The 55,957-nt window shown below is 72.7% G+C and carries 53 protein-coding genes and 2 pseudogenes (2 of these 55 only partly in view); 17 read left to right on the forward strand and 38 right to left on the reverse strand.

The features are described from left to right. The 13 genes from AC07FK_RS19350 to ggt all read right to left on the reverse strand — a co-directional run. Positions 1-326, reverse strand: the 5' end (the start) of a protein-coding gene (locus tag AC07FK_RS19350; protein ID WP_479106110.1) for an AlkA N-terminal domain-containing protein. Its footprint begins 1,138 nt before the window's first position; the window shows 326 of its 1,464 coding nt (coding positions 1-326); its start codon is at positions 324-326; its stop codon lies off the left edge, out of view. 49 nt (positions 327-375) lie between these two features. Continuing rightward, entirely contained in the window at positions 376-897 is a 522-nt protein-coding gene (locus AC07FK_RS19355; RefSeq protein WP_479106111.1) for an O-acetyl-ADP-ribose deacetylase, read from the reverse strand. Positions 898-927: 30 nt separating this feature from the next. Further along, entirely contained in the window at positions 928-2,343 is a 1,416-nt protein-coding gene (locus AC07FK_RS19360; protein WP_479106112.1) for a phytoene desaturase family protein, read from the reverse strand. A gap of 123 nt (positions 2,344-2,466) precedes the next feature. Continuing rightward, positions 2,467-3,285, reverse strand: a complete 819-nt coding sequence (locus AC07FK_RS19365) for an inositol monophosphatase family protein (RefSeq protein WP_479106113.1) — start codon at positions 3,283-3,285, stop codon at positions 2,467-2,469. A 50-nt stretch (positions 3,286-3,335) separates the two neighbouring features. Then, positions 3,336-5,141 (reverse strand): gamma-glutamyltransferase family protein, encoded by a 1,806-nt coding sequence (locus tag AC07FK_RS19370; RefSeq protein ID WP_479106114.1) that lies wholly within the window; start codon positions 5,139-5,141, stop codon positions 3,336-3,338. 127 nt (positions 5,142-5,268) lie between these two features. Next, positions 5,269-6,813, reverse strand: coding sequence for an NCS1 family nucleobase:cation symporter-1 (locus tag AC07FK_RS19375; protein WP_479106115.1), 1,545 nt, complete (start codon positions 6,811-6,813; stop codon positions 5,269-5,271). A 49-nt stretch (positions 6,814-6,862) separates the two neighbouring features. Next, positions 6,863-7,864: a TIGR03842 family LLM class F420-dependent oxidoreductase gene (locus AC07FK_RS19380; RefSeq protein ID WP_479106196.1), complete on the reverse strand. Its 1,002-nt coding sequence runs from the start codon at positions 7,862-7,864 to the stop codon at positions 6,863-6,865. Between the two features lie 26 nt (positions 7,865-7,890). Beyond that, entirely contained in the window at positions 7,891-9,294 is a 1,404-nt protein-coding gene (gene hydA, locus AC07FK_RS19385; protein WP_479106197.1) for a dihydropyrimidinase, read from the reverse strand. A gap of 336 nt (positions 9,295-9,630) precedes the next feature. After that, positions 9,631-10,917 carry an aspartate aminotransferase family protein gene (locus AC07FK_RS19390; RefSeq protein ID WP_479106198.1) on the reverse strand — a complete coding sequence of 429 codons (1,287 nt, stop codon included), beginning with the start codon at positions 10,915-10,917 and terminating at the stop codon, positions 9,631-9,633. A gap of 8 nt (positions 10,918-10,925) precedes the next feature. Further along, complete coding sequence (locus AC07FK_RS19395; protein ID WP_479106116.1) at positions 10,926-11,768, reverse strand: nitrilase-related carbon-nitrogen hydrolase; 843 nt, start codon at positions 11,766-11,768, stop codon at positions 10,926-10,928. A 185-nt stretch (positions 11,769-11,953) separates the two neighbouring features. Beyond that, entirely contained in the window at positions 11,954-13,582 is a 1,629-nt protein-coding gene (locus AC07FK_RS19400; protein ID WP_479106117.1) for a hypothetical protein, read from the reverse strand. A gap of 131 nt (positions 13,583-13,713) precedes the next feature. Then, a complete protein-coding gene (locus tag AC07FK_RS19405) occupies positions 13,714-14,109 on the reverse strand; it encodes a PPOX class F420-dependent oxidoreductase (protein ID WP_479106118.1) in 396 nt (131 codons plus the stop codon). Positions 14,110-14,363: 254 nt separating this feature from the next. Next, entirely contained in the window at positions 14,364-16,202 is a 1,839-nt protein-coding gene (ggt, locus tag AC07FK_RS19410; protein ID WP_479106119.1) for a gamma-glutamyltransferase, read from the reverse strand. A gap of 103 nt (positions 16,203-16,305) precedes the next feature. Between ggt and AC07FK_RS19415 the strand changes: the two genes are divergently transcribed. Beyond that, on the forward strand, positions 16,306-17,049 hold the full coding sequence (locus tag AC07FK_RS19415; protein ID WP_479106120.1) for a hypothetical protein: 744 nt from the start codon (positions 16,306-16,308) through the stop codon (positions 17,047-17,049). 14 nt (positions 17,050-17,063) lie between these two features. Here AC07FK_RS19415 and AC07FK_RS19420 read toward each other — a convergent pair whose 3' ends face one another. Then, positions 17,064-17,831 carry an alpha/beta fold hydrolase gene (locus AC07FK_RS19420; RefSeq protein ID WP_479106121.1) on the reverse strand — a complete coding sequence of 256 codons (768 nt, stop codon included), beginning with the start codon at positions 17,829-17,831 and terminating at the stop codon, positions 17,064-17,066. A gap of 217 nt (positions 17,832-18,048) precedes the next feature. On the opposite strand from AC07FK_RS19420, the gene AC07FK_RS19425 reads away from it, so the two are divergent. Together AC07FK_RS19425 and AC07FK_RS19430 are read left to right on the forward strand one after the other, a co-directional pair. Further along, positions 18,049-19,230 (forward strand): L,D-transpeptidase, encoded by a 1,182-nt coding sequence (locus tag AC07FK_RS19425; RefSeq protein WP_479106122.1) that lies wholly within the window; start codon positions 18,049-18,051, stop codon positions 19,228-19,230. 126 nt (positions 19,231-19,356) lie between these two features. Beyond that, entirely contained in the window at positions 19,357-20,949 is a 1,593-nt protein-coding gene (locus tag AC07FK_RS19430; RefSeq protein WP_479106199.1) for a CocE/NonD family hydrolase, read from the forward strand. A 346-nt stretch (positions 20,950-21,295) separates the two neighbouring features. On the opposite strand, the gene AC07FK_RS19435 is transcribed toward AC07FK_RS19430, so the two are convergent. From AC07FK_RS19435 to AC07FK_RS19485, 11 genes are all read right to left on the reverse strand, one after another. Further along, positions 21,296-21,748 carry a DUF6278 family protein gene (locus AC07FK_RS19435; protein ID WP_479106123.1) on the reverse strand — a complete coding sequence of 151 codons (453 nt, stop codon included), beginning with the start codon at positions 21,746-21,748 and terminating at the stop codon, positions 21,296-21,298. 71 nt (positions 21,749-21,819) lie between these two features. Continuing rightward, the gene (locus AC07FK_RS19440) at positions 21,820-22,599 is read right to left on the reverse strand and encodes an exodeoxyribonuclease III (protein WP_479106124.1); all 780 of its coding nucleotides are present in this window, start codon (positions 22,597-22,599) and stop codon (positions 21,820-21,822) included. Positions 22,600-22,641: 42 nt separating this feature from the next. After that, positions 22,642-23,259: an MBL fold metallo-hydrolase gene (locus AC07FK_RS19445; protein WP_479106200.1), complete on the reverse strand. Its 618-nt coding sequence runs from the start codon at positions 23,257-23,259 to the stop codon at positions 22,642-22,644. A gap of 42 nt (positions 23,260-23,301) precedes the next feature. Then, a complete protein-coding gene (gene pcaDC / locus AC07FK_RS19450) occupies positions 23,302-24,630 on the reverse strand; it encodes a bifunctional 3-oxoadipate enol-lactonase/4-carboxymuconolactone decarboxylase PcaDC (protein WP_479106201.1) in 1,329 nt (442 codons plus the stop codon). A gap of 54 nt (positions 24,631-24,684) precedes the next feature. Beyond that, positions 24,685-25,266, reverse strand: coding sequence for a hypothetical protein (locus AC07FK_RS19455; RefSeq protein WP_479106125.1), 582 nt, complete (start codon positions 25,264-25,266; stop codon positions 24,685-24,687). After that, on the reverse strand, positions 25,266-26,414 hold the full coding sequence (locus AC07FK_RS19460; protein ID WP_479106126.1) for an ROK family glucokinase: 1,149 nt from the start codon (positions 26,412-26,414) through the stop codon (positions 25,266-25,268). Before AC07FK_RS19460 ends, AC07FK_RS19455 begins: the two co-directional genes overlap by 1 nt. A 220-nt stretch (positions 26,415-26,634) precedes the next feature. Further along, positions 26,635-27,450 (reverse strand): ATP-binding cassette domain-containing protein, encoded by an 816-nt coding sequence (locus AC07FK_RS19465; protein WP_479106127.1) that lies wholly within the window; start codon positions 27,448-27,450, stop codon positions 26,635-26,637. Next, positions 27,417-28,484: an ABC transporter permease gene (locus AC07FK_RS19470; RefSeq protein ID WP_479106128.1), complete on the reverse strand. Its 1,068-nt coding sequence runs from the start codon at positions 28,482-28,484 to the stop codon at positions 27,417-27,419. Before AC07FK_RS19470 ends, AC07FK_RS19465 begins: the two co-directional genes overlap by 34 nt. After that, complete coding sequence (locus AC07FK_RS19475) at positions 28,481-29,494, reverse strand: sugar ABC transporter substrate-binding protein (protein WP_479106129.1); 1,014 nt, start codon at positions 29,492-29,494, stop codon at positions 28,481-28,483. The genes AC07FK_RS19470 and AC07FK_RS19475 overlap by 4 nt, the downstream gene beginning before the upstream one ends. A 95-nt stretch (positions 29,495-29,589) precedes the next feature. Next, the gene (locus AC07FK_RS19480) at positions 29,590-30,588 is read right to left on the reverse strand and encodes a sugar ABC transporter substrate-binding protein (RefSeq protein WP_479106130.1); all 999 of its coding nucleotides are present in this window, start codon (positions 30,586-30,588) and stop codon (positions 29,590-29,592) included. Positions 30,589-30,698: 110 nt separating this feature from the next. Further along, positions 30,699-31,418, reverse strand: a complete 720-nt coding sequence (locus AC07FK_RS19485; protein ID WP_479106202.1) for a GntR family transcriptional regulator — start codon at positions 31,416-31,418, stop codon at positions 30,699-30,701. Positions 31,419-31,564: 146 nt separating this feature from the next. On the opposite strand from AC07FK_RS19485, the gene AC07FK_RS19490 reads away from it, so the two are divergent. The 5 genes from AC07FK_RS19490 (at position 31,565) to AC07FK_RS19510 (ending at position 35,213) form a co-directional block, all read left to right on the forward strand. Continuing rightward, entirely contained in the window at positions 31,565-32,569 is a 1,005-nt protein-coding gene (locus AC07FK_RS19490; protein WP_479106131.1) for a Gfo/Idh/MocA family protein, read from the forward strand. Then, positions 32,566-33,402, forward strand: a complete 837-nt coding sequence (locus AC07FK_RS19495; protein ID WP_479106132.1) for an alpha/beta fold hydrolase — start codon at positions 32,566-32,568, stop codon at positions 33,400-33,402. Before AC07FK_RS19490 ends, AC07FK_RS19495 begins: the two co-directional genes overlap by 4 nt. Positions 33,403-33,538: 136 nt before the next feature. Then, a complete protein-coding gene (locus AC07FK_RS19500; RefSeq protein WP_479106133.1) occupies positions 33,539-33,967 on the forward strand; it encodes a hypothetical protein in 429 nt (142 codons plus the stop codon). After that, positions 33,961-34,197, forward strand: a complete 237-nt coding sequence (locus tag AC07FK_RS19505) for a helix-turn-helix transcriptional regulator (RefSeq protein WP_479106134.1) — start codon at positions 33,961-33,963, stop codon at positions 34,195-34,197. Before AC07FK_RS19500 ends, AC07FK_RS19505 begins: the two co-directional genes overlap by 7 nt. After that, positions 34,194-35,213: an NAD(P)-dependent alcohol dehydrogenase gene (locus AC07FK_RS19510; protein ID WP_479106135.1), complete on the forward strand. Its 1,020-nt coding sequence runs from the start codon at positions 34,194-34,196 to the stop codon at positions 35,211-35,213. The genes AC07FK_RS19505 and AC07FK_RS19510 overlap by 4 nt, the downstream gene beginning before the upstream one ends. On the opposite strand, the gene AC07FK_RS19515 is transcribed toward AC07FK_RS19510, so the two are convergent. The 4 genes and pseudogenes from AC07FK_RS19515 to AC07FK_RS19530 all read right to left on the reverse strand — a co-directional run bounded on the left by AC07FK_RS19515 (position 35,200) and on the right by AC07FK_RS19530 (position 38,741). Then, complete coding sequence (locus AC07FK_RS19515; RefSeq protein WP_479106136.1) at positions 35,200-35,610, reverse strand: PaaI family thioesterase; 411 nt, start codon at positions 35,608-35,610, stop codon at positions 35,200-35,202. The two genes, AC07FK_RS19510 and AC07FK_RS19515, sit on opposite strands and share 14 nt — an antisense overlap. 5 nt (positions 35,611-35,615) lie before the next feature. Continuing rightward, positions 35,616-36,812 (reverse strand): cytochrome P450 family protein, encoded by a 1,197-nt coding sequence (locus tag AC07FK_RS19520; protein ID WP_479106137.1) that lies wholly within the window; start codon positions 36,810-36,812, stop codon positions 35,616-35,618. 38 nt (positions 36,813-36,850) lie between these two features. Next, the gene (locus AC07FK_RS19525) at positions 36,851-37,525 is read right to left on the reverse strand and encodes a response regulator (protein ID WP_479106138.1); all 675 of its coding nucleotides are present in this window, start codon (positions 37,523-37,525) and stop codon (positions 36,851-36,853) included. Then, positions 37,522-38,741, reverse strand: a pseudogene (locus AC07FK_RS19530) (sensor histidine kinase). Before AC07FK_RS19530 ends, AC07FK_RS19525 begins: the two are co-directional and overlap by 4 nt. Positions 38,742-38,886: 145 nt before the next feature. On the opposite strand from AC07FK_RS19530, the gene AC07FK_RS19535 reads away from it, so the two are divergent. Next, positions 38,887-39,093 carry a hypothetical protein gene (locus tag AC07FK_RS19535; protein ID WP_479106139.1) on the forward strand — a complete coding sequence of 69 codons (207 nt, stop codon included), beginning with the start codon at positions 38,887-38,889 and terminating at the stop codon, positions 39,091-39,093. On the opposite strand, the gene AC07FK_RS19540 is transcribed toward AC07FK_RS19535, so the two are convergent. Both AC07FK_RS19540 and AC07FK_RS19545 read right to left on the reverse strand, forming a co-directional pair. Then, on the reverse strand, positions 39,062-40,078 hold the full coding sequence (locus AC07FK_RS19540; RefSeq protein WP_479106140.1) for a DMT family transporter: 1,017 nt from the start codon (positions 40,076-40,078) through the stop codon (positions 39,062-39,064). The genes AC07FK_RS19535 and AC07FK_RS19540 overlap by 32 nt on opposite strands. 80 nt (positions 40,079-40,158) lie before the next feature. Further along, positions 40,159-40,776 (reverse strand): dihydrofolate reductase family protein, encoded by a 618-nt coding sequence (locus tag AC07FK_RS19545; protein WP_479106141.1) that lies wholly within the window; start codon positions 40,774-40,776, stop codon positions 40,159-40,161. A 196-nt stretch (positions 40,777-40,972) separates the two neighbouring features. Between AC07FK_RS19545 and AC07FK_RS19550 the strand changes: the two genes are divergently transcribed. Continuing rightward, positions 40,973-41,713 carry an SDR family NAD(P)-dependent oxidoreductase gene (locus tag AC07FK_RS19550; RefSeq protein WP_479106142.1) on the forward strand — a complete coding sequence of 247 codons (741 nt, stop codon included), beginning with the start codon at positions 40,973-40,975 and terminating at the stop codon, positions 41,711-41,713. A 163-nt stretch (positions 41,714-41,876) separates the two neighbouring features. On the opposite strand, the gene alc is transcribed toward AC07FK_RS19550, so the two are convergent. Continuing rightward, positions 41,877-42,992: an allantoicase gene (gene alc / locus AC07FK_RS19555; protein WP_479106203.1), complete on the reverse strand. Its 1,116-nt coding sequence runs from the start codon at positions 42,990-42,992 to the stop codon at positions 41,877-41,879. Next, a complete protein-coding gene (allB, locus tag AC07FK_RS19560) occupies positions 42,992-44,329 on the reverse strand; it encodes an allantoinase AllB (RefSeq protein WP_479106143.1) in 1,338 nt (445 codons plus the stop codon). The genes alc and allB overlap by 1 nt, the downstream gene beginning before the upstream one ends. A gap of 302 nt (positions 44,330-44,631) precedes the next feature. Between allB and AC07FK_RS19565 the strand changes: the two genes are divergently transcribed. Then, positions 44,632-45,432 carry an IclR family transcriptional regulator gene (locus AC07FK_RS19565; protein WP_453402756.1) on the forward strand — a complete coding sequence of 267 codons (801 nt, stop codon included), beginning with the start codon at positions 44,632-44,634 and terminating at the stop codon, positions 45,430-45,432. A gap of 24 nt (positions 45,433-45,456) precedes the next feature. Here the strand turns inward: AC07FK_RS19565 and AC07FK_RS19570 are convergent, their stop codons facing one another. After that, a complete protein-coding gene (locus tag AC07FK_RS19570; RefSeq protein WP_479106144.1) occupies positions 45,457-46,140 on the reverse strand; it encodes an ABC transporter ATP-binding protein in 684 nt (227 codons plus the stop codon). After that, positions 46,137-47,219 carry an ABC transporter permease gene (locus AC07FK_RS19575; RefSeq protein WP_479106145.1) on the reverse strand — a complete coding sequence of 361 codons (1,083 nt, stop codon included), beginning with the start codon at positions 47,217-47,219 and terminating at the stop codon, positions 46,137-46,139. Before AC07FK_RS19575 ends, AC07FK_RS19570 begins: the two co-directional genes overlap by 4 nt. Before the next feature lie 110 nt (positions 47,220-47,329). On the opposite strand from AC07FK_RS19575, the gene AC07FK_RS19580 reads away from it, so the two are divergent. Together AC07FK_RS19580 and AC07FK_RS19585 are read left to right on the forward strand one after the other, a co-directional pair. Next, a complete protein-coding gene (locus tag AC07FK_RS19580) occupies positions 47,330-48,604 on the forward strand; it encodes a sensor histidine kinase (protein ID WP_479106146.1) in 1,275 nt (424 codons plus the stop codon). Then, positions 48,601-49,242, forward strand: a pseudogene (locus AC07FK_RS19585) (response regulator); the annotation flags it as partial. The gene AC07FK_RS19580 and the pseudogene AC07FK_RS19585, both read left to right, overlap by 4 nt. 16 nt (positions 49,243-49,258) lie before the next feature. Here the strand turns inward: AC07FK_RS19585 and AC07FK_RS19590 are convergent. Then, positions 49,259-49,564: a DUF5955 family protein gene (locus tag AC07FK_RS19590; RefSeq protein ID WP_479106147.1), complete on the reverse strand. Its 306-nt coding sequence runs from the start codon at positions 49,562-49,564 to the stop codon at positions 49,259-49,261. A 355-nt stretch (positions 49,565-49,919) separates the two neighbouring features. On the opposite strand from AC07FK_RS19590, the gene AC07FK_RS19595 reads away from it, so the two are divergent. Beyond that, entirely contained in the window at positions 49,920-50,531 is a 612-nt protein-coding gene (locus tag AC07FK_RS19595) for a nucleotidyltransferase family protein (RefSeq protein ID WP_479106148.1), read from the forward strand. Positions 50,532-50,748: 217 nt separating this feature from the next. Continuing rightward, entirely contained in the window at positions 50,749-52,368 is a 1,620-nt protein-coding gene (gene aceB / locus AC07FK_RS19600) for a malate synthase A (protein ID WP_479106149.1), read from the forward strand. Between the two features lie 65 nt (positions 52,369-52,433). On the opposite strand, the gene AC07FK_RS19605 is transcribed toward aceB, so the two are convergent. Both AC07FK_RS19605 and AC07FK_RS19610 read right to left on the reverse strand, forming a co-directional pair. Further along, on the reverse strand, positions 52,434-53,657 hold the full coding sequence (locus tag AC07FK_RS19605; protein WP_479106204.1) for a PucR-like N-terminal domain-containing protein: 1,224 nt from the start codon (positions 53,655-53,657) through the stop codon (positions 52,434-52,436). 53 nt (positions 53,658-53,710) lie between these two features. Then, positions 53,711-53,863: a hypothetical protein gene (locus AC07FK_RS19610; RefSeq protein ID WP_479106150.1), complete on the reverse strand. Its 153-nt coding sequence runs from the start codon at positions 53,861-53,863 to the stop codon at positions 53,711-53,713. Positions 53,864-54,045: 182 nt separating this feature from the next. On the opposite strand from AC07FK_RS19610, the gene pgfA reads away from it, so the two are divergent. Together pgfA and AC07FK_RS19620 are read left to right on the forward strand one after the other, a co-directional pair. Next, positions 54,046-55,008, forward strand: coding sequence for a cell envelope lipid trafficking protein PgfA (pgfA, locus tag AC07FK_RS19615; protein WP_479106151.1), 963 nt, complete (start codon positions 54,046-54,048; stop codon positions 55,006-55,008). 135 nt (positions 55,009-55,143) lie between these two features. After that, positions 55,144-55,957: the 5' portion of a glycosyltransferase family 4 protein gene (locus AC07FK_RS19620; protein ID WP_479106152.1), read on the forward strand. 338 nt of this gene lie beyond the right edge of the window; the window shows 814 of its 1,152 coding nt (coding positions 1-814); the start codon lies at positions 55,144-55,146; its stop codon lies off the right edge, out of view.

A 55,957-nucleotide genomic window follows, 5' to 3' on the forward strand; every position in this document is an offset into this window, starting at 1 on the left:
CGGGCGGCGAGGCCGGGGACGCCTTCGCGGTCGACGACGCCGTCGCCGATCAGGCGCATGGCACGGGCGACGACGTCGGCGCGGGCGTTCCACTCCGGGGAGCCGGGGCTGGTGTCGGGCCGGCAGCGCTTGCAGGCCCGGAAGCCGGCCTGCTGGCAGGCCGCCGCGCTGGGGTAGAAGGTCATGTTCGCGACCTTGGGCGGCACTACCGGGCAGCTGGGGCGGCAGTAGATCCGGGTGGTCAGGACCGCGGTGAAGAACCAGCCGTCGAAACGCGCGTCCTTGGACTGGACGGCGCGGACGCAACGCTCGGTGTCGGTGTGCATGCTTCCAGCATCGGGGAGGCCGGACCGCGGGGCTGGCGAGAATCCGACATCAGGGTGCGGCTGCCAGGGCCGCCTCGAACGCCGCGTACGCCGTTTCGTCGAAGAGTACGAACCGCACCTCCGCGACGGACCCGCCGGCCGCCTCCCGTACCGTGCGGACGGCGATGCGCGCGCCGTCGTCCACCGGCCATCCGTACACACCGGTCGAGACGGCGGGGAACGCCACGCTGACCGCGCCCAGCTCCGCGGCCACGTCCAGTGACGCGCGGTAGCAGGAGGCGAGGAGCTCCGAACGGTCCTGATCGGGCTGCCACACCGGGCCCACGGTGTGGATGACCCACCGGGCGTTCAGCCGTCCCGCCGTGGTCGCGACCGCGCGCCCGGTCGGCAGCCCCTTCCCGTAGTGGGAGGCGCGCAGGCGGCGGCAGTCGGCCAGGATGGCGGGGCCGCCCTTGCGGTGGATGGCGCCGTCGACTCCGCCGCCGCCCAGCAGCGACGAGTTGGCGGCGTTCACCAGGGCGTCGACGTGCTGCTCGGTGATGTCACCGCGTACGAGAGTGATGACCGCCATCCAGCCGTTCTCCCTTCCTTGCAGGCGATGTCAGGCCGTGCGCAGCCGCCGCCAGACCGCCTTCGCCGCATTGTGCCCCGACATGCCGTGCACCCCGGGGCCCGGCGGAGTCGCGGAGGAGCAGATGAAGACCGCCGGATGCGGTGTCGCGTACGGGAAGAGCGTCACCTTCGGCCGCAGCACGAGCTGGAGGCCCGTCGCGGCGCCGCACGCGATGTCGCCGCCGATGTAGTTGGCGTTGCGGGCGGCCAGTTGCGGCGGTCCGGCGGTGGCGCGGGCCAGCACCCGGTCGCGGAAGCCGGGTGCGAAGCGCTCGATCTGCCGCTCGACCGCCTCCGTGAGGTCGCCCTCCCAGGCGTGCGGGACGTGGCCGTACGCCCAGAAGACGTGTTTGCCCTCGGGGGCCCGGGACGGGTCGACGAGGCTCGGCTGGGCCGTGATGAGGAACGGCGTCCGGGGGGCCGTGCCGCCCGAAGCCTGGTTCAGCGCGGTGGCGATCTCGCCGCTGCTCGGGCCGATCTGGACGGTGCCGGCCCGCCGGGCCTCCTCCGCGGTCCAGGGCACAGGGCCGTCGAGCGCGTAATCGATCTTGAAGACGCTCGCGCCGTACCGGTACTTCTCGTACGCCCGCCCCAGACCGGCGATCCGTGCCAGCGCGGTGGGCGAGGTGTCGAAGACGTACGCGCGCGCCGGCGGCAGGTCGTCCAGGCGCTTGACCTCGAAGCCGGTGTGCACCACGCCGCCGAGGTCGCGCAGGTACGCCGCGAGGGCGTCGGAGACCGACTGCGAACCGCCCCGCGGCATCGGCCAGCCGCCGGCGTGCGCGGCGAGGGCGAAGACCAGCCCGACCGCGCTCGTCGCGATCCCGCCCAGGGGCGCTATGACATGCGCGACGAGACCGGCGAACAGCGCCCGCGCCTTGTCGTCCTTGAAGCGGCGCAACAGCCACGTGCTGGGCGGCAGCCCGTCGATCCCGAACCGGGCCAGGGTCAGGGGGTCGCGCGGCAGCGCGCTGTAGGGCAGCGACATGAAGTCCCGCGCCAGCGTGTCCCACTTGGCCACGTACGGCGCGACCAGCCGCCGGTACGCGCCGGCGTCCCGGGCGCCGAACGACGCGGCGGTCTCGGCGACCGACCGGGACAGCACGGCGGCCGTGCCGTCGTGCCACGGGTGGGCCATGGGCAGCTCCGCGTGCAGCCACTCGAGCCCGTACCGGTCCAGCGGCATGGCGTTGAAGGCGGGGGACCCGGCGCCGAGCGGGTGCACGGCGGAACAGGGGTCGTGGCGGAAGCCGGGCAGCGTGAGCTCCTCGGTCCTGGCGCCACCCCCCACGGTGTCCAGCGCCTCGAACACCTCCACCGAGAAACCCCGGCGGGCGAGTTCGACAGCGGCGGTCAGTCCGTTGGGTCCCGCCCCCACGACGACGGCATCGAGCATCGACGGCACCTTCGGACTCCTTCGTCAGCCGATGGCCAAGGGTGCCAGGATATTCCCGGCCCCGGGTGTGCGGACGGCGGGAGGGGCGGGTGGCCGGAAGCACGCGCCCATCCCGCCGCGCCCGCCCGGGTGTTACGCCGCCCCGCCGCCCAGCAGGGCGGCCACCCGCGCCGCCGTGGCCGCGTCCCGGGCGGCCGTGAACGGCAGCGCGTTGCCGCCCGCCAGGCGGAACCTCTCCCCGGCCACGGTCGTGTGCGCACCGCCCGCCTCCTCGACGAGCAGCAGCCCGGCCGCGTGGTCCCACGCCAGTTCCCAGCTGAACGCCACGGCGTCCAGATCGCCCCGGGCCACCGCGAGATACTCCAGACCGGCCGACCCGCAGGGCCGCGCTTCGACGCCCGGGGTGTTCAGCCCGAGCAGCGCCGCCTTCTGGTTCTCGCTGCTGAAGTCCGGGTGGGACGTGGCGACCCGCAGCGTCGCGCACGAGCCCGGCACACCGGCCCGCAGGGCCGCGCCGTTCAGCCGGGCCCCGCCGCCCCGCACCGCCACGGCCATCTCGTCGAGCACCGGCGCGTACGTCCACGAGGCGAGGACCTCCCCCCGGTGCGCCAGAGCCACCAGCGTGCAGAAGCCCGCCTCGCCGCGCACGAACTGCCGCGTGCCGTCCACCGGGTCCACGATCCACACCGGCGCGTCGCCGCGCAGCGCCTCGTACACCGAGGGGTCCTCGTGGACCGCCTCCTCCCCCACGACCACGGAACCGGGCAGCAGCCGGGTCAGGGACGCGGTGAGATGCTCCTCGGCCTGCCGGTCGGCGATCGTGACCAGGTCGTGCGGCCCGGTCTTCTCGACGATCTCGTGCGCGGCGAGCTGCCGGTACCGGGGGACGATCTCGGCGGCGGCCGCCTTGCGCACGGCCTCTTCGACGTCGGACAACTTGTCATCGATCATGTCTCCAGCAAAGCACGCCACGCTGACAACGGCGGCAACCCCCGGTGCCGTCACCGCCCGACCGCGTAACCCTGCATTCCCCTGGGGTTCGCGGCGGCGGACAGCACACCGGTGCGCGGGTCGCGCGCGACCGCGCACAGCCGCCCCTGCGACCACGGCCCGCCGACCGTCACGCGATGCCCCCGGCGGCGCAGCTCCTCGACGACGGACGCGTCCGTGCGGGACTCGACGGTTACGCTGCCGGGCCGCATCGCGCGCGGATGGAAGGAGCCGGGGAACGCGTCGGTGTGCCAGTTCGGCGCGTCGACGGCCGCCTGCAGGTCGAGTCCGCCGCGTGCCGTCCGGCCGGCGAGCGCCACCGCGAGGAAGAAGTGCAGCTGCCACTGGTCCTGCTGGTCGCCGCCGGGTGTGCCGAAGGCCAGCACGGCGGTTCCGTCGCGCAGGGCGAGCGTCGGTGAGAGGGTGGTGCGCGGCCGCCGGCCGGGGGTGAGCGTGTTCGGCAGCCCTTCGTCCAGCCAGGTCATCTGGAGCCGGGTGCCGAGCGGGAAGCCGAGTTCGGGCACCACCGGGTTGGACTGGAGCCAGCCGCCGCTGGGCGTGGCCGCGACCATGTTGCCCCAGCGGTCGACGACGTCCAGGTGGCAGGTGTCGCCCCAGGTGGCCCCGTTCCCGGCGACGGTGGGCTCACCGGCTCCCGGGGCCGGGTGCGCGGCCTCGGCTCCGGGCTCCCCGGCGGCGACGGCCGACGCGTGCGCGCTCAGCACCGGCGTACGCCCGCCGGGGCTCCCGGGCCGCAGCTCCAGCGAGGCCCGGTCCCCGACCAGGGCGCGGCGCCCGGCGTTGTACGACGGCGAGAGCAGCGCGTCGAGCGGCACGCCGGCGGCGTCGCCGTACCAGGCCTCCCGGTCCGCCATCGCCAGCTTGCAGCCCTCGACGAGCAGGTGGACCCAGTCGGCACAGCCGTACGCGGGCAGCTCCGGCGGCAGCAGTGCGAGCTGCTGGAGGAAGACGGGCCCCTGGCTCCAGCCGCCCGCCTTGCACAGCGTCCAGCCGTTCCAGTCGTACGTGACGGGCGCCTCGTACGTCGCGGACCAGCCGGCCAGGTCGGCGGCGGTCAGCGTTCCCGCGTGCCGGTCGCCGGTGGTGTCCGTCGTGGGGCGCGCGGCCTGCCGTACGAGCGCCTCTGCGATGAACCCCTGGCGCCACACGGCGCGGGCCGCGTCGATCTGCCGCGCCCGGTCCGCGCCGCCCGCCGCCTCGGCCTCGGCGGTCAGGCGGCGCCAGGTCGCGGCGAGAGCGGGGTTGCGGAACAGCTCGCCCGGGGCGGGCGCCCTGCCGCCCGGCAGGTAGACCTCGGCGGACGAGGTCCACTCCGCCTCGAAGAGGGCCCGCACCGTTTCCACCGTCTCGCCGATCCGCTCGACGGGCGGATGCCCGTCCTCGGCGTACCCGACGGCGTACCGCAGCACCTCACGGAGCGACAGGGTGCCGTGGTCCCGCAGCAGCACCATCCACGCGTCGAAGGCTCCGGGCACGGCGGCGGCCAGGGGGCCGGTGCCGGGCACGAGACCGAGCCCCAGCGCCCGGTAGTGCGCGGCGCTCGCCCCGGCGGGCGCGGGCCCCTGTCCGCAGAGCACCCGCACGTCTCCTTCCGCCGGCGCGAGGAGGATGGGCACCTCCCCGGCGGGTCCGTTGAGGTGCGGCTCGACGACGTGCAGGACGAACCCGGCGGCGACGGCGGCGTCGAAGGCGTTGCCGCCGCCCTCCAGGACGGCCATCGCGGACTGCGAGGCCAGCCAGTGGGTGGAGGACACCATGCCGAAGGTGCCCTGGAGGGTGGGGCGGGTCGTGAACATCGCGGCGGCTCCTCGGTGGGGGCTCGGGTGCGTGGGTGGCGGCCGGCGGCCATGTGCACCCGGTCGTCCAGAACCGAACGCGTCGCGGCCGCCCTCGGCCGGGGGTCTGTGCGCGACGCGCGCCCGGTCATCGCGGTCGTGGGAACAGCGTGCGCCCGGTCGGCCGCATCAGCGCCGCGTACAGCACCAGCGCGCCGGCCAGGCCCACCGCCCAGCCGTAGTCGGCGAGCGGCCTGAGGAAGGGGATCAGGCCGTCCTCGGGGAACGGGCCCTTCCCCGGGGCGGAGTGCGAGCCGCCGACGGCCAGGACCCCACCGGTGACGAAGGCGGCGAGGGCTCGCCAGTTCCATCCGTTCGTGTACCAGTAGCGGCCCTCGGGGCGGTAGAGGTCGGCGAGGTCGAGGACGGTGCGGCGGACGATCCAGTAGTCGGCGATCAGGATGCCCGCCACCGTACCGAGCAGGCCGCCCACCAGGCCGAGCCACGTGAAGATGTACAGCTCGGGAGTGGCCGTGAGCTTCCACGGCATGATGACGACGCCGACGACGCCCGTGATCAGCGCGCCCTTGCGGAAGTCGACGAGTTTCGGCGCGAGGTTCGCCAGGTCGTACGCCGGCGAGACGACGTTCGCCGCGATGTTCACCGAGATGGTCGCGATCAGCACCGTCACCAGCGCGAAGAGCAGGCCGAAGACGTTGTCGGTCTTGGCGGCGAGCGCCACCGGGTCCCAGACCGCCGCGCCGTACACCGCCTGCGAACCGGAGGTGACGAAGACCGAGAGGAGGGCGAAGAGCGTCATCGTCGTCGGCAGGCCCAGTGACTGACCCCAGATCTGGGCCCGTTGACCCGCGCCGAACCGCGTGAAGTCGGGGATGTTGAGGGAAAGGGTGGACCAGAAGGCGATCATGCCCATCAGCGACGGGAAGAAGACCTTCCAGAAGTCCTCGCCCCAGCCCAGCTTCGAGGGCTGGTCGAGCAGCGGGCCCAGCCCGCCTGCCTTCCAGGTGATCCACCCGAGCAGGACCAGCGCGCCGACGATGACGAAGGGCGCCGCCCAGTTCTCGAAGCGCCTCAGCGCCTCCATTCCTCGGTAAATGATGGCGAGTTCGAGCACCCAGAACAGGAGGAAGCAGAGCCACAGCGTCCACGGTTGCCCGCCGATCCGTGACGCCTCGGCCCACCCGCCGAAGATCTTGCCCAGCAGGACGAAGATCCCCTGGCCGCCGATCCAGGTCTGGATGCCGAACCACGCACAGGCGACCCCGGCCCGGATCAGCGCGGGCACATTGGCGCCGCGCAGCCCGAAGGAGGCGCGCGCGAGGACCGGGAAGGGGATGCCGTACTTGGGTCCCGCGTGGCCGGTGAGGAGCATCGGCAGCAGCACGATCACGTTCGCCAGCGCGATCGTGAGGACGGCCTGCTTCCAGTCCATGCCGAGGGTCACCAGGCCGGAGGCCAGCAGCCAGGAGGGGATGTTGTGCGCCATGCCGACCCACAGGGCCGCGAAGTTGTACGTCGTCCAGCGCCGCCGTTCCACCGGCACGGGCAGCAGGTCGTCGTTGACGAATCGGCTGTCGGACCCCGCCGCGCCCGGCGCGAGCCCGACGCGGCCCTCCGCGTCGGGCTCGCCGGATATGGGGGGCGGGGGATCCGTGGGGACGGTCGCGGTCATGGCGGCGGGACCCTTCGCTGGTGAATCGGACGCAGACTCGGGCTCGGGCTCAGGAGGTGAGCGCGGGGATGATCTCGGCGCCGTACGCGTCGATCGTCTCCTCGCGCGCGTCGTGCATGTCGTAGACGGCGAACTGGTCCACGCCGAGTGCGCGCAGCGCCTTCAGCTTCTCGATGTGCGCCTCGGCCGGCCCCAGCAGGCAGAAGCGGTCGACGATCTCGTCGGGCACGAAGGCGGTGTCAGGGTTCCCGGCCCGCCCGTGGTGGCTGTAGTCGTACCCCTGCCGCTGTTTGATGTACTCCGTCAGCGCCTCCGGCACCAGCCCGGAGTGCTCGCCGTACCGGGCGACCAGGTCCGCCACGTGGTTGCCGACCATGCCGCCGAACCACCGGCACTGGTCCCGCGCGTGGGTGAGGTTGTCGCCGACGTACGCCGGGGCCGCCACGCAGATCGTGATCGACGCCGGGTCGCGCCCCGCGTCCGATGCGGCGGTGCGCACCGCTTTGATCATCCACTCCGTCAGGAACGGGTCCGCGAGCTGGAGGATGAAGCCGTCGGCCTTCTGCCCGGCCATTTCCAGCGCCTTGGGCCCGTACGCCGCCATCCACACCGGCAGCCGGCCGTCGCGCACCCACGGCAGGCGCAGCCGCTTCCCGTCGACCTCTGCCTCCCGGCCCTCCGCCAGGTCGCGGATGACGCCGATCGCCTCGCCGAGCCGGGCCAGGGTGTTGGGTTTGCGGCCCGCCACGCGCATCGCGGAGTCGCCGCGGCCGATGCCGCACACCGTCCTGTTGCCGTACATCTCGTTGAGGGTGGCGAAGGTCGAGGCGGTGACCTCCCAGGTGCGGGTGCCGGGATTGGTCACCATCGGTCCGACGACGAGGTGTTCGGTGTGTTCGAGGATGCGGCTGTAGATGACGAAGGGTTCCTGCCACAGCACGGCCGAGTCGAAGGTCCAGCCGTAGCGGAAGCCGTTGCGCTCCGCGCGCCGCATCAGGCCGACGACCGCCGATGCGGGCGGGTCGGTCTGCAGGACGAGTCCGAAGTCCATGTCGTGGACCTCCCGGTTGTTCAGGGTCAGTTCAGGTTCTGACACGTGGATCGGGGCGTGTAGATGCCGTGTCCTGCCCGGCCGGTGAACTCCCGCTTGTCGATCACGAGTTCGCCGCGCGAGAGCACCGTCTCCACCTGACCGGTGACCCGCTTGCCCTCGTAGGCCGAGTAGTCGACGTTCATGTGGTGCGTTTCGGCCGAGAGGGTCTGCTCGGCGTGCGGGTCGTAGACGACCACGTCGGCGTCGGAGCCCGGCGCGATCGTCCCCTTCTTCGGGTAGAGGCCGAACATGCGCGCCGGGGCCGCGCAGGCGATCTCGATCCAGCGGCGGCGCGAGATGTGCCCGTCGACGACGGCCTGGTGAAGGAGGTCCATGCGGTTCTCGACGCCCGGCAGCCCGTTGGGGATCTTCGAGAAGTCACCCCGGCCGAGCTCCTTCTGCCCCGAGAAGCAGAAGGGGCAGTGGTCGGTCGAGACGACCTGGAGGTCGTTGGTCCGCAGGCCCCGCCAGAGCGCGGCCTGGTGCTCGCGCGGGCGCAGCGGCGTGCTGCACACGTACTTGGCGCCCTCGAAGCCGGGCTCGGCGAGGTTGTCGGTGGACAGGAAGAGGTACTGGGGGCAGGTCTCGCCGAAGACGTTCAGCCCCTTGTCGCGGGCCGCGGCGATCTCCGCGACGGCCTCCTCCGCCGATACGTGCACGACGTACAGCGGCGCGTCCGCGACGCGCGCGAGCTGGATCGCGCGGTGGGTCGCCTCGGCCTCCAGGAGGACCTTGCGGACCTCCCCGTGGTAGCGGGGGTCCGTGCGGCCCTCGGCCAGCGCCTGTTCGACGAGGACGTCGATCGCGATGCCGTTCTCCGCGTGCATCATGATCAGCCCGCCGTTGCCGGCCGAGCGCTGCATCGCCCGCAGGATCTGCCCGTCGTCGCTGTAGAAGACGCCGGGGTACGCCATGAACAGCTTGAAGGAGGTGACTCCCTCCCCCACGAGCAGGTCCATCTCCTTGAGCGAGTGCTCGTTGACGTCGGAGAGGATCATGTGGAAGGCGTAGTCGACGGCGCACTTGCCGTCGGCCTTCGCGTACCAGGCGTCGAGCCCTTCGCGCACGGCGTGCCCCACGCTCTGCACCGCGAAGTCGATGATGGTCGTCGTGCCGCCCCAGGCGGCCGCCCGTGTGCCCGTCTCGAAGGTGTCGGAGGCGAAGGTGCCGCCGAAGGGCAGTTCCATGTGGGTGTGCGCGTCGACGCCGCCCGGGATGACGTACTTCCCGGTGGCGTCGATGGTGCGGTCCGCAGTCCAGGCCCCGGCGGCGCCGCTGCCGTGGGCGGCGAGGGCCGCGACGCGCCCGTCCTCGATCAGCACGTCGGCGTGGACTTCGTCGGAGGCCGTGATGACGAGCCCTCCGCGCACAACAGTACGGTTCACGATTCCTGCCCCTTCCCGGGCAGCAGGACCGGACGCCCGCGCAGCCGGGGGACCCGCCGCCTGTCGAACTTCTGCCGTTCTCGGTCTACACCCGTAGAACCGCGTGTGCAGGAGACCGTAGAAGCATGTCACCCACCGTGGCAATACCGTGGCTGTTCCTCACGGGTGACGGATGTGTCGCCCGTGGGCCCGGGGCCACCCCGCCTCGCGGCGGGCCGGTCCCGGACGCACGGACGCTCCCGTCCGGTGTCGGATCCCCCGCCGAACACCATCCGTTCGGCGGCGTGTCCGTCGCCGTACCGCACGAAGCGCTCACGGCCCGGCCGCCCGGTCAGCGGCTCACTGCGCGTTCCGCAGTGCCTTTTCGAGGATGCGGGCGCCCTCCTCCGCCTCCGTGACGCTCAGCGTCAGGGGCGGGGCGATGCGCAGCACGGCGGTGTTGTGGCCACCGCCCTTGCCGATGAGCAGGCCGCCCTCGCGCGCTGCTTCCAGTACCGCCGCGGCCGTCTCGGGCGCCGCCTCGTCCGTACCGGGCTTGACCAGTTCGACGGCCGCCATCAGGCCACGGCCGCGCACCTCGCGTACGCACGGGACGCCGGCGGTGACCGCGCGCAGCCGCTCCAGGAGGAGGCCGCCGACGCGGCGGGCGTTGTCCTGGAGGTGGTGCTCCAGGAGGTAGTTGAGGTTGGCGAGGCCCGCCGCCATGGTGATGGGGCTGCCGCCGAACGTGGAGATGGAGTTGGCGTCGAGGCAGTTCATCACCTCGGCGCGGGCGACGACGCCGCCGATGGACATGCCGTTGCCGATGCCCTTGGCGAAGGTGAGGATGTCCGGCGGCCCGTTCTGGCCGTGCGCCTGCCACCCCCAGAAGTGCTCGCCCGTCCGTCCCCAGCCGGTCTGCACCTCGTCGGTGATCCACAGGATGCCGTGCCGGTCGAGGACTTCGCGGAACGCGGCGTACAGCCCGTCGGGCGGGGAGGTGAACCCGCCGACGCCCTGCACGGGTTCGGCGATGAGGGCGGCGACCTGGCCGCGCGTCTGGCCCAGGAGGTCTTCCAGGTCGGCGACGCACGCCTCGACGAACTGGGCGTCGGACAGCTGCGCGTACGGGCCCCTGGAGCGCACGCCGCCGTGGACGTACAGCGTCTGGAGCGGCGAGAGGCTGGTCGTGGACCAGGCGCTGTTGCCGGTGACCGACACGGCGGAGAAGGACCGGCCGTGGTAGCTGTTGCGCATCGCCAGGATCTGGTTGGAACGGCGGTACGTCGTGGCGAGCAGCAGGGCCGTGTCGTTGGCCTCGGTGCCGGAGGTGGTGAAGAAGACCCGCGCCTGCGGGATGCCGGAGAGGGTGGCGACGCGTTCGGCCAGCTCGACCATGGGGCGGTTGAGGTAGAGGGTGGAGGAGTGGATCAGGCGGCCGGCCTGCTCGCTGACGGCCTCGGCGACCTCGGGGAGCGCGTGGGCGGTCATGGTGGTGAGGATGCCGCCGAAGAAGTCCAGGTACCGCTTGCCGTCGGCGTCGTAGACGTACCGGCCCTCGCCGTGCGTGATCTCGATCGGCTCCCGGTAGTACAGGGACAGCCAGTCGGGCATGACGGCCTGGTGGCGGCCGAGCAGTGGGGTCACGTGGTGGGTCACGGGTTCACCAGTCCTTCGTACGCGTCGGGACGGCGGTCCCGGTAGAACGCCCACTGCTGACGCACTTGCTCGATGACGTCGAAGTCCAGGTCCCGGACGACGAGTTCCTCCTCCTTGTCACCGGCCGTCGCGCCGACGAACCGGCCGCGCGGGTCGACGAAGTAACTGGTGCCGTAGAAGTCGTTGTCGCCGTACTCCTCCTGGCCGACGCGGTTGATCGCGGCGACGAAGTACTCGTTGGCGACGGCGGCGGCGGGCTGCTCCAGCTGCCAGAGGTGGGCGGACAGGCCCCGGTGGGTGGCGGAGGGGTTGTAGACGATCTGGGCGCCGTTGAGGCCCAGTTGGCGCCAGCCCTCCGGAAAGTGGCGGTCGTAGCAGATGTAGACGCCGACCTTGCCCACGGCCGTGTCGAAGACCGGCCAGCCCAGGTTCCCCGGCTTGAAGTAGAACTTCTCCCAGAAGCCCTTGACCTGGGGAATATGGTGCTTGCGGTACTTGCCGAGGTAGCTGCCGTCGGCGTCGATCACGGCGGCGGTGTTGTAGTAGAAGCCGGACTGCTCGACCTCGAAGACGGGGACGACGACGACCATGCCGGTCTCGCGGGCCAGATCCTGCATGCGGCGCACGGTGGGACCGTCCGGGACCGGCTCGGCCCACCGGTAGTGTTCGGCGTCCTGCACCTGGCAGAAGTACGGGGCGTTGAAGACCTCCTGGAACCCTATGATCTTCGCGCCCTGCCGGGCCGCCTCGCGGGCGTGCTCCTCGTGCTTGGCGATCATGGATTCGGTGTCGCCGGTCCAGGTCGCCTGGACGAGGGCGGCGCGTACGACGTTGGCCATGACTTGTCTCCTTCAACGGGACGTCAGAGACCTTCTACGCCCGTAGATTCGGGACGTAGAGGGATGAACGTAAGCCCCGGCGGGGAGTGGGGCAAGACCATCGTCGTCAACCCGCAGAGTCGATCACGTTTCGCACCCGGGGGAGTGACACGGGAGGGGCGCGATGTTCACGCGCCGCCCCGCCGTCACGGCGTCGCGCCCGCCACGCGCAGGGCGTGGACGAGGTCCCGGTGGAGGCTCCGCGACACCTGCCGCGCCGCGTCGAGCAGCAGCGGAGCGAGGCGTCGCGGGTCGGCCCTGGCGACCCGGGCGGCGTCCTCGGGCGTACGGACGCGTACGAACGCGGCGGCCAGCGCCCGCACTTCGCGTGCGCGGCCGCCCTCCTCGTCCAGGGCGAGCAGCGCTGCCGCGATCTCGGGGGCGGGACGGGCCACGCCCTGCCGCAGCAGGTTCCGGGCGTCCTCGGCGAGGCCCGCGCCCTCGAGCGCCGCCGCCACGGCGGCCACGCGGCCGGGCGGCAGCGACGCGGCCTCCCACAGGAGGGTGGCCCAGTCGGCGCCGAGTCCGGCACCGTGCAGGGCACCGGCGAGCACCGGCAGGCGTGCGGCGGGCCACCCGGCGGCCTCGCAGAGCAGCGTGTACGCCTCGCCGCCGCTCCCCCGCGCCCGCAGGTGTACGAGCACGGCGACGGTCTCGGTGACCACGCGCCGGTCCTCGGCGAGCCCGGCGGCGTCCGCGACGACGACGGGGGGCGGCTCTTCGACACCGGCGTACCGGGCGCCCCGGGGCGCCGCGGCCCGCACGGGAGGCACCGCCGGCGCGGCGGAGGCGGCGCCGCCGTCCGCGTCGAGCCCGGCGTAACGGGCGCCCCGGGGGCGCCGCTCGGGGGCCGCGGCGCGAAGGAGGCCCGCCTCGGAGGTGCTGCGCCCGCCGGGCCCCGGTTGGTGAGCGGGAGACGGTCCCCGGTCGCCGTCCGGTGCCGCCGGTCCGTCCCAGGCGTGCCGCAGCGGCGCTTCGGGCTGGTCCGCGTCCCGACCGTCCCAGGCGTGCCGCAGCGGCGCTTCGGGCTGGTCGGCGTCCGGGCTGTCCGCGTCCGGCTCGTGCGGCGTCCGGGGCCGCGGCTGGGTGCCGTCGGCTCCGGCCGTCTCCCCCGTGCCGGGGGAACGGGCGGGGCGGGGGAAGGAGGGCTCCCGCGCGCGGACGTCCGGCGACCGGTCCGGACGGGTCGCCTCCCGGGCGTCGGCGGACCCGGGCCCGGTCTCGTCCGTGCGGAACCAGGAGACCGGGGCCGGCGGGCGGCCCCCGGGCGGCGCGTCGAGGGCCGCCAGGCGGGCGGTCAGCTCCGCGCAGCGGGCCGTGGCGCGCGCGTGGTCGTCGCGCGCCCACGCCGACTCGGCGTCGAGCTCCTGCCGCCCCGGTCCGCCGGCCGAGGCCCGCGCGCGCCGCGTCAGATCCCGCACGCGCTCGGCGGCGTACGCCTCCTCGCGGCGCATCGCATCGAGCCGCTCCACCAGCGTCGCGCGCCCGCCCGGCCGCCGGTCGTACGCGGCTGCCGCCGCGCCGTGCAGCGCTCGCGCACGCCCGGCCTCGCGCTCGGCGGCGGCCGTTCCGTGCCCCGCCGCCAGGTCCTGGAGCAGGGCCTCCAGTACGTCCCGGGGCGGCAGTTCGGTCCCGTCGAGGCAGGCGCGCATGCCGTCGGGGTCGCGCCGCCAGAAGACGCCGGACCAGCCGGCCCCCGGGTCGACGCGCGCCGTCAGCTCGCGCAGGCAGCGCGCGAACGCCTCGATCTCCGCCGGGAGTCGCCCCACCGTCATTGCCGCCCCGCCCCCGCCACGCCGTCGTCGCCGCCCTGGAACCCTCGGTCCGCAGGCATTCGACCGCAGCTGTGTTACGGGACGGCTACAGGGAGTTTTCGACGGGGCGCGGATAGCTCCTGCCGCCGGGGTCAGAGGCTGATGGCGATCCCCACGTGCGGGCGCTTGCCGAGCCTGACGACGGCCGCCGGCACGTCCGTGAGCCAGAACCGCCAGCTGTACTTGCGCGCCAGCAGCCTGCGCGCCGTGCGCAGGCCGTCCGCGTCGAGCACGCGGGCGGTTCCGTCGGCGGAGGGTGCGCCGTCCCTGACGCGTCCGCGCACGTCGCACACCGTCACGACGACCCGCCCGTCGTTGCGGATGCGCTTGACCTTCCAGGAGTCGGCCCTGGTCCACACGTAGAGCTCGGCGCCGTCGGAGGCGGCCCACACCGGGGTGGCGACCCCCGTGCCGTTCTTGCGGAAGGTGGTCAGGCTGACGTACGGGCTGCGGCCGAGCACGGCGAGCGGATCCTGGTCGGAAGTCATGCCGACGAGGCTACGTCGTACGCGCGCGGCACACGGAAGCCGTCCCGTTTCGCGCCGCCCGTGCCGCCGGGCTCGGACGGGAGCCGGAACGCGACCGCGTGCCTGGACGCGCCGCGACCTGCCGCGCGGCGGTGGAGCTCCCGCTGCCGCGCTGGGCGCGGCCCGTGAGAGCCGCGCCCGGCGCGGCGGTCCGGCGTTGAGCCGTTCCCCCCGGCCGGGGAGCCGGGGAGCCGGGGTGCGACCCTCCGCCGGGACTACCGCTCGCCGCCGGCCGGGCGGACCACCATCGCGGAGCCGCCGCCCCGCCGCTCCCGCTCGGCCGCCGCGAGCCACCGCCCGTCCGGCAGCCGCTGCACGCCCGTCGCCGCCCCGATCTCCTGGTTCAGCTTGAAGACGTGCCCGATCGCTTCGAGTTCCTCCCGCAGCCGGCGGTCGTTCCACAGCCCCGGTTCGAGCTCGGTCGTCGCCGCGTTGCGCTGGCTCGCGCGCGGCGCCGCGATGGCGTCGACCAGCGGCAGCCCGCGGTCCAGATGCCCCGTCAGGGTCTGGAGCACCGTCGTGATGATGGTCGCGCCGCCCGGCGAGCCGAGCGCCAGCAGCGGCCGCCCCTCCTCCAGGACGATCGTCGGGGACATGGAGGAACGCGGGCGCTTCCCAGGGCCCGGCAGGTTCGGGTCGTGGACCGCCGGGTTGGCCGGGGCGAAGGAGAAGTCCGTCAGCTCGTTGTTGAGCAGGAAGCCCCGCCCGGGGACGGTGATGCCGCTGCCGCCCGTCGACTCGATGGTGAGGGTGTACGCGACGACGTTGCCCCACTTGTCGGCGGTCGTCAGGTGCGTCGTGTTCTCGCCCTCGTACGTCGTCGGTGCGGCCGGGCCCGCCGCACCGCACCCGCCGCCCGGCTCGCGCGGGTCACCCGGCGGGAGCGGGCTCACCAGCACCGCGTCGTCCCGTATGAGGCACTCGCGCGAGTCCGCGAACCGCTGCGACAGCAGGCCCTTCACCGGCACGTCCTCGAAGGCCGGGTCGCCGACCCACCGCCCCCGGTCCGCGAACGCGATCCGGCTCGCCTCGATGAAGCGGTGCAGGTATCGCGCCTGCGAGGAGGCCTCGGGGGAAAGGTCGGTGCGCTCGAGGATGTTGAGCGCCTCCCCCACCGTCGTACCGCCCGAGGACGACGGCGCCATGCCGTACACGTCGAGCCCCTGGTACGAGACCTTCGTCGGCGCCTGTGCGCGCGTGCCGTACGTCCGCAGGTCCTTCGCCGTCAGGTCACCGGCCCGCACCACCCGCGTCGCGCCGGGGCGGACGGGAGGCGTGCGGACCGTACGGACGATGTCGCGGGCGATGCCGCCCCGGTACAGCTCCCCGACGCCGTCACGTCCCAGCTTGTCGTACGTACGCGCCAGGTCGGGGTTCTTGATGCGGGAGCCGACCACCGGCAGTTTCCCGCCCGGCAGGAACAGCTTCGCCGAGGCCGGGAAGTCCCGGAACCGCGCCTCGTTCGCCGCGGTCTGCGACCGGAAGGTGGAGTCGACAGTGAAACCGTCGCGCGCGAGCTTCCGCGCCGGGGCGAGGAGCGTTCGCAGCGGCTTGGTGCCCCACTTCCCGAGCACCGTCTCCCAGGTGGCCGGGGTCCCGGGGGTGCCGACGCCCAGCCCGCTCGTCATCGCCTGGTCGAAGGGGATCGGTTTGCCGTCCTCAAGGAAGAGGGAATCGTCCGCGCTCAGCGGCGCGGTCTCGCGGCCGTCGATCGTGCGTACGGTACGGGACTTGGCGTCGTAGTGGACGAAGTAGCCGCCGCCCCCGATGCCCGCCGAGTACGGCTCGGTGACGCCGAGCGCCGCCGCCGTCGCCACAGCCGCGTCGACCGCGTTGCCGCCGCGCCGCAGGACCTCGATGCCGGCGGCGGACGCGTCGGCGTCGACGCTGGCGACCGCTCCCCCGTACCCGGCGGCGACCGGTGTCTTGACGGGTGGCGGCGGGGACGTCGCGGACGCTTGGGCCAAGGCGGCGGACGGGGCGGTGGCGCCCACTGACACCATCACCGCCGCGGCGGCCCAGAACGACAGCACTCGTACCGTGGAGCGGCGCATGCGTACCTCCAGTCAACACGTGTCCGGGCAGCGTAACTTCAGCGCGCCGCGTGCGTCAGGACCCCTCGAACACCGGTGCGCCGTGGCGCTAGCATGCCGCCCCATGACCGAAGACGTACGCAACATCGTGCTGGGCGTGTTCGCGGCCGGGATCAGCGCCTCGATCGGCTGGCTCGCCCGTACGTACCTGTGGCGGCGCAAGCTGCGCCGCAAGCAGGAGTTCCTCGGCATGCCCACGGACTCCGAGTCGCTGCTCGTCGTGAACCGCGACACGGGCGGCGAGGGCGTCCACCGGTACGACGTCTTCGCGCTCCTCGAACTCGCCGCCGTGGTCAAGGACTGCGGCGCGCACGCGCAGATCCTCTCCCACGACGCGGCGCGCCAAGGCATCGGCGAGCGCACCGAGTTCTGCGTCGGCGGCCCCGCGTCGAACCGGCGCACGGCCGCCCACCTGCAGAGCCTGCTGCCCGGTGTGCGGATCGACACGGACGCCGCGCCGGGCCCCGACCGGGCCGCCTTCCACATCGGCGGCGAGCGCTACCCGCTGGACCCGGGCGTGGCGGAGTATGTCCTGCTGGCGCGCCTCACGACGCGTCAGGGGGCCAGGCCCGTCTTCCTCTTCTGCGGCCAGCGGGCCATCACCAACCAGGCCGCGACCCGCTATCTGGCCCGCAACCACGAGAAGCTGGCCCGCAAGCACGGCACCGGCTCCTTCTGCCTGCTGCTGAAGGTGATCAATTCCGAGGCGTACGGCCCGGACGTGGTCGAAGTGGTCGCGGACGTGACGCGCGCCGCGCGGGAGCCGGTCCCGGCCGCGCCCCACCCCTCCTCCCGGGCGGCCGGCTAGCCCGCGCGCCGCGCTCAGGCGCGCAGGAAGTCCTCGACGGTACGGATCAGCTGGAGCGGCGTCTCGTCCATCGCGTAGTGGCCCGCGCCCGGCAGATCGGCGAGCGCGCCGCGCGGGAACCAGCTCAGCCAGGTCCGGCGCATCAGATCGGCGCTCAGCGCCGGGTCGAGGGCGCCGGTGACCGCGAGGGCGGGTACGTCGGCTCCCTTGATCTCGGTGTGGAAGTCCTCACCGGCCCAGGACTCGAACCAGGCGCGGAACGCCTTCGGGTCGCTCCGCTCCACCGACCGGCGCACCATCCGGTCGAGCCACGCGGCCGGGCGGTTCCCGCCGGTCGTCGAGTCGAGGATGACGCGCCGGTTCGCGGGCCGGTCGGCCGCGTCCGCGAAGAGTTCCCACTGCTCGGGCGGCATCCGCAGCCCGCTCGCGGGCACGGGCGACACGCCGACCAGGCGCCGTACCCGCTGCGGCGCGGCGGCCAGTACGCGCTGGACGACGGAGCCGCCCATGGAGTGTCCGACGAGCGAGAAGGAGTCCCAGCCGAGCCGGTCGGCCAGCTCCAGCACGTCCGCCGCGCCCTCGGCCGTCGTGTACCGGCCGGGCTGCCGCCTGGCCTCGCCGTATCCGCGCAGGTCGACCACGGCGTAGCTGAAGGTCCGGGTGTCGAGGTCCGGCAGTACGGCGGCGAAGGCGCCGCGGTCGGCGAGCCAGCCGTGCACGGCGAAGACCCGGTGGGGCCCGTCGCCGAGCAGCGTGTGCGGCAGTACGAAGGAGGAGGCCACGGCGTCTCCGATCGGGAGGTGGGGCTGTGTCGCTGCTCACGTTGACCGAGAGGACGGGCACCGGCAAGACCGCGTATCCGGCTGTCACGGGCCATTGGCCCTTCCCTTCTGCGTCATTTGTCACAGCTGATTTGGGCGGATTTCCCCCTGTTGAGGCAACCGATCCCTGTTCAATCGACTCTTCGGGACGACAGACATCGCACCGGAGGTTTCCCAGTTGATCCGCTCGAGCCCCACCCGCCACCGCACCCGCACCCTGCTGGCCGGCGCCGCGACGCTGACCGTCGCGCTCACCGCCTGCTCCGCCGGAGGGGCCGGCCGGGCCGACGCGGCCGGCCGGTCCGGCCAGGCCCCCGAGATCTCGGTGAACCTCCGCGGGAAGCACGCCGAAGCCGGTGAACCGGTGCGGGTGAAGATCGCCGAAGGCAGCCTGAGCAGCGTCACCGTGCGCGACTCGCGGGGCGGGAAGCTCACCGGCACGGTCTCCGGGGACGGGAAGTCCTGGACCTCGGAACGCGGGACCGCCCCGGGCACGACGTACTCCGTCCGGGCCGAGGACGGCAGCGGCGCCGACGCGCGGACCCGCTTCACCACGACGGCCCCCGACAAGGTCAACAAGCTCGGCCTGACCCCCGGCAACGAGACCACGGTCGGCGTCGCCCAGCCCCTGTCGGTCGTCTTCGACCACCCGGTGAAGAACAGGGCCGCGGTCGAGGAGCACATGAAGGTGTCCACCTCGAACGGCACCGAGGGCTCCTGGGGCTGGCTGCGCGACTACTCCGGCAGGGACCGCGTCGACTGGCGCCCCAAGGAGTACTGGAAGCCCGGCACGAGGGTCTCCCTCGACGCGGACCTGAAGGGCGTCGACTCGGGCGCCGCCGGAGGCTGGTTCACACGCGACTACTCCACGCACTTCACCGTCGGCGAGCGGCAGATCGTCAAGGTCGACCTCGATCGCCACCGTCTGCGGCTGACCCGCGACGGACAGACGGTGAAGGACGTGCCGATGTCGGCGGGCACGCCCGGCGGCGACAAGGCCTCGTGGCGCGGTACGGCCGTTCTGATGGCCAAGGAGGGCACCATCAACATGCGCTCCGAGACCGTGGGCCTCGGCGACGCGTACGACAAGATGGTCGACTCCTCGATGCGCCTCACCTGGTCCGGGATGTACGCGCACGCCGCGCCCTGGAACAAGGCGTACCTCGGCAAGGCCAACAAGAGCTCGGGGTGCGTCGGCATGAGCGACGAGGACGCCGCGTGGATCTACCGCCACGTCCACGTCGGCGACCCGTTCGAGATGACCGGGGACGACGCGAAGGGCACGATCGCGGCCAACAACGGCTACGGCGAGTGGAACCTCTCCTGGGCCGACTGGCGGACGAAGAGCGCCCTGGGCTGACACCGCGTCCAATAATTGTTACCCCGACGTAACTTACCGGGGAGTTACCAACGGTAAGCGCTGGAGGTTACCGTCGGGTCACTTTGCACTGACACGAGTGAGGAGTGACCCGTGAGACACCCCCACATGTCCCTGCGCGGTACTACGGCCGGCGCCGCCACCGCCGCCGTACTGCTCGCCGGGACCGCCACAGGCGTGGCTCCCACGGCCCTGGCCGCCGAACCCGCCCAGCCCTCCGCGGCCACGGCCGACGCTCTCCCCGGCGTACGGTTCGTGGACATCGCCGGAGACGGCGGCACCGTACTCAAGGCCAACGTCTTCACCCCGGCCGGCGCCGACGGCAGCCGCACCTACCCGGTGATCGTCCTGCCGACCAGCTGGGCCATGCCGCAGATCGAGTACGTCGCCCAGGCCAAGAAGCTCGCCGACTCCGGCTACGTCGTGGTCAGTTACAACTCGCGCGGCTTCTGGCAGTCCGGCGGCGAGATCGAGGTCGCCGGCCCGCCGGACGTCGCCGACGCCTCCAAGGTCGTCGACTGGGCGCTCGCCAACACCCCCGCCGACCCCGCCAGGGTGGGCATGGCGGGCGTGTCGTACGGCGCGGGCATCAGCCTTCTCGCCGCCGCGCACGACAAGCGGATCAAAGCGGTTGTCGCCCTGAGCGGCTGGGCCGACCTCATCGAGTCCATCTACAGCGGCCGTACGCAGCACCAGCAGGCCGCCGGACTGCTCAGCGGCGCCGGGTACCTCACCGGCAGGCCGAGCGCCGAACTCCAGCAGACCATGAAGGACTTCCTCGGCTCCAACCTGGACAAGGAGCAGGACATGATCGAGTGGGGGCGCAAGCGCTCCCCCGCCGCCTACCTCGACCGGATCAACGAGAACGGCTCGGCGATCATGCTGGGCAACGCGTGGGGCGACACCATCTTCCCGCCCAACCAGTACGCGGACTTCTACGAGAAGCTCACCGGCCCCAAGCGCCTGGAGCTGCGCCCCGGCGACCACGCCACTTCCGAGGCCACCGGCCTGCTCGGCCTCCCGAACGACGTGTGGACGAACGCGCAGCGCTGGTTCGACCACCACCTCAACGGCGCGGCGAACGGCGTCGACGGCGAGCAGCCGGTCCAGCTCAAGTCCCGCTCCACCGGGGCGTACGAGGGCTACCCGGACTGGAAGTCGGTCGGCGCCACCCAGCGGAAGATCGCCATGGGAGGCAGCAGGACCATTCACGCGAACGTCGACTCGGGGGCCAACGGCGGGACCGTCCTGCTGTCCAACGCCCTCGACCAGTTCCTGAAGCTGCCCCCGATGGCGTCCGTACCGCTGCTGCCGCGCACCTACGCGTCGGTCTGGCAGTCGGAGCGGTACGCCGAGACGCAGCGCGTGCGCGGCACCGCCCGGATCCACACCACGGTCTCCAGCACCAAGGAGAGCGGCACCCTCGTCGCATACCTCTACGACGTGGGCCCGCTCGGCCTCGGCAAGCTGGTCAGCAACGCGCCGTACACCTTCCACGGCCGGACGCCGGGCAAGCCGTTCGCCGTCGACCTGGAGCTGTTCTCCACCGCCTACGACGTCCCGGCCGGCCACCGGCTCGCGCTGGTGATCGACACCGTCGACCCGCTCTACATCGAACACAACCCGTCCGGCGCGCAGCTGACCTTCTCGTCGCCCGAGTCCGACCCGTCCTACGTGTCGGTCCCACTGCGCGACAAGTGATCTCCGGCTGCTGCCGGGCAGGCATGCCCTTGCAGATCCAACGCACGCCCGGCAGCAGCATGCACGTCCCGACGCAGGTCGGTGAGCTCACCGCACTACGGGGATGAACGGCAAAGCGTAGTCGAGATTCGACGCGAGCGGTCTGCCGGCGTGGAGGCACTCCTCATGGGTGCACGTTGCCGTAGTGCTTGTTGACGTCACGCAGCTCGATCAACGGATCGACCGCCATACGCAGCCCTACCCACTCTCAGCTGTGTCGGGGTCAGCGCAAAGTATCCAGCCGCACGAGGGACTTCGCACAGGACACGCTCGCACGGGCCACAAGGCGCCCTAAAGAGTTCGGCGCTCAGAGCTCGGAGACCTCGGCGTACACCTGGGACAGCTCGGGCGCCCCGTTGACCGCCCAGTCGAGACCGAACTCGACCACGTTGATCTCGCGGCCGGAGGCCAGCCGGAGAACCGGCTGGCCGCTGGGCCACAGCTGCCAGGCGGCCCCCGGCACCGTGCGGACGATCACGGTCCCGAGGTAGAGGCCCGCGTCGTTGCCCAGCCAGGGCAGCTCCTCGGGGTCGTCCCGCCAGAGCGGGGTCAGCTGGTCGAGAGCCTCCAACGAGGCCGGGGAGTCGTCCAGTTCGAGACCCGCATCCCCTGCCCGGACACGCAACAGCTCGCACTCGGCGAGCAGTTCGGCCAGACCTTCCGTGTCGCTGTCTCCGCCGGCGCCGGGTCCGAGGACCGCCGTACCGCGCGCCGTGTCACGGCGCTTGAGCCAGTTGTCCAGGAAAGGGATGTTCTTCATATCGCTCAGCCTCGCATTCGTCCCGCCATGTTCACCACAGGCGCGCGGAGACCAGTGCCCGCCCGCGCCGGTCAGACGTCGAGATCCACGACGACCGGTGCGTGGTCCGACGCGCCCTTGCCCTTGCGCTCCTCACGGTCGACGTAGCTGTCCTTGACCGCCGTGGCGAAGGGGGCGTTGCCGTAGACCAGGTCGATGCGCATGCCCTTGTTCTTCGGGAAGCCCAGCAGGCGGTAGTCCCAGTAGGTGTACGGACGGTCGTACTTGAGCGGGCGCGGCACCACGTCGGAGAGCCCGGTGTCGCGCAGCGCGGCGAGCGCCGCCCGCTCGGCCGGGGTGACGTGGGTGGACTCCACGAACAGCGAGGGGTCCCAGACGTCCTCGTCGGTCGGGGCGATGTTGAAGTCGCCGAGGACCGCGAAGGGCCGCTCGCCCGCGGCGTCGTCGGCCACGGCCTTCTGGAGCGCCTCCAGCCAGCGCAGCTTGTAGGCGTAGTGGTCGTGGGCGACCTCGCGGCCGTTCGGTACGTACACCGACCAGACGCGGACCGGGCCGCAGGTCGCGGAGATCGCCCGCGGCTCCTGCACGCCTTCGTAGTCGGGCCCGCCGGGGAGGCCCACGACGACGTCCTCGAGGCCGGCCTTGGAGATCACGGCCACGCCGTTCCAGCGGCCCGTGGCGTTGACCGCGCACTCGTAGCCGAGCTCGCGCAGCTCCGCGGCCGGGAAGCCCTCGGAGGTGGTCTTGGCCTCCTGGAGGCACAGCACGTCGGTGCCGGTGCTCTCCAGCCACGCCAGCAGGCGGGGCAGCCGGGCGGTGATCGAGTTGACGTTCCAAGTGGCGATACGCATGTGATACAGCCTATCGGCGGGGTCCGACACCGGGAGTCCGGCTCAGAGCTCGGTGGAGTCTCCGGGCGTCAGCCGGCCGTGGTCCGTGCCGCCCAGCCCGCCGATCTGGCGGTCGTAGATCGGCCGGGCGAGGTCGGTCAGCAGGGCGTCGTGGATGTCGATGGCGCGCCGCGGTTTCACCTCACGCACGTAGTCGATGACCTCGGAGATCTTCGACCACGGGGCCATCACCGGCAGCATCAGCGTCTCGACGGGCTGCCCGGGGACGGTGAGCGCGTCGCCCGGGTGGAAGACGGAACCGTCCACGAGGTAGCCGACGTTGGTGATCCGCGGGATGTCCGGGTGGATCACGGCGTGCAGCTCGCCGTGGACCTGCACGTCGAAGCCGGCCGCCGAGAAGGCGTCGCCGTGGCCGACGGTGTGCACCCGGCCGGGGAAGGCCGCGGAGAGCTGGTCGGCGACGCTGCGCAGCGTCCAGATCTCGGCGGCCGGGTTGGCCTCCAGACCGGCCCGCAGCCGGTCCTCGGCGAAGTGGTCGGGGTGCTCGTGCGTCACCAGGACGGCGTCGGCGCCGACCGCCGCGTCCTCCTCGCTGAAGTTGCCGGGGTCGATGACGAGCGTCCGCCCGTCCTTCTCCAGCCGGACGCAGGCATGGGACATCTTCGTCAGCTTCACAGGCACATCCTCCTTGCCGTCCTGCCGTTACGCCTGCGGAGTCGTCTCCTCCTGAATGACAGCCCGGGCCACCTTGAAGGCCGCGTTCGCCGCGGGGACGCCGCAGTAGACGGCCGTCTGGATCAGCACTTCCTTGATCTCGGCCGGGGTCAGGCCGTTGCGCAGCGCGGCCCTGGTGTGGAAGGCCAGCTCGTCCAGGTGGCCGCCGGCGACCAGCGCGGTCAGGGTGACGCAGCTGCGCGTACGCCGGTCGAGTCCCTCCCGCGTCCACACCTCACCCCACGCGTACCGGGTGATCAGCTCCTGGAAGTCGCCGGTGAAGGCGTCGGCGTCGCCGAGGGCGCGGTCCACGTGGGCGTCGCCCAGGACCTCCCTGCGGACCTTGAGCCCGGCCTCGTACGGATCGGGGCGGCCGCCCTGCTCCGGTACGGCGACGGGCTGCGCCGCCGCGCCGATCTCGCCCACCGGGCTGATGGGCGCGGAGATCGCCGGCATCACCGGCGGGGCCTGGATCGCCTGCATCCCGGTCGTCGAGGCGGGCGCGGCCTGCCAGGCGGTGGAGAAGTGGCGTACGAGCAGGTCCGTGACGGCGGCGGGCTGCTCGACGGGGGCCAGGTGCGAGGCGCCGGGGACCAGCGCGAGACGGGCGTCCGGGATGCCGGCGACCAGGGTCCTGGCCTCGGCGGGCCCGGTGACCTGGTCCTCCGAGCCGACCAGGACGAGCGTGGGTACGCCTATGCGGCGCAGGTCGACGCGGATGTCGAAGGCGGCCAGCGCCTCGCAGGCGGCGATGTAGCAGCCGGGGTCGGTGGTGCGGACCATCTGCACGGCCCACTCCACGATCGCGGGCTGGGCGGCGGCGAACCCGTGCGTGAACCAGCGGGCGGGCGCGGAGGCCGCCATCGGCTCCAGGCCGTTCGTCCGTACGATCACCCCGCGCTGGCGGAACTCGTCGGCCGTGCCGAACCGGGGCGACGCGGCGACCAGGGCCAGCGAGGCGACCCGCTCCGGGTGGCGCAGCGCCAGTTCGGCGCCGATCGCGCCGCCGATGGAGCAGCCGGCGTAACCGAAGCGCTGCACGCCCAGGCTGTCGAGGGTCGCCAGCAGGCGCTCGGCGAGTTCGTTGACGGAGCTCGCGGGGTGCGCGGGAGCGCCGCCGTGACCCGGCAGGTCGAACCGGAAGACGCGCCACTGACGGGTCAGGTCCGGTATCTGCCGGTCCCACATGTGCCAGGTGGTGCCCAGCGAAGGGCCGAGGATCAGGACCGGGGCGTCCTCGGGGCCGTCGAACCGGTACTGCAGGGGCTGCAGGGTCTGCGGGGGCTTCTGTTCGGTCTGGTCGCTCACTCGCTCCAGGTTAGCGATCCGCTGGGCGGGCCCGCCCCACGGGGGTCGGCGGGCGCCGGTGGATCAGGGGGTGGCGGTGGAGACGATGTAGACGAACGGGTGCGCCGGGTCGGTGTCGTCGACGGTGATGTCGACGGTCGGCTGCGGGTTCTTCTGGTCGACCGTCGTGCCGTACCAGGTGCGGTCGGGGGCGAGGGTCCAGCCGGCGATCCCGGCGTCCCGGTCGCTGATGGTGATCCGCCCCTTCTTGAGGGCGGAGCGGTCGATGCCGAGGTCGTTGAGGAACCAGTCGAGGTCCGGCGGGATCGTCCGGAACTGGACGTACAGCCTGCTGGTCTTCCAGTTGTTGGTCTCGTAGTACGCCACCTCCGTGCCCGCGTTCGGTACGGGGACGTCGTAGATGCGGCGCGTCATACGGGACGGGAAGCCCGCGGTGAGGCCGGTGGCGGAGGCCACCTTCGCCTTGTCCTTGCCGCTGTCGCGGCTCTGCTCGGCGGAGATCAGCAGGTAGCCCGCCGGAACGCCGATGAGCAGCACGATGATGACCGCCGTCAGCCAGCGGCGGCGGATCATGTGGCGGCGGTCCTCGGCGGGCTTGCCCGCGTCGTCCGGCGACGGCGACGGGTGGGGAACGGACGGGGTCATTACTGGGGTCCCTGGGTGGTGGAGCGGATGGCCTGGGCGTAGCGCTCGTAGCGTTCGTAGCGCTCCAGACGGCGGCGGTTGGCGCGGCGGAAGCGGCGGGCGACGAGTCGGGCGAGGTCGGCGGCGCCGACCATGCCGGCCTCCGGGCCGAGCTGGGCCTTGGCGATACGGGCCTCGGGCCGGTAGCCGCGGCCGGTGAGGTGGCGCTTGAAGGCGTCGCGGGCCGGGCCGATGAGGAGGTCGTCGGCGGCGCTGACGCCGCCGCCGATGACGAAGCAGGAGGGGTCGAGAGCGGCGGCGAGGTTGGCGATGCCGACGCCGAGCCACTGGCCGATGTCCTGGAGCAGCTCGACGCACATGGCGTCGCCCTCGCGGGCCAGCTCGGTGATGAGCGGACCGGTGATCTCGGGAACGTTGCCCTTCACGCGGTCGATGATGTTGTACGCGACCGGGGAGTCGGCGGCGGCGAGCTCGCGGGCTTCGCGCACCAGCGCGTTGCCGGAGCTGTACTGCTCCCAGCAGCCGCGGTTGCCGCAGGGGCAGCGGTGGCCGCCGGGCACGACCTGCATGTGGCCGAACTCGCCCGCGACGCCGTACTTGCCACGCTTGACCTGGCCGTCCTCCAGGATCGCGCCGCCGATGCCGGTGCCGAGCGTGATCATGACGAGATGGTCCTCGCCGCGTCCGGCGCCGAAGCGCCACTCCGCCCAGGCGGCGGTGTTGGCGTCGTTGTCGACCAGGACGGGGACCGCGAGACGGGCCGACACGGCGTCCCGCAGGGGTTCGTTGCGCCAGGCCAGGTGGGGGGCGAAGAGCACGGTGGAGCGGTCGGCGTCGACCCAGCCGGCCGCCCCGATGCCCACGGCGTGCACGTCGTGGCGGTCGGAGAGGTCGAGAACCAGCTCGACGATGGTGTCCTCGACGACCTTGGGACTCTTGGACTTGTCCGGCGTCTCAGTGCGGATCTTCTCCAGGATGACGCCGTCGGCGTCGACGACGCCGGCCATCACCTTCGTGCCGCCGATGTCGATCCCGACGGTGGGCACCCGGGGCGCGCTGAGGTGCGAGCGCCGCTCACGGGTGCCGACGGTCCGCAGGACGGTGGCGCGGGCGGAGCCGCGGTGCGCGAAGTCTCGGTACGTGCTCATGTCCCCTGCGGGGTCGTGGGGGCGGTGGCGGTCATTGGGCCGATTCTGCCATCCGGCGGGGCGGGGCGCGGAGCGACGGTGCGGGCGGGCGGTGCGGGGATGCCGCCGCGCGGGGCTTTCCCCGGCCCGCCCCTGCCCGGACCGGGGGCAGGCCCCCGGACCCCCCGGAACGGGCCGAGTTCTGCGACCGGGGCGGCGGAATCCGGGCCCCGCGCAGCCGCTACCGCTCCAGTTCGTGGCTGAGTTGGTCCAGCTCGCTGCCGCCCGCCATCTCGCGCGTCAGGTCGTCCAGGGTGATCTCGTCGCGGGTGTGGCTGCCGGACATCGCGCCGCGCTTGAGGAGGACGAAACGGTCGCCGACGAGGTACGCGTGGTGCGGGTTGTGCGTGATGAGGACAACACCGAGGCCCGCGTCGCGCGCGGCGGCCACGTACTTCAGCACGACGCCGGACTGCTTCACGCCGAGCGCGGCGGTCGGCTCGTCGAGGACCAGTACCTTCGCGCCGAAGTGGACGGCGCGGGCGATGGCCACGCACTGGCGCTCGCCGCCCGAGAGGGTGCCGATGGGCTGGTCGACGTCGCGCAGGTCGATGCCCATGCGCAGCAGCTCGGAGCGGGTGGTGCGGCGCATGAGGTCGGCGTCGAGGCGCTTGAAGGGGCCCGCGCCCTTCGTCGGCTCGGAGCCGAGGAAGAAGTTCCGCCAGACCGGCATCAGCGGTACGACGGCGAGGTCCTGGTAGACGGTCGCGATGCCCCGGTCCAGGGCGTCGCGCGGATTCGCGAGGCGGGTCTCCTCGCCCTCGATCGAGAACGTGCCCGCGTCGTGCTGGTGCAGACCGGCGACGATCTTGATGAGGGTGGACTTGCCGGCGCCGTTGTCGCCCAGTACGCAACTGATCTCGCCCGCGTGCACTTCGAGGGAGACGCCCTCCAGGGCCTTGATGTTGCCGTAGAACTTGCTGACGTCGCGCAGCTCGACCAGCGGGGTCGTGGACTTGGGGGTCACCGGGTCGCCTCCGCGCGCTTGCGTACCCATGCGTTGAGCAGGGTGGCCAGAAGGAGCATCGCTCCCAGGAAGAATTTGAACCAGTCGGGGTCCCACTCCGCGTACACGATGCCCTTGCTGGTCATGCCGAAGATGAACGCACCGACGGCGGAGCCGATCGCCGAGCCGTAACCGCCGGTGATCAGGCACCCGCCGATGACGGCGGCGATGATGTAGATCAGTTCGTTGCCGACGCCCTCGCCGGACTGCACGACGTCGAACGAGAAGAGCAGGTGCTGGCCGGAGATCCAGGCGCCGACGGACACGCCCATGTAGAGCCCGATGCGGGTCTTGTTGACCGGGACACCGACCGCGCGGGCCGCCTGGGTCTCGCCGCCGACGGCGAAGATCCAGTTGCCGGCGCGGGTGCGCAGCAGGATCCAGGTCGCGACGGCCACCAGGGCGAGCCACCACAGGACGGTGACCTTGAGGTTCACGCCGCCGACCGTGACCTGCGAGGCGAAGAGCGCCTTGGCTGAGTCGAAGCCCTCCATGTCGGCGATGCTCTTCGTCGACACCGTGCCGCTGATCATCTTGGTGAGGCCCAGGTTCAGGCCGGTCAGCATCAGGAACGTGCCGAGCGTGATGATGAAGCTGGGCAGCTTCGTTCGGGTGAGCATGACGCCGTTGAACACGCCGACGGCCAGTGTCACCAGGAGCGAGACGAGGACGCCGACCCAGATGTTGGCCGTCATCTGGTAGCTGAACATCGAGGAGACCAGTGCGGAGCTGGTCACCAGCACTCCGGCCGACAGGTCGAACTCGCCGCCGATCATCAGCAGTGCCACGGGCACGGCCATGATGCCGATCACGGACGCCGCGTACAGGACGGTGCCGAAGCTGGACGCGCGCAGGAAGCCGTCCGCGGCGATCGCGAAGAAGAGGAAGACGGCGACGGCGCCGACGACCGAGCCGAGCTCGGGGCGGCCGAGGAGCCGGCGCAGCGGTGACGTCCTCAGCAGCCGTTCGTCGGCGGACGCCTTGCCGCCGGGGGCCGGCGCCTGCGCCGGTGCGGTCGCGGTCATCGGGTCCCCCGCTTCGTGTACGCCTCCAGTTCGGCGGCGTCCTTCTTGGTGACGATCTGCGGCCCGGTGAGGACGGGCTTTCCGCCGCCGAGGACGTCGGAGTTGTACTTGTGGAGCCACAGCAGGTCGACGGCTTCGTACCCCTGGAGGTAGGGCTGCTGGTCGACGGCGAAACCGAGCGTGTCGTTGCGGAGCGCGGCGGCGACCTGGGCGTTGAGGTCGAAGGTGTCGATCTCCGCCTTGCTGCCGGCCTGCTCCTTGGCCTTGACGGCGGCGTCCGCGAAGGGCGCGCCGAGGGTCACGACGGCGTCGATGTCCTGGTCCGTCTGGAGCTTCGCCTCGATGGACGCCTGTACGTCCGGCATGTTCGTGCCGTCGACGTACAGGTTCTGCATCTCGCCGTCGAAGGTCTCCTTCGCCCCGGCGCAGCGCTGCTCGTGGCCGACGTTGCCCTGCTCGTGCAGGACGCACAGCGCCTTCTTCTTCCCCCGCTCGCCCAGCTCCTCGCCGACGGCCTCGCCGGCGATCGTCTCGTCCTGCCCGATGTGGGTGAGCGCCCCGAACTCCGCGGACTCGGCGGAGCCGGAGTTGACGGTGATCACCGGGATGCCGGCCTTGGTGGCCTTGGCGACGACGGCCTTCATGGCGTCGGGCTTGGCCAGGGTGACGATGAGCCCGTCGACCTTCTTGTCGATGTACGAGTCGACGAGCTGGGCCTGCTGCTGGCCCTCGTCGCTGTGGGCGTACAGGAACTTGATGTTGTCCTTGGCGGCGGCCTGCTTCGCGCCGCTCTGCACGATGTCCCAGAAGGTGTCGCCGTCGCCCGAGTGGGTGACCATGCCGACGGTCCAGCGGGGTGTGCTCACCGCGGCCCGTCCCTGCGCGGCGGCCTGTTCGGCCCGCTCCTCGGCGCGCTTGCCACCCGTGCTGCTGCACCCCGCGAGGGAAGCTCCGAGCACCGCCGCCAGCACCGCGCCCAGCGCGCGTACCCCTGTCCGAACCCTTGCCACGACGCCGTGCCCTTCTCGTACTCCTCGGTGCGGCCGGGGATCACGCAGACCGTCCCCGGCCGACCAAGTATCGGTTACGGGTGTTCGCACCGTATTCACCGGGTTCCGCGGGCCGTGTACGTCTCCAGGGCCGGCACGTCCTTCTCCGTGACCAGCGCCGGTCCCGTCAGAACGGGCTTTCCGCCGCCGAGGACGTTGCCGTTGGTCTTGTGGAGCCACAGTTCGTCGACGGCGAGGTAGCCCTGGAGGTACGGCTGCTGGTCGACGGCGAAGCCGATCTCCTTGGCCTTGAGCCGCCGGACCACCTCGGCGTTGAGGTCGAAGGTGTCGACCTCGGCGTCGCTTCCGGCGCCGGCTTTGGCCTTGACGGTGGCGGCGGCGAAGGGCGCGCCGAGGGTGACCACGGCGTCGATGTCCTTGGCGGTCTGGAGCTTCGCCTCGATGGAGGAGGTGGTCGCGGGCATGCTGGTGCCTTCGACGTTCAGGTTCTCGACCGTGCCGCGGAACGTCTTCCTCACGCCCGCGCAGCGCGCCTCGAGCGAGACGTTGCCCTGTTCGTGGATCACGCAGAGCACCTTCTTCCTGCCCCGCTTGTCGAGCTCCTCGCCGACGGCCTCGCCGGCGACGGACTCCTCCTGGCCGATGTGGCTGAGCGCGCCGGCCGCCCGGGAGTGTTCGCCGCCCGAGTTGATCGTGACGACGGGGATGCCGGCCGCGACGGCCTTCTCGACGGACGCCCTGACCGCTTCGGGTTTGGCGAGGGTGACCACGAGGCCGTCGACCTTCTTGGCGACGTACGAGTCGATGAGCTGCGCCTGCTCCTTGCCCTCCTTGTCGGCGGCGTACAGGAACTCGACGTTGTCCTTGGCGGCGGCCTGCTTCGCGCCGCTCTGCACGATGTCCCAGAAGGTGTCGCCCTCCCCGGAGTGCGTCACCATGGCGATCTTCAGACGTGGGGTGGAGACGGCCTTCCCGCCTCCACCGCTGTCGCCGTTCTTGTCCTCGGACTTCTTGCCGCCCTCGGAGCTGCACCCGGCCGTGAGGGCGAGCGCGCATGCGGCGAGGAGGGCTGCTGCCTTGCGAGGGGTACGCATCGTGGGTTCCGCCTTGTCTCCCGGCCGCCCCGTTGCGGCTGGAGGAGTTCTAGCGGCGTACGCGACACCCCGTCAAGACTTTGTCCGAACATTCTTACGCGGGTGGGGCCTCATGGTCTGACGAGCAGCTGGAACTCGAAGGCGTACCGCGAGGCCCGGTAGATGTGCGAGCCGAACTCGACCGCCCGCCCGGTGTCGTCGAACGTCGTCCGCTGCATCGTCAGCAACGGCGCCCCGACCGCCTCGGCGAGTTGCCGCGCCTCGTCGGGCCCGGCCGCCCGCGCGCCGACGGACTGGCGCGCGCTGTGCAGCGTGATGCCGGCGGCGCGCATCATCCGGTACAGGCCGGTGGCTTCGAGGTGCTCGGTGTCGAGGGGCAGCAGCCCGGTGGGCAGGTGGTTGCGCAGGACGGCCATGGGCTCGTGGTGCGCGAGGCGCAGCCGCTCCACCAGGTGCACGTCGCTGCCCTCCGCCACGCCGAGCGCCGCCGCGACCTCGGCGGTCGCCGGTTCGAGGGTGTTGCGCAGGACCGAGGTGGCGGGGAGCTGGCCGGCGGCTTCGAGGTCGTCGTACAGGCTGCTCAGTTCGAGCGGGCGCTTGACCTGGCTGTGCACGACCTGGGTGCCGACACCGCGGCGGCGGACCAGCAGGCCCTTGTCGACGAGCGACTGGATGGCCTGGCGGACGGTGGGGCGGGACAGGCCGAGCCGGCCCGCCAGTTCGATCTCGTTGCCGAGGAGGCTTCCCGGGGAGAGCCGGCCCTTCTCGATCGCCGCCTCCAGCTGCTGGGACAGCTGGAAGTACAGCGGGACCGGGCTGTTGCGGTCCACGCCGAGCTGGAGGGCGATGGTGGGGTCAGCGGCGGGTTTCGACACGCCCAAGAGCGTAACCCCAGGTAATGACTACTGGAAGTCCTGTAGTCAGGTTGTCAGGACATACCCTTGACAGGGCGGCGTGGACGGCCACACTTTGGGGCATGCGCATCGGACTCATCGGCACCGGCCGTATCGGTTCCTTCCACGCTGACGTGCTCAGCCGCCATCGCGAAGTGGGCGCCCTGCTCGTGGCGGACACCGATGCCGCGCGAGCCGCGTCGGTCGCCGCCCGGATCGGCGCCACCGCCGCCCCCTCGGTCGACGAGATCTTCGCCTGGGGTGTCGACGCCGTCGTCATCGCCTCCGCCACCTCGGCCCACGCGGAACTGATCGGCCGGGCGGCGCGCGCCGGTCTGCCGACCTTCTGCGAGAAGCCGATCGCCCTCGACCTGGCGGGGACGCTGGGCGCCCTGCGGGAGGTCGCGGCGGCGGGGACGGCCCTCCAGCTGGGCTTCATGCGCCGCTTCGACGCCGGGTACACCACGGCGCGCGAGCTCGTGCGCTCCGGCGCCCTCGGCCGGCTGCACACCGTACGGGCGGCGACCTCCGACCCCGCGCCGCCGCCCGCGGCGTATCTGCCGCTGTCCGGCGGGCTCTTCCGGGACTGCCTGGTCCACGACTTCGACATCCTGCGCTGGGTGACCGGCCGCGAGGTCGTCGAGGTGTACGCCGCCGGGTCCGACGCGGGGCCGCCGATGTTCCGCGAGGCGGGCGACGTGGACACCGCCGCGGCCGTGCTCACCCTCGACGACGGCACGCTGGCCACCGCGACCGCCACGCGCTGCAACGGCGCCGGTTACGACGTACGGATGGAACTGGCCGGCGAGCTGGACCAGGTGTCCGTCGGCCTCGACGACCGTACGCCGATCACCTCCACCGAGCCGAAGGGGCCGCCGGCCTGCCAGCGGCCGTGGCCCGGCTTCCTGGAGCGGTTCGCCCCGGCGTACGAGGCGGAGCTGGACGCGTTCGTACGGCTCGCGCTCGGCGAACGGGACAATCCCTGCGACGGCGGGGAGGCGCTGCACGCGCTGCGGATCGCGGAGGCGTGCGAGCTGTCCCGCAGGCAACGGCGGCCGGTGCGGATGGACGAGATCCCCGCGTCATGACGCTCAGGGCGGAGGACGGGGCGGCGCTCTGGACGCACAGATCCGGCGAGGGCGACCCGCTGATCCTGTGCCACGGCGGTCCGGGGCTGTGGGACACCTTCGACGACGTGACCCGGCTGCTCGTGGACCGGGGCTTCGCCGTCCACCGCTGGGACCAGCGCGGCTGCGGGCGCTCGGAGCGGCGGGGCCCGTACTCGGTGGCGCGGTCGGTGGCCGATCTCGACGCCGTGCGCAGGCACTTCGGGCTCGACGCGGTGACCCTCCTCGGCCACTCCTGGGGCGCGCGGCTGGCCCTGCACTACGCGCTCGCGCATCCCGAGCGGGTGACGCGGCTGGTGTACGTGTCGGGCACCGGCATCGGGCCCGACTCCGGGTGGCACCCGGAGTTCGTCGGCAACCTGCGTGCGGCGATCGGCGATCGGCTGCCCCGCTGGGAGGAACTGAAGTCCATGGAGCGGCGCACCGAGGCCGAGGAGCGGGAGATGTGCGTGCTCCAGTGGTCGGCGGACTTCGCCGGGCCGGACCGGGAACGGGCGCTGCGGCTGGCCGAACGGATGGCCACGCCGTGGTTCGGCGTGAACCGCACGTGCAACGCGGAGATCAACGCCGAGACCGCGACGATGAGCGAGCATCAACTGCACGCCGCCTGCGGTGGCTTGAAGATGCCGGTCGTCATCGTGGACGGCGAGCTGGACATCCGGCCGCGCGACGCCGTCGACTCGCTGGAGCAGTCCGTGCCCGACGTGGAGCGGGTGACGCTCGCGGGGGCGGGACACATGCCGTGGGCGGAGTCCCCCGCGGAGTTCGCCGACGCGGTCGCTCCGGCCCGCTGAGCGCCACCGGACGCGGTCGCCCCGGGCTGACCGCCGCCCCGCCCGTCCGGCGAAGTAAAGAACACTTGACTTCATGTCACGACTGCTTGACACTCCCCGGTGTCAGGTTTTCTTTACATGGGAGCGAGTGGGCAGCGTGGCATTCGAAGAGAAACGGGCCTGGAGCATGGTCCTGGTCACCGTGGCGTCGTACGCGGTGTACCTCGCCGTCGTCCTGGGCCGGCCGGCGGGCGGTTCCCTCGCCGAGAGGCCCTATGCGTCCGCGCTGCTGTGGACGGTCGGCGCGGCGATCGCCGCGTCGGTCGTGCTCCACACCGCGCTGGCGGCGTTCTCACCCGAGGACGCCGGCACCAGGGATCAGCGCGACCGGGAGATCCACCGGTTCGGCGAGCACGTCGGACAGTCGTTCGTCGTGATCGGCGGCGTGGCCGGACTCGCCCTCGCCATGGCCGGTGCCGACCAGTTCTGGATCGCCAACGCGATCTACCTGGCCTTCGTCCTGTCGGCGCTGCTCGGTTCGGCGACGAAGATCGTCTCGTACCGGCTGGGCTTCCACCCGTGGTGAAGCCGACCAGGGTCACCAACGCGATCCGAGCCCTGCGCTTCACCCACGGCGAGATGACGCAGGCCGAGCTCGCCGGCCGCATCGGCGTCTCCCGGCAGACCGTCATCGCCATCGAACAGGGCCGCTACTCCCCCTCTCTGGAGATGGCCTTCCAGATCGCCCAGGTGTTCGGGGTCCCGCTCGACGAAGTGTTCCAGTACCCGCAGAACAACCCGGGAGAGACTCCATGAAGGCCATGACCCAGGCCGCCTACGGCCCGCCGTCGGTACTGCGCCTCGAAGACGTACCCCGGCCGGTGCCGGCCGGCGGTGAAGTGCTCGTACGGATCGAGGCGGCCGGCGTCGACCCGGGCGTCTGGCACCTCATGGCAGGCATGCCGTACCTGATCCGCGCCATGGGATTCGGTCTGCGGGGGCCCAAGGACCGCGTCCGGGGCCAGGATCTCGCCGGGCGGGTGGAGGCCGTCGGCCCGGGCGTCACCCGCTTCGCGCCCGGCGACGAGGTGTACGGGACCTGTGACGGGTCGTTCGCCGAGTACGCGTGCGCCAAGGAGGAGAATCTCGCGCGCAAGCCGGCGAACCTCACCTTCGAACAGGCCGCCGCCGTCCCGGTGTCCGCCGTCACCGCCCTTCAGGCCGTACGCAACGCCGGACGGCTCAAGGCGGGACAGTCCGTCCTCGTCATCGGCGCGGGCGGCGGGACCGGCCACTTCGCCGTACAGCTCGCGAAGTCCTTCGGCGCCCGTGTCACCGGTGTCTGCTCCACCGCCAAGGCGGACCTGGTCCGCTCACTGGGGGCCGACGAGGTCATCGACTACACGCGCGAGGACGCCACCGACGGCGCCCGCCGCTACGACCTCGTCCTCGACACGGCCGGGAACCGGCCCCTGCCCGTGCTCCGCCGGGCGCTCGCCCCCAGCGGCACCCTCGTCATCGTCGGCGGCGAGGGCGGCGGCGACTGGATCGGCGGCAACGGCCGGCAGTTGCGGGCGCTGGCGCTGTCACCGTTCACCAGGCAGCGGCTCCGGGGGCTCGCTGTCATGAATCTGCACCACGACGACCTCAGGTTCCTCGCGGAGCTCATCGAGGCCGGCGAGGTCAGGCCGGTCGTCGACCGGACCTACCCGCTGGCCGATGTCCCCGAGGCCATCACGTACCTCATGGACGGCCATGTACGGGGCAAGGTCGTCGTCCGGATCCCCCGGCCGGCCGCGGGCCCGTGGACGGACCGCCCTACGGCGCCGTGAGCACCGTCCCCTGGGCGACCGCGCACAGCGTCTCGGCGCCCTCCCGGTCCACGGCGAAGAGGTCGCAGCGGCACACCGCCTGCCGCCGGCCGCCGTGGACCACGGTGGCGCGGGCGACCAGCGCCGTGCCGGTCGCGGGGCGTACGTACTGGATGGAGAAGCCGCCGGTGAGGACGGCGGGGCCGAGCGCCGACCCGCCCGCGAAGGTGAGGGCGTTGTCGGCGGCGTACGCCAGGACTCCGCCGTGCAGGAAGCCGTTCTGCTGGCGCAGTTCGTCGCGGATGTCCAGTTCGAGTACGGCGGCGCCGTCCCCGAACGCGGTGATCCGCGCGCCGAGCAGCCGGCTGAACGGCTGGCTGTCGAGGACCTTCTGGGCCGTGGCCAGGTCGAACCCCATCGCGCTCACCACCGCACCGGCAGACGCCGTACGCCCCGCATGAGCAGCCCGGGCAGCCAGGCCGGCGGTCCGCCGTCCGGAGCCGCCGCGAGGTCGGGGCAGCGTTCCAGGAGTGTGCGGACCGCGATACGCCCCTCCATGCGGGCCAGCGGCGCCCCCAGGCAGAAGTGCGGGCCGTGGCCGAAGGCGAGGTGCCCCGGCCCCTTGCCCCCGGCGGTGCGCCTGATGTCGAAGCGGTCCGGGTCGGGGAACCGGGCGGCGTCGCGGTCACCGGCGGCGAGCGACACCAGGACCGGATCGCCGGCCGGAATGACGAGGCCGCCGACCTCGAACGGCTCGCGGGCGAACCGGAAGGTGGCGTTCTCCACCGGCCCGTCGTAGCGCAGCATCTCTTCGACCGCACTGTCGAGCAGACCGGGGTCGGCGCGCAGTGCGGCCAGTTGTTCCGGGTGGGAGAGGAGGGCCCGTACTCCGTTGGAGATCAGGTTGACGGTCGTCTCGTGGCCGGCGATGAGCAGCAGGAAGGCCATGCCGATGAGTTCGTCGGCCGCGAGCCGGTCCCCGTCCTCGGCCTGCGTCCTGATCAGCGCGCTCAGCAGGTCGTCACCGGGCGCGGACGCGCGCTTGTCCTCGACGAGTTCGGCGAGGTAGGCCCCCATGGCCCGGACGGCCTCACCCTCCGCGTCGGCGCCCGTCGGCGCGACGATCTCGTTGGACCACGCGCGGAAGGAGGCCCGGTCCAGATCGGGGACGCCGAGGAGTTCGCAGATGACGGTCATGGGCAGCGGGAAGGCGAGCGCCTCGACGAGATCGGCCGAACGGCTCTCCCCGGACGTCATGGCGTCGAGCAGTTCGTCCGTGACGCGCTGGATCCGGGGGCGCAGCGCCTCGATCCGGCGGGGGGTGAACTCCCCCGCGACGAGCCTGCGCAGCCGTGTGTGATGGGGCGGGTCCGTCTCCAGCATGTTCGCGTTGAGCGGTTCGGCGGCCGCCTGCCACAGGGCGGAGGTCCGCCAGTCCTTGCTCAGACGCGGGTCGGCGAGCGCCCGGCGGGCCTCGTCGTGGCCGACTATCAGCCACACCCGGTCGACGTCGGCCGTCCGTATCAGGTGGGCGGGACCGGCCTCGCGCAGTTTCGCGTAGTACGGGTAGGGGTTCGCCGCCAACTCCTCGGCGTACCCACTGAGATCGACGATCGTCATGCTCCCCGTCCCTCCGCTGTCCTTCGGACGCTGCCCGGTCAGCCTACGTCGCCGTCCTCGTCGAGGAGGCCCGCGTCATGGACGAGCAGCGCGATCTGGACACGGTTGTTGAGGCCCAGCTTGGCCAGGACGCGCGACACGTGGGTCTTGACGGTGGGCACGCTCATGTAGAGCGCCGCGGCGATCTCCGCGTTCGACCGCCCCCGGCCGACGGCGACCGCGACCTCCCGTTCGCGCTCGGCGAGTTGGCCGATTCGCCCTGCCGCCGCCTGCCGGCGGGGGTCGGCGCGGGACGCGGCGACATGGGTCATCAGCTGCCGGGTCACCGCCGGGGAGAGCACCGGGTCGCCCGCCGCCACCCGCCGTACCGACTCGACGATCTGCGCGGGCGCGGTGTCCTTCAGTACGAACCCGGCCGCCCCCACCCGCAGGGCGCGCAGCACCTGTTCGTCGGCGTGGAAGGTGGTGAGGACGACGACCTCGGGGGCGTCCGGGCGGCGTCGCAGCAGCTCGGTCGCCGCCAGGCCGTCCATGACGGGCATCCGGATGTCCATGAGCACCACGTCGGGGCGGTGCAGGTCCGTCATCGCGGCGGCCTCGGAGCCGTCCGCCGCCTCTCCCACGATCTCGATGTCGTCGGCGCCGCCGAGCATGAAGGTGAGCCCGGCCCGGACGAGCGGGTCGTCGTCGACGATGAGGAGCCTGATGGTCATGCGGCCCACGGTAGCCAGGCGCCGACCCGGAACCCGCCGTCGGCTCCCGGCCCGTGGTCGAGCCGGCCGCCGGCGAGCGTGGCCCGTTCGGCCAGGCCGACGAGGCCCTGCCGCGAGCCGGGGACGGGCGGCGCGGCGTGCCCGGGGGCCGGGTTGCGCACCTCGACGGTGAGCCCGTCGCCCGGCGCGCCGGTCAGCGTCACGGTGACCGGCGCGCCGGGCGCGTGCTTGCGGGCGTTGGTGAGGCACTCCTGGGCGATGCGGTAGACGGTGCGGCCGGTGGCGGCGGGGACGGCCTCGGGGCGGCCGATGCGGTTGTCCAGGGTCACCGCCATGCCGGCCTCGTGCGACTCGGCGACGAGGGCGTCGAGGGTGGCGAGGGTGGGCTGCGGCCGGTGCTCCTCGCCCGCCGCAGGCCCGCGCAGTACGCCGATGACGTCGCGCAGGTCGTTGAGCGCCTCGTGTGCGCTGTCGCGGATCACCCCGGCGGCGCGGGCCACCTCGGCGGGCGGGGCGTCGGAGCGGAACTCCAGGGCGCCGGCGTGCACGCTGAGCAGGGTGAGCCGGTGGGCGAGCACGTCGTGCATCTCGCGCGCGATGGCTTCCCGGGCCAGGCGCTGCGCCTGCTCGGCACGGAGCACGGCCTCGGCCTCGGCGCGGCGGGCCCGGTCGCGCAGCGACACGACGAGCTGCCGGCGGGAGCGTACGAACATGCCCCGAGGATCAGCAGCACGATCACGACGGTCGCGACCAGGGAGACCGTGAAGGAGGCGGTGGGGTCGGGCCGCAGCAGGGCCTGGGCCACACCGCCCGCCACGGCGGCGGCCCCGACGACCGCGACCGTTCGGAACGGCCGGTGCACCGTGACGGTGAACAGGGCCACGAGCATGGCGCCGGATGCGACCGGCGCCACCGTGGAGACGACGACGAGGGTGACCGCGAGGCCCAGCGGCCGCCGGCGCCGCAGCCAGAGCGCACAGCAGGCGGCCGCGCCGACCAGCTGGTCGAGGAGGACGACGTACTGCGGGTTGCCGACGCTGTCGGCGACGTCGGCGGCGGCGATCCCCAGGACGGCGGCGAAGAGGAACATGACGATGTCGACGAACCAGTCACGCGGCGTACGCCGGGGCCACCCGCCGCGTCCCCCCGGCGCGCCGGCGGCGGCCGCCTCGGCCAACGCCGAGGGCTGCATCCAGCGGTACTCCCGATCGGTCATGGCGGCAACGCTACGCACGCGGGCGCGGCGACGGGGCGCCGGAACGGCTTTGCGCGACCAAAGTCGCGGGGCCGGATACTTTCGGCGCACCGCCGGCTTCCGACGGCCGACGCGCCGCGGCGGCCGGCCGGGCCACGATCGGGGCATGAAGAAAACACTCGAGGCGGTCGGCTTCGTCCTGTTCGTGACGGGCGCGTCCGGGCTGGTCCACGATGTCACGGGATGGATGCCGGAGTTCTTCGGCTTCCTGCGGCTGCTGCCGTTCCTGCAGGGCCACGAGGTCTACACGAACATCGTGCTGGCCGTCGTGGGGGTGGCCGTCATGGTGTCGTCGGACCGCGTCCGCGCCTGACGCCGGGTGTCCCCGACCGGGCGGCGCCGCGGCCCCAGGTGGTGCCGGCGAGGACGAGCGCGCCGCCCGCGAGGCCCCACGCGCCCAGCTGTTCGCCGCCGATCGCGATGCCCGCGGCGGCGGCCCACAGCGGCTCCGTGCCGAGGAGGAGGCTGACGCGGGACGGGGAGGTCCGGCGCACCGCCCACATCTGCGTGAAGAAGGCGAACAGCGTGCAGAAGACGGAGAGGAAGACCAGGCCGGCCCACTCGCGCGGGCCGAAGCCGGCCGCCACCGTCCACGGCGCCGGGCCCGTGCCGGGGGCGGCGGCCAGGACCGCGAACACCGCGACGGCGGTGCCCAGTTGCACCGTCGTCAGCGACAGCGCGTCCGCGCCCCGTACGGACTTCGTCCGGGCCATCGCGAGCACGTGCACCGTGCGGGCGAGCGCCGCCAGCAGCATCAGCAGGTCGCCGGGCGAGGGCGTCGTGAAGCCGCCGCCCTGCGTCAGCACGACCACTCCGGCCACCGAGAGCCCCGCCGCGCCGAGGAACGCGCGGGACGGACGGGTCCGCGTCGCCACGGCCTCCGCGAGCGGCGTGAAGATCATGGTGAGGCTGATGATGAGCCCGGCGTTGGTGGCGGAGGTGTGCACGACGCCGTACGTCTCCAGCAGGAAGATCACGCTCAGTACGAGCCCGAGCATCCCCGCGCCGCGCCACTGCGCGGCCGTCAGCGCGCGCAGCCTGCGCAGGCCGACGGCGACCAGGACGGGCAGTACGACGGCGAAGCGCAGCACCAGGACGGCGACCACGGTGTGCGCCGTCGTGATGCCCTTCGCCGCCAGGTAGCTCGCGCCCCAGACGACGGCGACCAGCAGGACGGGGACGTCGGTGAGCCACGCCGTCCGGGCGGGCGGCGACGCGGGCGCGGTCTCCGGTACGGCGGTCGCGGACGCGGCGGACGCGCTCGCGGGTACGGCGGTTGGCGATGACGCTGCGGCCACGGGCGCGGTCTCCCCCGGAGTCGGCGGTGTGGAGACTTCGGCGGCTCGCACGCGGAACGATCACCGTACCCGCGCGGCCCTCACTCGTCGAGCAGGAAAGTGCCGTACGACGGCCGGCCCGCGCGCCGGTAGGTGTGGATGGCGATGCCCGACTCGGTGGTGCTGCTGCCGGTCAGTTCGAACGACGTCGGCAGCCCGCCGTCCTCGAACAGCCGCTGCCCCGCGCCGAGGACGACGGGGTAGAAGAGCAGGTTGTACTCGTCGATCAGGTCGCGGCGCATCAGGGACCTGGCGAGCGCCCCGCTGCCGTGGATCTGGAGTTCGCGGCCGGGCTCCTCCTTCAGCCGGGCGACCTCCGCCGCGACGTCGCCGGACAGGACCGTGGAGTTGTTCCAGTCGGCCTTGTCCAGGGTGTGGGACGCGACGTACTTCGGCAGGTTGTTGAGGCGGCCCGCGACCGGGTCGTTCTCGTCGGTGACCTTCGGCCAGTGGGCGGCGAAGATGTCGTACGTGCGCCGGCCGAGCAGGAACGCGTCGACGCGGTCGAAGACACCGGTGATGAAACGGCCCATGCCCTCGTCGGCGAAGGGCACCAGCCAGCCGCCGTGCTCGAATCCGCCGCTGGTGTCCTCCTCGGGCCCGCCCGGGGCCTGCATGACGCCGTCGAGCGTGAGGAACGTGGTGAGCGTGATCTTCATGGTCCGAGCCCTTCTCGTGACGGTCACCCGTCTCGCTTCCGTGTCACCCGTTCTGACTCCACGCTCGCACGGAACTCATCGGCGGGCCGCAGGGCGCCGTCCGTTTGCCGCCAGCACGGGCCGCACGCCGGCGGTTTCCTTGAATCTGCAACCACGTGGCGCACAGCCCACGGACACGGAAGAAGAGGCAGCCGACATGGCTTCACTGAACGGCAGGACGGCTCTGGTCACCGGCGGCAGCCGCGGCATCGGCGCGGCGATCGCGCTGCGGCTCGCGCAGGACGGCGCGGATGTGGCGATCACCTACGTACGGGACGAGGCGGCCGCCCACGAGGTCGTCCACAAGATCGAGTCGGCCGGGCGGCGCGGCGTCGCGCTGCGGGCCGACGCGGCGGACCCGGCGGCCGCGGCCGGCGCTGTGGGGCGGGCGGTGGACGCGCTCGGCCGGCTCGACATCCTCGTCAACAACGCGGGGGTCGGCGTGCTCGGCCCGATCGGCGAGCTGTCGCTCGCCGACGTCGACCGGGTGCTGGACGTGAACGTACGGGCGGTCTTCCTGGCCTCGCAGGCCGCCGCAGCCGGCATGGGACCCGGCGGCCGGATCGTCTCCGTCGGCAGCTGCATCGCCGAGCGCGTCCCGGGCCCGGGCGGGACCCTGTACGCCATGAGCAAGGCCGCGCTGACCGGCCTGACGAAGGCCCTGGCACGGGAGCTGGGCGACCGGGGCATCACGGCGAACCTCGTGCTGCCGGGCCCGATCGACACGGACATGAACCCGGCGGACGGCCCGTACGCCGCCCCGCAGAGCGCGATGGCGGCCCTCGGGCGCTTCGGCACGACCGACGAGGTGGCGGCGGCGATCGCGTTCCTGGCGAGCGGCGAGGCGGCGTACATGACGGGTTCGGAGGTACGGGTCGACGGCGGCCACGCGGCGTAGCACGGCGGACAGCGGGCCGGTCCGTGCCCCGGCGGCGCGGGACACCGGACGGCCCGCCCGCCGAAGGAGACGCGGGACACCGGACGGCCCGCCCGCCGGAAGAAGGAACGGAGTGCACCGGGGCCGTCGCGACCCGGTGCACTCCGCGTTCGGGGGGCGGCCGTCAGCCGCCCAGCTCCTGGTGCCGGGCCGCCAGGCGCGATGCGCCGGTCTCGGTCAGGGAGCCGAAGAGGCGCAGGCGCGAGACGCCGCCGTCCGGGAAGATGTCCATCCGTATCTCGGTGGCCGCCGGGACCGCGCCCAGGACGAAGCGGTGGTTCGTGTCGGGCTGGAGCCGGGTCCGGGGCAGGATCTCGGTCCAGGAGCCGTCGGCCCCGTCGCGCACCGAAAGCGCCGCCCAGCCGGCCGAGTTGCCCTTGAGGTAGGCGGTGTCGATCTCGACCGCGCGGATCTCGGCCTGCTCCACCAGGTGGTAGTGGATCCAGTCGTTGCCCTTGTCGCGGCGGCGGCGGGTCTCCCAGCCGTCGTCCATCTTGTGCGAGCGGCCCGGCTGGATGGTGTTGGTGGCCGGGGAGTAGAAGCGGTCGGAGGCGTCCTCGACCCGGCCGCCGTTCTCCAGGGCGACGAGGTCGAACGTGCCGAGAGTGGCGAGCCAGGCCGGGTCGGGCGCGACCTCGCCGTAGACCCGCAGGCGGGCGATGCCGCCGTCGGGGTGCTGGTTGACGCGCAGGTGCGTGAAGCGCTGCTCGACGTCGACGGCGAAGCCGTTGGCCGCGTGGCCGCCGACCGCCGTACGCGGTACGAGGGTCACCCACTTCACGTCGCCGGCGAGGAGGTCCTCGGGCGAGGGCGAGCCGGGCACCGACGCGGCCTCGACCGAGACCGCCTGCGGGTAGTTGCCCCGGAAGTGGGCGGTGTCGACGACGATTCCGCGTACGACGCCGGGCGCTCCGAGGCGCACGAGGGCCCAGTCGTGGTCCTCGTCGGTCGGGTGCGGCTGCTGGGCGCTCACGCCGCGGCGGCGGCGGGTCTCCCAGCCGTCCATGATCTTGCCCTTGTGCCCGAAGTGCTCGGGGTCGAACTCGGCGGCGCCGGTGCGCAGCATGTTCTCGCGCTCGGCGAAGAACTCGTCGTTGGCGGCGATCACGCCCGCGCCGAGCCGCCGGTCGGCGAGGTCCGCGAAGTGCGTGAAGGGGAAGTCGGCGGTGCGGTAGTCGGCGTACGGGTCGCCGCCGCCGTACGGGCTCGCGTCACCGGTGAAGGAGGGGATCGCCACGATCAGTTGTTCCTTTCGAGCAGCCGGCCGGTCGGCCCGGCCAGAGTGCCGTTGTCGGCGATGCGTACGCCCCGCAGCCACGTCGACCTGACGACGCCGTGCAGGGTCTTGCCCGCGTACGCCGTCACCTGGTTGCGGTGGTACAGCTCCGCCGGGTCGACGGTGAAGGTCTCGTCCGGGGCGAGGACCGCGAAGTCGGCGTCGCGGCCGGGCTCGATGGCGCCCTTCTGCGCGAGGCCGGCGAGCGCGGCGGGCGCGGCGGACATCCAGCGGACGACGTCCTCCAGCGAGTGGCCCCGGCGCCGGGCCTCGGTCCAGATCGCCGGGAGTCCCAGCTGGAGCGAGGAGATGCCGCCCCACGCGGAGGCGAAGTCGGGGGTCTTGAGGTCGGTGGTGCACGGGGAGTGGTCCGAGACGATGCAGTCGATCGTCCCGTCCGCGAGCCCCTGCCACAGCGCGTCCTGGTTCTCGGCCTCGCGGATCGGCGGGCAGCACTTGAACTCCGTCGCCCCGTCCGGGACCTCCTCGGCCGTGAGGGTGAGGAAGTGCGGGCAGGACTCGACCGTGACGCGTACGCCGTCGCGCTTCGCCGCGGCGATGAGCGGCAGCGCGTCGGAGGACGACAGGTGCAGCACGTGGACCCGGGCGCCGAGGCGCTTGGCGTGCGCGATCAGGCCCTCGATGGCGGTGTTCTCGGCGTCGCGCGGCCGGGAGGCGAGGAAGTCGGCGTACGCGGGACCGCTCTTCTGCGGGGCGGTCTCGAGGTGGTGCGGGTCCTCCGCGTGCACGATCAGCTGTCCGCCGAAGCCGGTGATCTCGGCCATCGAGCGGGCGAGCTGCTCCTGGTCGAGCTCCGGGAACTCCTCGACGCCCGAGGGCGAGAGGAAGCACTTGAAGCCGAAGACGCCGGCGTCGTACAGGGGCCGCAGGTCCTTCACGTTGGACGGGATCGCGCCGCCCCAGAAGCCGACGTCGACGTGCGCCTTGCTGCGGGCGACGTCCTGCTTCGTGCGCAGGTTGTCGACCGTGGTGGTCGGCGGCAGGGAGTTCAGAGGCATGTCGAGGAGCGTGGTGATGCCGCCCGCCGCCGCCGCGCGGGTGGCGGTCCAGAAGCCCTCCCACTCGGTGCGGCCGGGGTCGTTCACATGGACATGGGTGTCGACGAGGCCGGGGAGCAGGACGTCGTCGGCGAAGTCCTCCAGCCGGGCGCCGGCCGGCACCTCGGCGTCGTACGGCAGCACCGCCGCGATCTTCCCGTCGGCGACGGCCACCGATACGGCGCGTGTCCCCTCGGGGGTGACGACGCGCGTCGAGCGCAGTAGGAGGTCCACGTCGGGCACCCTGTCCCTCACTTCCGTACGGAGAAAAAATTCAACGAACTGTTGAAGGAGTCTTCACTTCGGCGTGCGGCCAGTCAAGAGCACCCCGCCCACTTGGACCTTTCCACAAAGTGGAAGTGGAATTTCGTAGCGCAGAAGGTGACTATGTACGAGGAGAGCGTCCCCGGTTCGTCCGGAGTGACCGCCGACACAGGGACAAACACCCCTCTGACCGGCGGGGACGCCGTGACGCGGGCCGTGTGCTCCGCGCACCCTCCGGGTAGGCTGCTGCCTTGCCCATCCGCCTCGAAAGGACCGTTGACGTGCCGTCGTCCAACGCCACCACCGACGCTTCCAAATCTGCCGCACCCAGCGGTGGTGTGCAGTCCCTTGAGCGCGCCTTCGACCTGCTGGAGCGGATGGCCGACGCGGGCGGCGAGGTCGGCCTCAGCGAGCTCTCGGCCAGCAGCGGCCTGCCGCTGCCCACCATCCACCGTCTGATGCGCACGCTGGTCGCCTGCGGCTACGTACGCCAGCAGACGAACCGCCGCTACTCGCTCGGCCCGCGCCTGATCCGCCTCGGCGAGAGCGCGTCCCGGCTGCTCGGCACCTGGGCCCGTCCGTACCTCGCGCGCCTGGTCGAGGAGACCGGCGAGACCGCGAACATGGCGCTGCTGGACGGCGACGAGATCGTGTACGTCGCCCAGGTGCCCTCGAAGCACTCGATGCGGATGTTCACCGAGGTCGGCCGCCGGGTCCTGCCGCACTCCACGGGCGTCGGCAAGGCGCTGCTCGCGCACACGCCGCCGGAGGAGGTGCGCGCGCTGCTCGCCCGTACGGGCATGCCGACGGCCACCGAGAAGACGATCACCACGCCCGAGGGCTTCCTTGACGCTCTGGAGCAGGTCCGCAGGGCCGGTTACGCCGTGGACGACGGCGAGCAGGAGATCGGCGTCCGCTGCCTCGCGGTCCCGGTGCCCCACTCCCCCACGGCCGCCGCCATCTCCATCTCCGGTCCGGCCGGCCGGGTGACGGAGGCGGCGACCGAGAAGATCGTCCCGATACTCCAGGAGGTCGCCCAGGACCTCTCGGTGGTGCTCACCAACAACGGCACGCAGGGCTGACCCCCGCGCCGCCCCTCCCGCGGCTCAGCACGGTGCGCGGCCGGCCCGCACACGGCCGTCCGCCATCGTCACCACGGCGTCCGCCCGCTCCAGGTGCGCCCGGTCGTGCGTGACCAGGACCGTCGCCGTGCCCCGTTCGCGCGTCAGCGTCACCAGCAGGTCGAGCACGGCCGCGCCCCGCTCGTGGTCCAGGGCGCTGGTCGGCTCGTCGACCAACAGGACCGCCGGCTCGTTCATCAGCGCGCGGGCGATGTTCACCCGCTGGCGCTGACCGCCCGACAACTGGTGCGGACGGCGGTCCGCCTTGTCCGCGAGCCCCACCGCCTCCAGCAGGTCCCGCGCGCGGTCGCGGGCCCGGCGCGGCGGGCGGCCCGACAGGTGGGCCATCACCTGGAGTTGCTCGGCCGAGGTGAGCGACGGCAGCAGGTTCGGCTGCTGGAAGACGATGCCGACGCGGGCGCGCCGCAGCTCCGCCCGCTCGGCCCGGCTCAGCGGGCCGGTGACCGTACCGTCGACGACGACCTGACCCCGGTCGGGTGCCACGAGTGTCGCGGCGACCGCGAGCAGGCTGGACTTGCCGGAACCCGACGGCCCGACGACGGCGGTGAGCGAGCCCGCCGCGACGTCCAGCGATACGTCGGCGAGGGCGGTCAGTCGCGCGTCCCCGTCGGGGTAGGTGAGGGTGACGCCGGTGAGGGACAGGGTCATCGGGCGCTCCCGAGGGCGACGAGGGGATCGACGGCGGTGATGCGCCGGACGGACAGTGCGGCGCCGGCCACGCCGAGACCGGCGGTGACGGCGGCCGGGACGAGCAGCGTCACCGGGTCGAGGACGAACGGGACGGCCCCGGCGACGGCGCCGCCGATCAGCGCGGCGAGCGCGGCGCCCAGTGCCGTACCGGCGCCCAGCATCAGGACGGCCTGGCCGAGCGCGTCGCGCAGCAGGTACGGGGTGGAGGCGCCCAGCGCCTTGAGGACGGCGACGTCACCGCTGCGCTGGATCGTCCAGACGGTGAAGAAGGCCCCGACGACGAGCGCCGAGATGGCGAAGAGGAACCCGCGCATCAGCTGGAGCGAGCCGTTCTCGGCCTCGTAGGACGCGAGGGCGCTCAGCGAGTCCCCGACCTCGCGGGTCTCGGTGCCCGCCGCCCTGTCGCCCGCCGCCAGGTCCGCGCCGTCCGAGACGGTCAGGGCGACGACGGTGGCCTGCTCCTGTGTGCCCCCGCCGTCCGGGGCGAGCCGCTGCCAGTCGTCGAGCGAGGTCCACACGACGGGCGTGTGGCTGTACGAGTCCTCTCCCTCCACGGCTGCGACGGTCGTCGCCACGCCGCCGATCCCGACCGCGTCGCCGGGCCCGGCGTCAAGGTCCTCGGCCGCCCGCAGGGACAGCACGACCCGCCCGGACGCGAATCCCGCGACATCGGGCGCGAGCCCCGAACCGGGCTCCGCGCCGAACACCGACACGGCGGCCGTCCGCTCCTCCGCACGCGCGTTCGTGGTACGTATGCCGAGCGGCTCGGCGGCGGCGATGCCGGGCTGCCGGGCCCAGGCACGCCAGGCGCGCTCCGGTACGGAGGAGTGGGTGAACGACACCTGCTGCCCCTCGGGCGGCCGGTCGAAGGCCAGCCGGTCGGCGGTCAGCGAGGTGATGGCCGAGGTGTTGTCCCTGGCCAGCCCGGCGGTGAGGCCGGACAGCAGAGCGACGAGCAGCGTGATGAGCACGACGACCGTGCCCATGAGGGCGAACCGGCCCCTGGCGAATCGGAGATCTCTCCATGCGACGAACATGATCCGAGCCTCGCCCGGGGGGCGTGCGAAAACATCGCGCCACGGATCGTCCCGACATCAATCCTTTGATTGACGGAGCGACCGCGCCGGAGCCCTACGCTGGACGTGCCATGGACCCCAGCTCTTCCGATCCCAGCACCGCCGCCTCCGCCGGCCTCGCCCTCACCGGCCCCGCCGGTCCGCTCACGCGCGTGCTCAGCTCCTCCTTCCCCTCGCGTCCCCTCACCCCCGTGGTGCGCGGACTGCGGCTGTGCCTGCACGCGCTGCTCGGCGGGCTGCTCGCGCTCGCCGCAGTGAAGGCCGTGGCCGACGGCGCCCCGCACGCGACGGCCGTCGTGATCGCGGCCGTCACGATGGCCGTCGTGTACGCCGTCGGAGCGCTGAGCCCCGCCGTCGACCGCTCGCCGCAGGCCGCCGCCGGCTGGCTCGCCGCGCTGGGCCTGGCCTGGCTGATACTGCTGGCCCTCTCCCCCGACGGGCTGTGGGCCGCCTTCCCGCTGTACTTCCTCCAGCTGCACCTGCTGCCGGTGCGCTGGGGCCTGGCCGCCGTCGCCGCGACGGCCGGCGCCGCCATCGCCGGTTTCGTCCTGCACGGGCAGACGGTGACGCCCGGCACGTTCGTCGGACCGCTGCTCGGCGCGGCCGTCGCCGTGGCGACGGTCCTCGGCTACCAGGCGCTGTACCGGGAGAGCGAGCGGCGCCGCGAGCTCATCGACGAACTGCTCGCCACCCGGGAGGACCTCGCCGCCGCCGAGCGGACGGCCGGGACGCTGGCCGAGCGCGAGCGGCTGGCCCGCGAGATCCACGACACGCTCGCCCAGGGCCTGTCCAGCATCCAGCTCCTGCTGCGCGCCGCCGAACGCGCGCTGCCGGCCGGCGACCCGGCGGGCCTCCACGTCCGGCAGGCTCGCGAGGCCGCGCAGGACAATCTCGCCGAGGCGCGCCGCTTCGTACGGGCCCTGACGCCGCCCGGCCTGGAGCAGGGCTCGCTGGCCGCCGCGCTGGAGCGGCTGTGCACGGCGACACCGGAGCCCGCCGTGCGGTTCGGCGTGAGCGGTACGCCGGTGGAGCTGCCCACGCCGTACGAGGTGGCCCTGCTGCGCGTCGCCCAGTCCGCGCTCGCCAACACGGTGCGGCACGCGGCGGCGACGCGCGCCGAGATCACCCTCAGCTTCATGGAGACATCGGTGGCGCTGGACGTCGTGGACGACGGCGTGGGGTTCGACCCGCTGGCCCCCCGACCGCGTGCGGGCGGCGGCTTCGGGCTGCCCGCGATGCGCTCGCGGGCCCGCTCGCTCGGCGGCACCCTGAGCGTCGAGTCCGCGCCGGGACAGGGCACGGCCCTGGCGATCACCCTGCCGCTGCCCGCCGGGAACCCGGCGTGACGGCCCGCGGCGGCCCGGTCCGCCTCCTGCTCGCCGACGACCATCCCGTCGTACGGGCGGGCCTGCGGGCCGTGCTCGACACCGAGGAGGACTTCCTGGTCGTCGCGGAGGCGGCCACGGCGGAGCGCGCGGTGGAGCTGGCGGCGGACGGCGGCTTCGGCGTCGATGTCGTACTGATGGACCTGCAGTTCGGGCCGGGCCGGATGCACGGGTCGGAGGCGACCGCCGCGATCACGGCGCGGCCCGGCTCGCCCCGGGTGCTCGTGCTGACGACGTACGACACGGACGCCGACATCCTGGCGGCGGTCGAGGCCGGCGCGAGCGGCTACCTGCTCAAGGACGCGCCCCCGGAGGAGCTTTCGGCTGCCGTGCGCACGGCGGCGGCCGGCCGGTCGGCGCTGGCGCCGGCCGTCGCGCACCGGCTGATGGACCGGATGCGCACGCCCGCGGCGGCGCTGACCCGGCGCGAACTGGAGGTGCTCCAGCTGGTCGGCGAGGGGCTGTCGAACCTGCGGATCAGCAAGGAGCTGTTCCTCAGCCAGGCGACGGTCAAGTCCCATCTGGTGCACATCTACGCCAAGTTGGGCGTCGACTCGCGCACCTCCGCGGTGGCGGTGGCGACGGCCCGCCGGCTCATCGCGCTGACGGGGCCGGTCAGTCCCGTCCGAAGAGTTCGATCGCGTTGCGCACCTGGGACAGCGCCCCGGCCAGCGCGCTGACCGAGCCGATGGAGCCCACGACCAGCAGCAGCGAACGGCGCAGCCGCATGAGCTCGGGTACGCCGCTGAGCGCCATGGCGTGCAGCGACGCCAGTTCGTCCTCCGCGACGCCCCGGTCGGGCAGCTCGGCGGGGTGCCCGGCCAGTTCCCGGCGCAGGTGCGAGACGGCAGCGCGCAGCTCCGTCACTCGCGGGTCCTCGCCGTCCCCGGTCACGCACCCCTGTTCCACACTTCTCAACAAGGTCTCTCCCCCTCGCACAGCCACGTGCAGGTCCTGCCAGTGGTTCAGCCCCGTACGCCGTTGGTCGGACGGCGCGGACAGGGGCCGGGGGTCAGTTAACGCCAAACGGAGGGCTGTACGCCACTTGGCCCCGGTCAGCTGTCGGAACCGGAGTTGCCGGCATTGCGCCAGACGGCCGTCGACGGTGGTCGGGTCGTCGCCCGCGAGGGGCTGGAAGACCGGGGACGGGCCGCCCCGGCCCGGCTGCTGACCGCTCGTCGCCTCGTGTCTCCCCAGCAGAACGCCACCGCCGAACGGCACCATGTCCAAGGGGACGGGCCGTCGGCGCCCGGGGCGGATGAGGTAAGCAGGGCCCATGGCACAGACACGGAACGAGGGAGCCGGAGGCGTCGCGGGCCTGCTGCTCGCGGCGGGCGCCGGGCGCAGGCTCGGCGGACGGCCGAAGGCGCTGCTGGAGTACCGGGGGCGACCGCTGGTCGAGCACGCGGTACGCGTGCTGCGGGAGGGTGGATGCGGCCCGGTGCACGTGGTGCTGGGAGCGGCGGCGGCCGAGGTGCGCGAGCGCGCCGATCTGAGCGGATGCGTGGTGGTCGGCAATCCGGAGTGGGACGAGGGGATGGGCTCGTCGCTGCGGGCCGGCCTGGCGTCGCTGGCCGGCACCGGCGCCGGGGCCGCGCTCGTCTCGCTGGTCGACCAGCCGGGGATCGGCGCGGCGGCCGTGGGCCGGGTGGCGGCGGCGTACCGCTCGCCTTCGAGCCTGGCGGCGGCGGCGTACGACGGGCACCGGGGGCATCCGGTGCTCTTCGGCGCCGGGCGGTGGGCGGACATCACGAGGACTGCGACGGGCGACCGTGGGGCACGCGCCTATCTGAAGGAGCACGCGGACGCGGTGACGCTCGTCGAGTGCGGGGACGTGGCCGCGGCGTACGACATCGACACGCCGGAGGACCTGTTCCACTTGGAGTGACCGGGGTGGCACTGAGCGCCAGTTTCTGTCGACCCGGAGAATCTCGACGTCAACAGACCGTTGAACTTCCACCATGAGGAAACTACTATCCACACGTCAGAAGCGCCCTGCACCACTCGGCGGCGCCCGCGACCGTACCTCGGAGCCATGGCACTTAGTGCCGTTCCCAGGGTTCCCAGCGGCCGGCAGGCCTCGCCCGCGTAAGGAGTGACAGCTCATGTCCGCACCAGCGCCGTCCCCGCTGGCCATCGTCGATGCCGAGCCCCTGCCGAGGCAGGAAGAGGTCCTGACCGACGCGGCTCTCGCCTTCGTGGCCGAGCTGCACCGGCTGTTCACGCCCCGCCGTGACGAGCTGCTCGCACGCCGCGCCGAGCGCCGCGCCGAGATCGCCCGCACGTCCACGCTGGACTTCCTCCCGGACACCGCACAGGTCCGCGAGGGAGACTGGCAGGTCGCGCCGGCCCCGGCCGCGCTCAACGACCGCCGCGTGGAGATCACCGGTCCGACCGACCGCAAGATGACCATCAACGCCCTGAACTCGGGCGCCAGGGTCTGGCTCGCCGACTTCGAGGACGCGTCCGCTCCCACCTGGGAGAACGTCGTCCTCGGCCAGCGCAATCTGATCGACGCCTACACCCGCCGCATCGACTTCACCGACCCGAAGTCCGGCAAGACGTACGCCCTCAAGCCGGCCGAGGAGCTCGCCACCGTCGTCATGCGGCCGCGCGGCTGGCACCTCGACGAGCGCCACCTGCGGTTCGACGGCCGGTCGGTGCCCGGCGCCCTCGTCGACTTCGGGCTGTACTTCTTCCACAACGCCAAGCGCCTCATCGAGCTCGGCAAGGGCCCGTACTTCTACCTCCCCAAGACCGAGTCGCACCTCGAAGCGCGCCTGTGGAACGAGATCTTCGTCTTCGCGCAGGACTACGTCGGGATCCCGCAGGGCACCGTCCGCGCGACCGTCCTGATCGAGACGATCACGGCGGCGTACGAGATGGAGGAGATCCTCTACGAGCTGCGCGACCACGCGGCGGGCCTGAACGCGGGCCGCTGGGACTACCTCTTCTCCATCGTCAAGAACTTCCGCGACGGCGGCGCCAAGTTCGTCCTGCCGGACCGCAACGCGGTCACGATGACGGCCCCGTTCATGCGCGCCTACACGGAACTGCTCGTCCGCACGTGCCACAAGCGCGGCGCGCACGCGATCGGCGGCATGGCGGCCTTCATCCCGTCCCGCAAGGACGCCGAGGTCAACAAGGTCGCCTTCGAGAAGGTCAAGGCCGACAAGGACCGCGAGGCCGCCGACGGCTTCGACGGCTCCTGGGTCGCGCACCCGGACCTGGTGCCGATCGCGATGGCGTCGTTCGACGCGGTCCTGGGCGAGCGGCCCAACCAGAAGGAGCGGCTGCGCGAGGACGTCTCGGTGGCGCCCGGCGACCTGATCGCCATCGACTCGCTCGACGCGGTCCCGACGTACGAGGGCCTGGTCTCGGCCGTCCAGGTCGGCATCCGGTACATCGAGGCGTGGCTGCGGGGCCTGGGCGCGGTCGCGATCTTCAACCTGATGGAGGACGCCGCCACGGCGGAGATCTCCCGTTCGCAGATCTGGCAGTGGATCAACGCGGGTGTCGTCTTCGAGAACGGCCAGAAGGCGACCCCGGAGCTGGCCCGCGCCATCGCCGCCGAGGAACTGGCCGCGATCCGCGCGGAGATCGGCGACGAGGCGTTCGCCGCCGGCCGGTGGCAGCAGGCGCACGACCTGCTGCTCACCGTCTCGCTCGACGAGGACTACGCGGACTTCCTCACGCTGCCGGCGTACGAGCAGCTGCGCGGCTGATCACCGCCCGCACCCCGCTCTCTCCGCCCCCGGGACCGCACAGATCCGGGGGCGGAGGCGCGGGGTCAGCGGATCGGCTCGCTCAGCTCACCGCGCAACCGCTGGGCCCGCAGCACCAGTTCCAGTTCGAAGCGGCGGTCCGGGTCGTCGACCTCGTCGCCCCACAGCTCCCGGATCTGCCGCATCCGGTAGCGCACGGTCTGCGGATGCACGCCCAGCCTGGCCGCCACCTCCGGCGCCCCGCCCCGCGTCTCCAGCCACGCCAGCAGCGTCTCGGCGAGCCGCCGCCCCTGCGTGGGGCCGCAGCCGGCGAGCGGCGCGAGGCAGCGGCGCGTCAGGTCGCCGATGAGTTCCTCGGGCGGCAGCAGCACCAGCGCCTCGGTGTACTCCGTGCAGTGCAGCAGCCGTCCCGAGGGCAGCAGCCCGCGCTCCATGAGGCGCACGGCGGCCGCCGCCCAGCGCAGCGACTTCGCGGCCTCCGTCAGCGCCACCGCCGGGCCGAGCGCCCCGGACCAGCCCTGCATCGACCGGCGCAGCAGCTCGGGCCGCCCCGCGAGCGACGGGTCGGGCACGACGATCAGCGGCTGCTCGCTCTCCATGTCCAGCAGTACGCCCTGCCCCACCGCCGGGGCGACGCATTCGCGCGACGGCCGCAGGAGCACCCCCACGGCGACCCGCTCGGGCAGCGGCCAGCCGATCCGGGCCGCGTGCTCGGCGAGCGACCGGGTGCGGACCGGGTCGGCGGGCTCGCCGTACTCCGCGATCAGCGCCTGGGTCAGCTTCCGCTGTAATCGCAGCCGCTCCCCCGCCTGCCGGGCGGCGGCCTCGGCGTAGCCGCGTACGGTCTGGTCCACCAGTCCGTCCAGGAAGGCGAAGCCGGACTCGGCGAGTTCGTACATCGCGGGCGGCGGGATGCGCACCTGCTGCCCGATCTCGGCGAGCCGCCGCCAGGCGAGCCGGACGCCGAGCCGGTACATGGCCTGGAGGGAGTCGAGGGAGCGGCCGTGCAGCCCTTCGCCGCGCCCGAACTCCTGGAAGACCTCCAGATGGACGTGCGGGCGTCCCTTCTCCAGCACCAGGTGCTGGACGAAGTCCTCCAGGGCGCGCCGGATGCCGACGAGGGCGATCAGCTCGCCCGACTCGTCGACGAGCAGCGGCAGTTTGGGGTGTTCGCGGCAGATGCAGTCGAGGATCTCCCGGGCCAGCGAGGGGACTTCGCGCATGGCCCGGTCGGTGAACTGCCGGACCTGGAGCCGGGGTACCTCACCCCAGGCCGAACCGTCGCCCATGCGTCGCTCCCCGTCCACCGCGGTCGTCTCCACTCGGGGCACTCCCACTGTGGTCATTTCCTGGGCGTCGCCGACTCGTAGCTGATCAGCGGCACATTGGGTTGGTCCGGAGTGGCGTTCAGCATGGCCACGATCGCGAAGGCGGCGCCCACGGCGAGGGCGGCGGCGGCAACGACGGTCAGCGCTGCGGCGAGAAATCTGGACATGGTCGGGTCAGCCTCTCTGACGCTGTGACCCCACCGGTGTCCCGCCGGCCCCGTCCGGCAGGAGCCCAGTGTCTGCACTGCATTGACAGTCCGTCAAGAGCGCGCCTACGGTTCCCGGCCCATACGCACGTGCACGTGTCCGCCGAGCCATCCCCCCGCCGGCCGCTTCTGGAGTCGCCCGTATGCGTCGCACCGCTTCCCCCCTGTCGCTGGCCCTGCTGGGCGCCGGCGTGTTCCTGCTCGTACTCGCTCCGCTGCTGGCGTGGTACGTCGAGCCACGCGCGAAGCGCACCCCGGTCGACGTGGACGTCACGACGGTCTTCACCGGGCCCGGCAGGTACTTCGACACCGGGGAGATCAAGACCCTCAAGAAGGACCTCACGATCACCCGACAGGTGCGGGGCGACGTGGCCGACAGCGAGAAGAGCGGCAGGGCGGTCTGGGACGTCTCGACCTCGGTGGACACCGAGGACACGCTCCCGGCCGCCGACACCCACGACTCGCTCCAGTGGACGCTGGAGCGCTGGGTCACCGACCGCCGCACCAACGAGCCCGTGCACTGCTGCGGCGAGAAGCCCGCCTTCGACGGAGAGGCGTACCTCAAGTTCCCCTTCGACGTACAGAAGCGCTCGTACCGCTGGTGGGACAACACGCTCGGCTCGACCGTCCGCCTCCGCTTCGCGGGTGTGCGGACGGTCCAGGGGTACGAGGGCTACCGCTTCACCGGCGCCGTCGAGCCCGCGCAGACCGGCACCCGGCTGGTACCGGGGCGGCTCGTGGGGCTGCCGAAGCGCAGCCAGGTGCTCGCCGAGGAGTGGTACGCCAACCACGGCATCGAGCTGGTCGTCGACCGGCGCACGGGCCGCATCGTGAACGCCGCGATCGGCCCGCGCAAGACGCTGCGGGCGCCCGGCGGGAAGCGGGACGAGGTGGTGCTGCTGGACAGCCGCCGCCTGGAGTTCACCCCCGCGACGCAGCGCGCCCAGGTCGAGCTGGCCTCGTCCGACAGCGACCGGCTGAGGCTGGTGGGCGAGACGCTGCCGATGGGCGCCGGCGGGGCGGGGGCACTGTTCGCCGCGGCCGGGGCGGTGCTCGTCGTACGGGGCAGGGAGGTGCGCGAAACCACGCCCGTCATCACATTGTGATGACACATCAGCTCACACTGCGCGGGAAATTGTCACCGAGGTGAGTAGCCGCATCGAACAGCGTGCCGAAAACTGACCTCCCACCCCGAGCACGGCCCCCACCGGTTCCGCACCCTGAAACGAGTTGGAGCTCGCATGCCCCAGCACGTGCCCCCCACCCTGCACGATGCGAAACCCCAAGACACGCACCCCGTACTCCCCCACCCCACGTCCCGGCACCCCCGCCGGATCGTCTTCCTCTCCCGCCGCGACCTCGGCAATCCCGCCGCGGGCGGCTCCGAACTCCTCGTCGACCGCCTCGCGGACGGCCTGACGGCCCTCGGCCACCAGGTGACGCTGCTGTGCGGCGGCCCGGCGGCGTACCGCGACTACCGGGTCGTCTCCGCCGGCGGCGACCTCGGCCACTTCATCAAGGCGCGCCGCGCCTTCGCCCGGCAGGTCGGCGACTGCGACCTGCTGGTCGAGGTCTGCAACGGACTGCCGTACCTGACCCCGCTGTGGCACCGCGGCCCCACCCTGTGCCTGGTCAACCACGTCCACACGGAACTGTGGGGCATGCGCTACCCCGGCCCCGCCGCCGGTCTCGGACGCCGACTGGAGCACTGGGCGCTGTCGGCGGCCCAGCGCGACAACCTGCTGGTCGCCGTGTCGACCTCCACGGCGGGCGCGCTGACCGCGCTCGGCGTGGACCCCGGACGCATCCGCGTCGTGCACAACGGGGTGGAACAGCCCACGGACCGCGCGCCCCGGTCCCCGCAGCCGCTCTTCCTCGCGATGGGCCGGCTGGTCGAGTACAAGCGCATCGACCTGCTTCTGCGCCTGTGGGAACGGGTGCGGCCGGTCACCGGCGGCAAGCTCGTGATCATCGGCGACGGGCCCGAACGCCGAAGCCTGGAGGCCCTCGCCGGGCCCGACGTGATCTTCAAGGGTCATGTCTCCGAGGCCGAGA

The organism is Streptomyces sp. NPDC046122 (assembly GCF_056429965.1).

Excerpts from the sequence above, each read along its gene's own strand:
- AC07FK_RS19355 (WP_479106111.1), bottom strand. The coding sequence starts at position 897 with ATGGCGGTCATCACTCTCGTACGCGGTGACATCACCGAGCAGCACGTC.
- AC07FK_RS19365 (WP_479106113.1), bottom strand. The coding sequence starts at position 3,285 with ATGATCGATGACAAGTTGTCCGACGTCGAAGAGGCCGTGCGCAAGGCG.
- AC07FK_RS19370 (WP_479106114.1), bottom strand. The coding sequence starts at position 5,141 with ATGTTCACGACCCGCCCCACCCTCCAGGGCACCTTCGGCATGGTGTCC.
- AC07FK_RS19375 (WP_479106115.1), bottom strand. The coding sequence starts at position 6,813 with ATGACCGCGACCGTCCCCACGGATCCCCCGCCCCCCATATCCGGCGAG.
- AC07FK_RS19380 (WP_479106196.1), bottom strand. The coding sequence starts at position 7,864 with ATGGACTTCGGACTCGTCCTGCAGACCGACCCGCCCGCATCGGCGGTC.
- AC07FK_RS19395 (WP_479106116.1), bottom strand. The coding sequence starts at position 11,768 with ATGGCCAACGTCGTACGCGCCGCCCTCGTCCAGGCGACCTGGACCGGC.
- AC07FK_RS19400 (WP_479106117.1), bottom strand. The coding sequence starts at position 13,582 with ATGACGGTGGGGCGACTCCCGGCGGAGATCGAGGCGTTCGCGCGCTGC.
- AC07FK_RS19405 (WP_479106118.1), bottom strand. The coding sequence starts at position 14,109 with ATGACTTCCGACCAGGATCCGCTCGCCGTGCTCGGCCGCAGCCCGTAC.
- ggt (WP_479106119.1), bottom strand. The coding sequence starts at position 16,202 with ATGCGCCGCTCCACGGTACGAGTGCTGTCGTTCTGGGCCGCCGCGGCG.
- AC07FK_RS19415 (WP_479106120.1), top strand. The coding sequence starts at position 16,306 with ATGACCGAAGACGTACGCAACATCGTGCTGGGCGTGTTCGCGGCCGGG.
- AC07FK_RS19430 (WP_479106199.1), top strand. The coding sequence starts at position 19,357 with ATGTCCCTGCGCGGTACTACGGCCGGCGCCGCCACCGCCGCCGTACTG.
- AC07FK_RS19435 (WP_479106123.1), bottom strand. The coding sequence starts at position 21,748 with ATGAAGAACATCCCTTTCCTGGACAACTGGCTCAAGCGCCGTGACACG.
- AC07FK_RS19440 (WP_479106124.1), bottom strand. The coding sequence starts at position 22,599 with ATGCGTATCGCCACTTGGAACGTCAACTCGATCACCGCCCGGCTGCCC.
- AC07FK_RS19445 (WP_479106200.1), bottom strand. The coding sequence starts at position 23,259 with ATGTCCCATGCCTGCGTCCGGCTGGAGAAGGACGGGCGGACGCTCGTC.
- AC07FK_RS19455 (WP_479106125.1), bottom strand. The coding sequence starts at position 25,266 with ATGACCCCGTCCGTTCCCCACCCGTCGCCGTCGCCGGACGACGCGGGC.
- AC07FK_RS19460 (WP_479106126.1), bottom strand. The coding sequence starts at position 26,414 with ATGAGCACGTACCGAGACTTCGCGCACCGCGGCTCCGCCCGCGCCACC.
- AC07FK_RS19465 (WP_479106127.1), bottom strand. The coding sequence starts at position 27,450 with ATGGGTACGCAAGCGCGCGGAGGCGACCCGGTGACCCCCAAGTCCACG.
- AC07FK_RS19470 (WP_479106128.1), bottom strand. The coding sequence starts at position 28,484 with ATGACCGCGACCGCACCGGCGCAGGCGCCGGCCCCCGGCGGCAAGGCG.
- AC07FK_RS19480 (WP_479106130.1), bottom strand. The coding sequence starts at position 30,588 with ATGCGTACCCCTCGCAAGGCAGCAGCCCTCCTCGCCGCATGCGCGCTC.
- AC07FK_RS19490 (WP_479106131.1), top strand. The coding sequence starts at position 31,565 with ATGCGCATCGGACTCATCGGCACCGGCCGTATCGGTTCCTTCCACGCT.
- AC07FK_RS19495 (WP_479106132.1), top strand. The coding sequence starts at position 32,566 with ATGACGCTCAGGGCGGAGGACGGGGCGGCGCTCTGGACGCACAGATCC.
- AC07FK_RS19510 (WP_479106135.1), top strand. The coding sequence starts at position 34,194 with ATGAAGGCCATGACCCAGGCCGCCTACGGCCCGCCGTCGGTACTGCGC.
- AC07FK_RS19515 (WP_479106136.1), bottom strand. The coding sequence starts at position 35,610 with ATGGGGTTCGACCTGGCCACGGCCCAGAAGGTCCTCGACAGCCAGCCG.
- AC07FK_RS19520 (WP_479106137.1), bottom strand. The coding sequence starts at position 36,812 with ATGACGATCGTCGATCTCAGTGGGTACGCCGAGGAGTTGGCGGCGAAC.
- AC07FK_RS19525 (WP_479106138.1), bottom strand. The coding sequence starts at position 37,525 with ATGACCATCAGGCTCCTCATCGTCGACGACGACCCGCTCGTCCGGGCC.
- AC07FK_RS19535 (WP_479106139.1), top strand. The coding sequence starts at position 38,887 with ATGAAGAAAACACTCGAGGCGGTCGGCTTCGTCCTGTTCGTGACGGGC.
- AC07FK_RS19545 (WP_479106141.1), bottom strand. The coding sequence starts at position 40,776 with ATGAAGATCACGCTCACCACGTTCCTCACGCTCGACGGCGTCATGCAG.
- AC07FK_RS19550 (WP_479106142.1), top strand. The coding sequence starts at position 40,973 with ATGGCTTCACTGAACGGCAGGACGGCTCTGGTCACCGGCGGCAGCCGC.
- AC07FK_RS19570 (WP_479106144.1), bottom strand. The coding sequence starts at position 46,140 with ATGACCCTGTCCCTCACCGGCGTCACCCTCACCTACCCCGACGGGGAC.
- AC07FK_RS19575 (WP_479106145.1), bottom strand. The coding sequence starts at position 47,219 with ATGTTCGTCGCATGGAGAGATCTCCGATTCGCCAGGGGCCGGTTCGCC.
- AC07FK_RS19580 (WP_479106146.1), top strand. The coding sequence starts at position 47,330 with ATGGACCCCAGCTCTTCCGATCCCAGCACCGCCGCCTCCGCCGGCCTC.
- AC07FK_RS19595 (WP_479106148.1), top strand. The coding sequence starts at position 49,920 with ATGGCACAGACACGGAACGAGGGAGCCGGAGGCGTCGCGGGCCTGCTG.
- aceB (WP_479106149.1), top strand. The coding sequence starts at position 50,749 with ATGTCCGCACCAGCGCCGTCCCCGCTGGCCATCGTCGATGCCGAGCCC.
- AC07FK_RS19605 (WP_479106204.1), bottom strand. The coding sequence starts at position 53,657 with ATGGGCGACGGTTCGGCCTGGGGTGAGGTACCCCGGCTCCAGGTCCGG.
- AC07FK_RS19610 (WP_479106150.1), bottom strand. The coding sequence starts at position 53,863 with ATGTCCAGATTTCTCGCCGCAGCGCTGACCGTCGTTGCCGCCGCCGCC.
- pgfA (WP_479106151.1), top strand. The coding sequence starts at position 54,046 with ATGCGTCGCACCGCTTCCCCCCTGTCGCTGGCCCTGCTGGGCGCCGGC.